This is a genomic window from Kingella sp. SNUBH-2017, from assembly GCF_028680565.1.
GTDB classification, from domain to species: domain Bacteria; phylum Pseudomonadota; class Gammaproteobacteria; order Burkholderiales; family Neisseriaceae; genus Kingella_D; species Kingella_D pumchi.
Map to the genome: position 1 here is coordinate 170,631 of NZ_JAPHVK010000002.1, position 55,602 is coordinate 226,232.

55 protein-coding genes and 1 pseudogene (2 of these 56 running past the window's edge) are annotated in these 55,602 nt (G+C 60.4%); 27 read left to right on the top strand and 29 right to left on the bottom strand.

Going from position 1 to position 55,602, the window contains the following annotated elements:
- On the top strand, positions 1-966 hold the 3' end of the coding sequence (locus OP500_RS03115; RefSeq protein WP_274070154.1) for an ATP-binding cassette domain-containing protein. It extends 975 nt beyond the left edge of the window; only the last 966 of its 1,941 coding nucleotides appear in the window; its start codon lies beyond the left edge, outside the window; the stop codon is at positions 964-966.
- Positions 967-1,157: 191 nt separating this feature from the next.
- Here the strand turns inward: OP500_RS03115 and OP500_RS03120 are convergent, their stop codons facing one another.
- Positions 1,158-1,421, bottom strand: a complete 264-nt coding sequence (locus tag OP500_RS03120; protein WP_274070155.1) for a DUF4190 domain-containing protein — start codon at positions 1,419-1,421, stop codon at positions 1,158-1,160.
- A gap of 197 nt (positions 1,422-1,618) precedes the next feature.
- Between OP500_RS03120 and OP500_RS03125 the strand changes: the two genes are divergently transcribed.
- From OP500_RS03125 to OP500_RS03135, 3 genes are all read left to right on the top strand, one after another.
- Complete coding sequence (locus tag OP500_RS03125; protein ID WP_274070156.1) at positions 1,619-2,284, top strand: hypothetical protein; 666 nt, start codon at positions 1,619-1,621, stop codon at positions 2,282-2,284.
- 238 nt (positions 2,285-2,522) lie between these two features.
- The gene (locus OP500_RS03130) at positions 2,523-4,064 is read left to right on the top strand and encodes a helicase HerA-like domain-containing protein (protein WP_238747028.1); all 1,542 of its coding nucleotides are present in this window, start codon (positions 2,523-2,525) and stop codon (positions 4,062-4,064) included.
- Positions 4,065-4,458: 394 nt separating this feature from the next.
- Positions 4,459-5,337 (top strand): DMT family transporter, encoded by an 879-nt coding sequence (locus OP500_RS03135; protein WP_274070190.1) that lies wholly within the window; start codon positions 4,459-4,461, stop codon positions 5,335-5,337.
- Between the two features lie 90 nt (positions 5,338-5,427).
- On the opposite strand, the gene ubiE is transcribed toward OP500_RS03135, so the two are convergent.
- The 3 genes from ubiE to OP500_RS03150 all read right to left on the bottom strand — a co-directional run bounded on the left by ubiE (position 5,428) and on the right by OP500_RS03150 (position 7,393).
- Positions 5,428-6,168 carry a bifunctional demethylmenaquinone methyltransferase/2-methoxy-6-polyprenyl-1,4-benzoquinol methylase UbiE gene (gene ubiE, locus OP500_RS03140; protein ID WP_274070157.1) on the bottom strand — a complete coding sequence of 247 codons (741 nt, stop codon included), beginning with the start codon at positions 6,166-6,168 and terminating at the stop codon, positions 5,428-5,430.
- 64 nt (positions 6,169-6,232) lie between these two features.
- The gene (locus OP500_RS03145) at positions 6,233-6,898 is read right to left on the bottom strand and encodes a rhomboid family intramembrane serine protease (RefSeq protein ID WP_274070158.1); all 666 of its coding nucleotides are present in this window, start codon (positions 6,896-6,898) and stop codon (positions 6,233-6,235) included.
- A gap of 93 nt (positions 6,899-6,991) precedes the next feature.
- On the bottom strand, positions 6,992-7,393 hold the full coding sequence (locus tag OP500_RS03150; RefSeq protein ID WP_274070159.1) for a DUF971 domain-containing protein: 402 nt from the start codon (positions 7,391-7,393) through the stop codon (positions 6,992-6,994).
- Positions 7,394-7,683: 290 nt separating this feature from the next.
- Here OP500_RS03150 and OP500_RS03155 point away from each other — a divergent pair, with 290 nt between their 5' ends.
- The 9 genes from OP500_RS03155 to ettA all read left to right on the top strand — a co-directional run bounded on the left by OP500_RS03155 (position 7,684) and on the right by ettA (position 17,107).
- A complete protein-coding gene (locus OP500_RS03155) occupies positions 7,684-8,913 on the top strand; it encodes a sugar transporter (protein ID WP_274070160.1) in 1,230 nt (409 codons plus the stop codon).
- A 26-nt stretch (positions 8,914-8,939) separates the two neighbouring features.
- Positions 8,940-10,049, top strand: a complete 1,110-nt coding sequence (locus OP500_RS03160) for a class I SAM-dependent methyltransferase (RefSeq protein WP_274070161.1) — start codon at positions 8,940-8,942, stop codon at positions 10,047-10,049.
- Positions 10,039-10,377 (top strand): hypothetical protein, encoded by a 339-nt coding sequence (locus OP500_RS03165; protein ID WP_274070162.1) that lies wholly within the window; start codon positions 10,039-10,041, stop codon positions 10,375-10,377. The genes OP500_RS03160 and OP500_RS03165 overlap by 11 nt, the downstream gene beginning before the upstream one ends.
- 125 nt (positions 10,378-10,502) lie before the next feature.
- A complete protein-coding gene (locus OP500_RS03170; protein ID WP_238747004.1) occupies positions 10,503-11,846 on the top strand; it encodes a M23 family metallopeptidase in 1,344 nt (447 codons plus the stop codon).
- 254 nt (positions 11,847-12,100) lie between these two features.
- Positions 12,101-13,987, top strand: coding sequence for a M48 family metalloprotease (locus OP500_RS03175; protein WP_274070163.1), 1,887 nt, complete (start codon positions 12,101-12,103; stop codon positions 13,985-13,987).
- A 141-nt stretch (positions 13,988-14,128) separates the two neighbouring features.
- Positions 14,129-14,332 (top strand): transposase, encoded by a 204-nt coding sequence (locus OP500_RS03180; RefSeq protein ID WP_274070164.1) that lies wholly within the window; start codon positions 14,129-14,131, stop codon positions 14,330-14,332.
- A gap of 82 nt (positions 14,333-14,414) precedes the next feature.
- Entirely contained in the window at positions 14,415-14,630 is a 216-nt protein-coding gene (locus OP500_RS03185) for a hypothetical protein (RefSeq protein WP_238746992.1), read from the top strand.
- 132 nt (positions 14,631-14,762) lie between these two features.
- A complete protein-coding gene (locus OP500_RS03190) occupies positions 14,763-15,296 on the top strand; it encodes a hypothetical protein (RefSeq protein ID WP_238746990.1) in 534 nt (177 codons plus the stop codon).
- A gap of 134 nt (positions 15,297-15,430) precedes the next feature.
- Complete coding sequence (ettA, locus tag OP500_RS03195; RefSeq protein WP_238746988.1) at positions 15,431-17,107, top strand: energy-dependent translational throttle protein EttA; 1,677 nt, start codon at positions 15,431-15,433, stop codon at positions 17,105-17,107.
- 354 nt (positions 17,108-17,461) lie between these two features.
- Here the strand turns inward: ettA and OP500_RS03200 are convergent, their stop codons facing one another.
- Entirely contained in the window at positions 17,462-18,187 is a 726-nt protein-coding gene (locus OP500_RS03200; protein ID WP_238746986.1) for an SDR family oxidoreductase, read from the bottom strand.
- Positions 18,188-18,462: 275 nt separating this feature from the next.
- Here OP500_RS03200 and OP500_RS03205 point away from each other — a divergent pair, with 275 nt between their 5' ends.
- Positions 18,463-18,888, top strand: a complete 426-nt coding sequence (locus OP500_RS03205) for an HIT family protein (protein WP_274070165.1) — start codon at positions 18,463-18,465, stop codon at positions 18,886-18,888.
- Positions 18,889-18,952: 64 nt separating this feature from the next.
- On the opposite strand, the gene hpnE is transcribed toward OP500_RS03205, so the two are convergent.
- From hpnE to OP500_RS03225, 4 genes are all read right to left on the bottom strand, one after another.
- Entirely contained in the window at positions 18,953-20,272 is a 1,320-nt protein-coding gene (gene hpnE / locus OP500_RS03210) for a hydroxysqualene dehydroxylase HpnE (protein ID WP_274070166.1), read from the bottom strand.
- Positions 20,269-21,120, bottom strand: coding sequence for a presqualene diphosphate synthase HpnD (gene hpnD / locus OP500_RS03215; RefSeq protein WP_238746981.1), 852 nt, complete (start codon positions 21,118-21,120; stop codon positions 20,269-20,271). Before hpnD ends, hpnE begins: the two co-directional genes overlap by 4 nt.
- A gap of 93 nt (positions 21,121-21,213) precedes the next feature.
- Positions 21,214-21,885 carry an epoxyqueuosine reductase QueH gene (locus tag OP500_RS03220; RefSeq protein ID WP_238746977.1) on the bottom strand — a complete coding sequence of 224 codons (672 nt, stop codon included), beginning with the start codon at positions 21,883-21,885 and terminating at the stop codon, positions 21,214-21,216.
- A 33-nt stretch (positions 21,886-21,918) separates the two neighbouring features.
- Positions 21,919-22,107, bottom strand: coding sequence for a zinc-finger domain-containing protein (locus tag OP500_RS03225; RefSeq protein ID WP_274070167.1), 189 nt, complete (start codon positions 22,105-22,107; stop codon positions 21,919-21,921).
- 327 nt (positions 22,108-22,434) lie between these two features.
- On the opposite strand from OP500_RS03225, the gene rpsU reads away from it, so the two are divergent.
- The 8 genes from rpsU to OP500_RS03265 all read left to right on the top strand — a co-directional run bounded on the left by rpsU (position 22,435) and on the right by OP500_RS03265 (position 32,547).
- Entirely contained in the window at positions 22,435-22,647 is a 213-nt protein-coding gene (gene rpsU / locus OP500_RS03230; protein ID WP_238746968.1) for a 30S ribosomal protein S21, read from the top strand.
- Between the two features lie 139 nt (positions 22,648-22,786).
- Positions 22,787-23,233, top strand: coding sequence for a GatB/YqeY domain-containing protein (locus OP500_RS03235; protein ID WP_274070168.1), 447 nt, complete (start codon positions 22,787-22,789; stop codon positions 23,231-23,233).
- 103 nt (positions 23,234-23,336) lie between these two features.
- On the top strand, positions 23,337-25,289 hold the full coding sequence (mutL, locus tag OP500_RS03240) for a DNA mismatch repair endonuclease MutL (RefSeq protein ID WP_238746959.1): 1,953 nt from the start codon (positions 23,337-23,339) through the stop codon (positions 25,287-25,289).
- Between the two features lie 121 nt (positions 25,290-25,410).
- Entirely contained in the window at positions 25,411-25,851 is a 441-nt protein-coding gene (locus OP500_RS03245; protein WP_238746957.1) for a DUF7832 domain-containing protein, read from the top strand.
- Between the two features lie 387 nt (positions 25,852-26,238).
- On the top strand, positions 26,239-27,654 hold the full coding sequence (locus tag OP500_RS03250; protein ID WP_238747512.1) for an amino acid permease: 1,416 nt from the start codon (positions 26,239-26,241) through the stop codon (positions 27,652-27,654).
- 309 nt (positions 27,655-27,963) lie between these two features.
- Positions 27,964-30,177: a TonB-dependent hemoglobin/transferrin/lactoferrin family receptor gene (locus OP500_RS03255; RefSeq protein WP_274070169.1), complete on the top strand. Its 2,214-nt coding sequence runs from the start codon at positions 27,964-27,966 to the stop codon at positions 30,175-30,177.
- Positions 30,178-30,286: 109 nt separating this feature from the next.
- Positions 30,287-31,621 (top strand): PDZ domain-containing protein, encoded by a 1,335-nt coding sequence (locus OP500_RS03260; RefSeq protein WP_274070170.1) that lies wholly within the window; start codon positions 30,287-30,289, stop codon positions 31,619-31,621.
- 128 nt (positions 31,622-31,749) lie between these two features.
- Positions 31,750-32,547, top strand: a complete 798-nt coding sequence (locus tag OP500_RS03265) for a heme/hemin ABC transporter substrate-binding protein (RefSeq protein ID WP_274070171.1) — start codon at positions 31,750-31,752, stop codon at positions 32,545-32,547.
- A gap of 3 nt (positions 32,548-32,550) precedes the next feature.
- Here OP500_RS03265 and OP500_RS03270 read toward each other — a convergent pair whose 3' ends face one another.
- Together OP500_RS03270 and OP500_RS03275 are read right to left on the bottom strand one after the other, a co-directional pair.
- On the bottom strand, positions 32,551-32,688 hold the full coding sequence (locus tag OP500_RS03270; protein WP_274070172.1) for a hypothetical protein: 138 nt from the start codon (positions 32,686-32,688) through the stop codon (positions 32,551-32,553).
- 31 nt (positions 32,689-32,719) lie between these two features.
- Positions 32,720-34,381 carry an LTA synthase family protein gene (locus OP500_RS03275; RefSeq protein ID WP_274070173.1) on the bottom strand — a complete coding sequence of 554 codons (1,662 nt, stop codon included), beginning with the start codon at positions 34,379-34,381 and terminating at the stop codon, positions 32,720-32,722.
- A 206-nt stretch (positions 34,382-34,587) separates the two neighbouring features.
- On the opposite strand from OP500_RS03275, the gene OP500_RS03280 reads away from it, so the two are divergent.
- Positions 34,588-35,535, top strand: coding sequence for a FecCD family ABC transporter permease (locus OP500_RS03280; protein WP_274070174.1), 948 nt, complete (start codon positions 34,588-34,590; stop codon positions 35,533-35,535).
- Between the two features lie 3 nt (positions 35,536-35,538).
- On the top strand, positions 35,539-36,294 hold the full coding sequence (locus OP500_RS03285; protein WP_274070175.1) for an ABC transporter ATP-binding protein: 756 nt from the start codon (positions 35,539-35,541) through the stop codon (positions 36,292-36,294).
- 256 nt (positions 36,295-36,550) lie between these two features.
- On the opposite strand, the gene folP is transcribed toward OP500_RS03285, so the two are convergent.
- The 6 genes from folP to OP500_RS03315 form a co-directional block, all read right to left on the bottom strand.
- Complete coding sequence (gene folP, locus OP500_RS03290) at positions 36,551-37,387, bottom strand: dihydropteroate synthase (RefSeq protein WP_274070176.1); 837 nt, start codon at positions 37,385-37,387, stop codon at positions 36,551-36,553.
- Between the two features lie 134 nt (positions 37,388-37,521).
- Entirely contained in the window at positions 37,522-38,829 is a 1,308-nt protein-coding gene (locus OP500_RS03295) for an MFS transporter (RefSeq protein WP_274070177.1), read from the bottom strand.
- On the bottom strand, positions 38,826-39,035 hold the full coding sequence (ccoS, locus tag OP500_RS03300; RefSeq protein WP_274070178.1) for a cbb3-type cytochrome oxidase assembly protein CcoS: 210 nt from the start codon (positions 39,033-39,035) through the stop codon (positions 38,826-38,828). Before ccoS ends, OP500_RS03295 begins: the two co-directional genes overlap by 4 nt.
- A gap of 1 nt (position 39,036) precedes the next feature.
- Entirely contained in the window at positions 39,037-39,333 is a 297-nt protein-coding gene (locus OP500_RS03305; RefSeq protein WP_274070179.1) for an HLGFF motif protein, read from the bottom strand.
- Positions 39,334-39,498: 165 nt separating this feature from the next.
- Complete coding sequence (locus tag OP500_RS03310; RefSeq protein WP_274070180.1) at positions 39,499-39,642, bottom strand: hypothetical protein; 144 nt, start codon at positions 39,640-39,642, stop codon at positions 39,499-39,501.
- A 147-nt stretch (positions 39,643-39,789) separates the two neighbouring features.
- Positions 39,790-40,197: an Lrp/AsnC family transcriptional regulator gene (locus OP500_RS03315; protein WP_238746911.1), complete on the bottom strand. Its 408-nt coding sequence runs from the start codon at positions 40,195-40,197 to the stop codon at positions 39,790-39,792.
- A 101-nt stretch (positions 40,198-40,298) separates the two neighbouring features.
- On the opposite strand from OP500_RS03315, the gene OP500_RS03320 reads away from it, so the two are divergent.
- Positions 40,299-40,823: an isochorismatase family protein gene (locus OP500_RS03320; RefSeq protein ID WP_238746909.1), complete on the top strand. Its 525-nt coding sequence runs from the start codon at positions 40,299-40,301 to the stop codon at positions 40,821-40,823.
- Between the two features lie 170 nt (positions 40,824-40,993).
- Here OP500_RS03320 and OP500_RS03325 read toward each other — a convergent pair whose 3' ends face one another.
- On the bottom strand, positions 40,994-41,890 hold the full coding sequence (locus tag OP500_RS03325) for an endonuclease/exonuclease/phosphatase family protein (protein ID WP_238746901.1): 897 nt from the start codon (positions 41,888-41,890) through the stop codon (positions 40,994-40,996).
- A 241-nt stretch (positions 41,891-42,131) separates the two neighbouring features.
- On the opposite strand from OP500_RS03325, the pseudogene OP500_RS03330 reads away from it, so the two are divergent.
- Positions 42,132-42,926, top strand: a pseudogene (locus tag OP500_RS03330) (IS5 family transposase).
- Positions 42,927-42,943: 17 nt separating this feature from the next.
- Here the strand turns inward: OP500_RS03330 and OP500_RS03335 are convergent.
- From OP500_RS03335 to OP500_RS03360, 6 genes are all read right to left on the bottom strand, one after another.
- Entirely contained in the window at positions 42,944-43,540 is a 597-nt protein-coding gene (locus OP500_RS03335) for a hypothetical protein (RefSeq protein WP_238746899.1), read from the bottom strand.
- A gap of 153 nt (positions 43,541-43,693) precedes the next feature.
- Positions 43,694-47,200 (bottom strand): transcription-repair coupling factor, encoded by a 3,507-nt coding sequence (gene mfd, locus OP500_RS03340; protein WP_274070181.1) that lies wholly within the window; start codon positions 47,198-47,200, stop codon positions 43,694-43,696.
- Positions 47,201-47,339: 139 nt separating this feature from the next.
- On the bottom strand, positions 47,340-48,035 hold the full coding sequence (locus OP500_RS03345; RefSeq protein ID WP_238746895.1) for a tetratricopeptide repeat protein: 696 nt from the start codon (positions 48,033-48,035) through the stop codon (positions 47,340-47,342).
- A gap of 278 nt (positions 48,036-48,313) precedes the next feature.
- Positions 48,314-49,054 carry a metallophosphoesterase gene (locus OP500_RS03350; RefSeq protein WP_238746893.1) on the bottom strand — a complete coding sequence of 247 codons (741 nt, stop codon included), beginning with the start codon at positions 49,052-49,054 and terminating at the stop codon, positions 48,314-48,316.
- A 63-nt stretch (positions 49,055-49,117) separates the two neighbouring features.
- On the bottom strand, positions 49,118-49,438 hold the full coding sequence (locus tag OP500_RS03355) for a TfoX/Sxy family protein (RefSeq protein ID WP_274070182.1): 321 nt from the start codon (positions 49,436-49,438) through the stop codon (positions 49,118-49,120).
- A gap of 36 nt (positions 49,439-49,474) precedes the next feature.
- Positions 49,475-49,954: an aminoacyl-tRNA deacylase gene (locus tag OP500_RS03360; RefSeq protein ID WP_274070183.1), complete on the bottom strand. Its 480-nt coding sequence runs from the start codon at positions 49,952-49,954 to the stop codon at positions 49,475-49,477.
- A 124-nt stretch (positions 49,955-50,078) separates the two neighbouring features.
- Here OP500_RS03360 and OP500_RS03365 point away from each other — a divergent pair, with 124 nt between their 5' ends.
- The gene (locus OP500_RS03365) at positions 50,079-50,321 is read left to right on the top strand and encodes a GlsB/YeaQ/YmgE family stress response membrane protein (RefSeq protein WP_238746887.1); all 243 of its coding nucleotides are present in this window, start codon (positions 50,079-50,081) and stop codon (positions 50,319-50,321) included.
- 86 nt (positions 50,322-50,407) lie between these two features.
- Here the strand turns inward: OP500_RS03365 and dnaG are convergent, their stop codons facing one another.
- From dnaG to cysE, 5 genes are all read right to left on the bottom strand, one after another.
- Positions 50,408-52,171, bottom strand: a complete 1,764-nt coding sequence (dnaG, locus tag OP500_RS03370; RefSeq protein WP_238746885.1) for a DNA primase — start codon at positions 52,169-52,171, stop codon at positions 50,408-50,410.
- A gap of 511 nt (positions 52,172-52,682) precedes the next feature.
- Positions 52,683-53,273, bottom strand: coding sequence for an FG-GAP repeat protein (locus tag OP500_RS03375; RefSeq protein ID WP_238746883.1), 591 nt, complete (start codon positions 53,271-53,273; stop codon positions 52,683-52,685).
- A 107-nt stretch (positions 53,274-53,380) separates the two neighbouring features.
- Positions 53,381-53,935, bottom strand: a complete 555-nt coding sequence (locus OP500_RS03380; protein WP_238746876.1) for an XAC2610-related protein — start codon at positions 53,933-53,935, stop codon at positions 53,381-53,383.
- A gap of 108 nt (positions 53,936-54,043) precedes the next feature.
- Complete coding sequence (gene pip / locus OP500_RS03385; protein WP_274070184.1) at positions 54,044-54,997, bottom strand: prolyl aminopeptidase; 954 nt, start codon at positions 54,995-54,997, stop codon at positions 54,044-54,046.
- A gap of 113 nt (positions 54,998-55,110) precedes the next feature.
- On the bottom strand, positions 55,111-55,602 hold the 3' portion of the coding sequence (gene cysE, locus OP500_RS03390; protein ID WP_274070185.1) for a serine O-acetyltransferase. The gene runs 315 nt beyond the window's last position; the window shows 492 of its 807 coding nt (coding positions 316-807); the start codon falls outside the window, past its right edge — the gene reads right to left on this strand; it ends in the stop codon at positions 55,111-55,113.

Genomic DNA, 55,602 nt, shown 5'->3' on the forward strand with positions numbered 1-55,602 from the left:
AAAATCATCGCCGAACTGGAACACGCCAGCTTCGACTACGGCGGCAAGCCCATCATGCGCGACTTCTCCGCCGTGATTCAGCGCGGCGACAAAATCGGCCTGATCGGCGCGAACGGCATCGGCAAAACCACGTTTTTGAAGCTGATTTTGGGCGAACTCGCGCCCACCGGCGGCAAAATCCGCCTCGGCAGCAAGCAGGAAGTGGCGTATTTCGACCAATTCCGCAGCGCGCTGAACGAAAACGACACCGTGTTCTACACCCTCGGACAGGGCAACGATTATGTGGAAATCGGCGGCAAAAAGCGGCACGTGATGGGCTATCTGGAAGACTTCCTGTTCCACCCCGCCCGCGCCCAGTCGCCCGTGTCGTCACTCTCCGGCGGCGAGCGTAACCGCCTGCTGCTGGCCAAGCTCTTCACCCGCCCCGCCAATATTCTGGTGCTCGACGAGCCGACCAACGATTTGGACATCGACACGCAGGAATTGCTGGAAGAGCTGCTGCGCGACTACGACGGCACCGTGTTTCTGGTGTCGCACGACCGTACCTTTTTGGATAACGTCGTTACCCAAAGCATCGTCTTTGAAGGCGAAGGCCGCCTGAAAGAATACGTCGGCGGCTATCAGGATTATCTCGATGCCAAAAACCGCGAGCAGACTTTTCAGGCTGCCACACCTGCGAAATCCGCCACCGAAGACGCCCCCGCCAAGTCCGCCAAACCCAAAGCCAACCGCACCGTCAAACTCTCCTACAAAGAGCAGCGCGAACTCGACGCCCTGCCCGACGAAATCGCCACACTCGAAACCGAGCAAAACGAACTGGCCGCGCAACTGTCCGACCCCGAAGTCTTCCGCGACTACGAAAAAGCCGCCGAATTGCAGCAGCGTGCGGAAGCGGTGGAAAACGAGCTGATGGAAAAACTGGAAAGATGGGAAGAATTGGAAGCCAAGCAGAATGGGGCAGGCTGAAACTTTTGTATCGCAAACACGAAACCTTTTCCCCTTTAAATAACGTCATTAGCTTACGCAAGTCCGCTGCGCTATCCCCACGCAGCGGACTTGCGTAAGCTAATGACGGCTCTCCCAAAAAAAGCAGCCTGAAAACACCAATCCAAGGTTTTCAGGCTGCTTTTTTTGCTTTCAGGCTGCCCAAAGTCTGCCTAGCCATACACCGAACGCAGAATCAGGCTGCTCATCCGGTACACATACACCGCGATATCGAACCAGCCGACAAACCAGCCGAAACGCGCTAAAGCCAGGCCGCGCGCCGGGGTTTCGCGCAGCTGCCACAGGGCAATGCCGCCAAACGCCGCCGCGCACACCCCGCCCACGCCGATAAAGCAGACAAACGGCGGATAGATCCACGCCAAAACCGCTGCCGCCGCGCTGATAATTGCGGCATCGTTCCAATCTTGCCGGTTCATACACTCTCCTTTTTAAAGTTGTGCCGTACTTGCGCTGCCGATTTTAACCCAGCACACACGCCTTTTAAATCGCCGCCGCAGCCGGCGCAGCCTTTTTCAGGCTGCCTTTTCCGGCAAACAGGCAGCCTGAAACCGTTTGCGCGCCCAATAAAAAAACGTAAACTGCCGCCACCGTTTAACGCTGCAAGGAGAAAGCCATGAGCGCCCTTAAAACAAGCACCGCCCTGCTGCTGGCCGCCGCGCTGCTGTTTCAGGCTGCCTGCACTGCCGAAACGCCGGAAGACGAAGCCAGAAAGGCCGCCGAGCGCGAGCAGAAACGGCGGCGCGATATTTCGTGGAAAGAACAAGTCAAACTGCAGGACGGCAGGGTGATTCTAATCAGGCGTACTTTACACGCGCGCTTTACCAGCGAAGAGCTGAGCGATCGCGGCGGATACGAGACCATCGGGCAGGATGTGGAAGTGCTGGATGCCGCCGGTTTGGACGTGCCGCCCAAATGGTCGGATAAATGGAAGCCGATGATTCTCGATAAAGACCCCGATGGAACTTGGTTTATGGTGGTAACTTTGTCGAAATGTTTTCCGGATTGGCAATCCACTTTTCCATACCGGAAATATCGCGTTGCAAACGGGCAATGGGAGCGGGTGCAGTATGCGCCAATAGAGACCGTGCATCGTCCGCTAACTGCCGAACAATTTGATTTAAGTTTGATCGGCAGGGAGGCGAATATGACTTGGCTGGTTAGATATGCAGGAATGCCGGAAACGCTGTATCTGCGCGATAAGCCGTTTCATCCCCAAGATGATGGCACACCCGATTACAAACGAGAAGTTGTTACGGGAATGCCGTCAACCTGTACTTAAGCGCACCAATCCCGGCAAACACCACCGGCAGGATGCCCTACCCCAAAACCGATTTCCCGCCGGCATGTAACGGCTGCAAAACCTACTCCACCGCCTTTCAGGCTGCCTTGCCGACGCTTTGTGCGCAAACCGTCGGGCAGGCAGCCTGAAAAGCATTGCGGCCGCCGGCGCGACAAGCCCCCGTTTCGGCGCTACAATCGCCCCCTTTTTGCGGATACCGATTTCGTAGGAGCAGCAGATGACTGAGTTTGTTCTCGCCCGCAGCGTCGGGCAGCCTAAAAACGCGCTGAAAATCACCGGCAAGATGATCAACCGCCACGGCCTGATTGCCGGCGCCACCGGTACCGGCAAAACCGTTACCCTGCGGCGCATGGCCGAAATGTTCAGCGCCGCCGGCGTGCCGGTGTTTCTGGCCGACGTGAAAGGCGATTTGTCGGGCATTTCCCGCGCCGGCGACGGCGGCGGCAAGGTCGGCGAGCGCATGGCGCAGTTTGGTTTAGATGCGGACTATCTGGCCGGTTTTCCCGTGCGCTTTTGGGATGTGTACGGCGAAACCGGCATTCCGGTGCGCGTGAGCGTGTCGCAGATGGGGCCGATGCTCTTGGCGCGGCTGATGAATCTGAACGACACCCAGGAAGGGCTGCTCAATATCGTTTTCAAAGTGGCCGACGACAAAGGCTGGCACCTGATCGATCTGAAAGACTTGCGCGGCATGCTGCAGTATGTGTCGCAGCATGCCGCCGAATACCGCGAACGCTACGGCAATGTTTCCGCCGCCAGCGTCGGCGCCATCCAGCGCCAGCTGCTGCAGCTTGAGAGCGAAGGCGCCGAGCGCTTTTTCGGCGAGCCTGAACTCAATCTGGCCGACTGGCTGCAAACCGACGGCAGCCGCGGCGTGGTCAATATTCTCAACGCCGAAAAACTGATCCGCTCGCCGCGCCTTTACAGCGCCTTTATGCTGTGGTTTCTGGCCGAACTCTTTGAAATGCTGCCTGAAAGCGGCGATCTGCCACTGCCCAAGCTGGTGCTGTTTTTCGACGAAGCGCATCTGATGTTCGACAACCCCGCCCCCGCGCTGATGCAGCAGATCGAGCAGGTGGTGCGCCTGATCCGCTCCAAAGGCGTGGGCGTGTATTTCGTCAGCCAAAACCCGCTGGACATTCCCGACAGCGTGCTCGGCCAGCTCGGCAACCGCGTCCAGCACGCCCTGCGCGCCTTTACCCCGCGCGACCAAAAGGCCGTGAAAGCCGCCGCCGACACCTTCCGCAGCAACCCCAATCTCAAAGTGGCCGAAGCCATCGGCGAATTGGGCATCGGCGAAGCGCTGGTGTCGCTGCTCGACGAAAAAGGCATGCCCGCACCGGTGGAACGCGCCTGGATTATGCCGCCGCAGTCGCAGCTCGCCCCGCTTGCCGACGCCGAGCGCCAGGCCGCCTTCCAGTCCGACATCCTTTACCACCACTACAAAGACGCGGTGGACAACTTCTCCGCCTACGAAGCTCTGCAGCAGTTTGAAGCCGAACAGGCGCAGCAGGCTGCCGCCCAAGCCGAAGCCCAAGCCGCACAAAAAAGCGCCGCCAAAGCCGAAAGCAAAAGCGAAGCGCAATCCGGCGGCGGCATCGTCGGCGGCTTTCTCGGCGGACTCTTCGGCAGCCGCAAAAAATCCAACCAGGGCATGGCTTACGACCTGGCCGATTCGGTAGGCGACCAAATCAACAAACAAATCACCCGCACCATCTCCCGCAGCGTGATGGGCGTGATTAAAAACATGCTCAAATAGGCAGCCTGAAACCGCCATCCTGCCGTGCACCTTGCTCTCTCCCCTACGTCCCAAGCGCGGGGGAGGGTTGGGGTGGGAGTGGCAGCAGGTAGGTTGGGTTGCAAACCCAACATCAGCAAGGAATCTAACCGCATTGTTGGGTCGCGATCCAAGCTACAACTGCTGCCGCAGCCGATCGGTAAAAGTTTTCCGCAACGGCCACCGCCCCCCACCCTAGTCCTCCTCCGCAAGCGCAAGCGGAAACGCGTCGGCTGGCACGTCGCGGACAATCCGCCAAAGGCAGCCTGAAAATCAGCGGCCTGTATTTTTCAGGCTGCTTTGGTTTTTGCCGCCCGCATCGTCCCCTATCCTTTTCAGGCTGCTTTCAGGCAGCCTTTTGCCCCGTATTGCCACTATGTCCCACACCGACACTTCCGCCACCGCCAAAAAAGACCCGCTCGGATCGGGCTGGATTATTGTTGCCGCCGTCTGCTTCACCGTGATGGGCGTGCTGGTGAAAGCCGCCGGCCGCCGTTTTGCCATGAGCCATTACGAGCTGGTGTTCTGGCGGGTGATGGTGGCGGTGCTGGTGCTCGGTTTTCAGGCTGCCCTATTCAAACGCAGCCTGAAAACGCCGCACCTTAAAGCGCATATCGGCCGCGGGCTGACCGGCACCGCCGGGCTGGTGCTGTTTTTCTACGGTATCACCCATCTGCCGCTGGCCACCGCGATTACCCTCAACTACACCTCGGCGGTGTTTCTCGCGCTGCTGTCGGTGCTGGTGTATCGGGAACGGCCGCCGCTGCGCATTTGGCTCGCGCTGCTGGCGGGCTTGGGCGGCATCGCGCTGATTCTGCGGCCGGCTTTTCACAGCGGCCAGGAATGGGCGGCGCTGGTGGGGCTGGGCAGCGGCTTTTGCGCCGGCGCCGCCTATCTGCAGGTGCGCGGACTCTCGCGCATGGGCGAGCCGACCTGGCGGGTGGTGTGGTATTTCTCCGCCGTGGCCGCCGTGGTGTCGGCAATACTCGCCAGCCGCGCCGGCTGGCACCGCCCGTCGCTCGAGAGCCTGCCTTATGTGGCGGGCATCGGCCTGAGCGCGATGTTCGCCCAACTGGCGCTCACCCGCGCCTACCAGGTCGGCCGCACCTTTACCGTTGCCGCCCTCTCCTACCTTACCGTGGTCTTCTCCGCCCTCTACGGCGCCCTGTGGCTCGGCGAAGCGCTGGGCGGGCAGGAGGCCGCCGGCATCGCCATAATCGTTGCCGCCGGCGTTGCCAGCAGCCTGAAAAAATAGGGGCGGGGCTTTCAGGCTGCCTGAAAGCGCAAAAACGGCCGGACTTCCATTGCGAAGTCCGGCCGTTCGGTTGGGTAATCCGGTTTGCCCTTATTTCACGCCTTTGTGCAGGGCGACGACGCCGGCGGTGAGGTTTTGGTAATCGACGCGGGAAAAACCGGCATCGAGCATCATCTGCTTGAGCGTTTCCTGGTCGGGGTGCATGCGGATGGATTCGGCCAGATACTGGTAGCTGTCGGCGTCTTTGGCGATCAGGCGCCCCATCAGCGGCAGCAGTTTGAAGGAATAGAGATCGTAGGCCGGCTCGAGAGTTTTGTTGACTTTGGAAAATTCCAGCACCAGCAGGGTGCCGCCGGGTTTGAGCACGCGGCGCATTTCCTGCAGGGCGATGTCTTTGTGCGTCATGTTGCGCAGGCCGAAGGACACGGAAACCAGGTCGAAATAATCGTCGGGGAAAGGCAGTTTTTCCGCGTCGCACACCGCCACCGGCAGCACCAGGCCTTCGTTGAGCAAGCGGTCGCGGCCGACGCCGAGCATGGAGGAATTGATGTCGGTGAGCCAGACTTCGCCGTCGCGGCCGACTTTCTTCGCCCAGCCGCGCGACAAATCGCCGGTGCCGCCGGCAATATCCAGCACTTTGCCGCCGGCGGGTACATAGGCGGTGTTGATGGTGAAGTGCTTCCACAGGCGGTGCAGGCCGCCGGACATTACGTCGTTCATCAAATCGTAGTTTTTGGCTACCGAGTGGAACACCTGCGCCACGCGGCCGGCTTTTTCGCTTTCGTTTACGGTTTGGTAGCCGAAGTGGGTTTGTTTGTCGGAATCGCTCATAATCGGGGGCTTTCGTAGGTCGGATGGTTCGGGAAAAGGGGTTTCAGGCTGCCAGAAAACGGGTTTAGCGCCGTTTTTTGTTTAAGAACAGCTCAAAGCCCATATACAGCAGCGGCAGCGACATAATGCCGATATACAGGCCGTTGGCCGCCAGCAGCTGCGGCGTCAGCGCAATCACAAAGGCAAAACCGAACACCGCACCGCCCAGATGCGCGGCATGGCCGATATTGTCGTGCGGGCGCGGGTTGAGCATCATGTATACCGAATAGGCAAAGTAGCCGGTGGCAAACAGCCAGGCGGGGATGTCAATGGGGATAAACAAAAAACGGATCATCATTTCCGGCGCGATGGCGATGGACGCGAACAAAATGCCCGACACCGCGCCGGACGCGCCGATGGCGGCGTAGGACGGCCGGTTGCGGTACAGCAGCAGGCTGAACAGGTTGCTGGCGATCAGCGCGCCGAAATACAGCGCGAAAAACCATATCGGGCCGTATAAAACCAGAATAATCTCGTGGAAAAAATACAGCGTCAGCATATTAAAGAGCAGATGCGTCCAATCGGCGTGCAAAAAGCCCGAAGTAATCAGGCGCTCGTATTGTTTGGCACGCAAAATGGCGCCGACGTGAAACTGATAACGCTGGAAAAACAGCCGGTTGGAAAAACCGACGGCGCTGATGCCGCAGGTGGCGAGAATCAGCAGGGTAAGGAACAGATCGCTGTTTTGCATAAGGATTCGCAATGGGCTTAGCCCGTGTCAAACGGTTTGCACAAACTTTCAGGCTGCCTTGAAAAGGCTTGTGGCGGCCTGAAAACAATATTCTCAATGGCCGCCGCAGCCGCCGCAGTTTTTGCCTTTTTTCGCCGGCGTGGAATCCACATCGCGCGAAGCGCCAGCCGCTGCCAGCCGCGCCAGATAGTCCTGCCACATCGCTTCGCGGCTGCTGCCTAAGCGGTAGAGATAGTCCCAATCGAAAAGGCCGCTGTCGTGGCCGTCGGAAAAACGGATTTTCAGCGCGTAATTGCCGGCGGGCGAAATGTCTTCGATCAAGACGCCGCGTTTGCCGGTTTGCAGTTTTTCCTGGCCGCGGCCGTGGCCGCGCACTTCGGCGCTGGGGGAATAAACGCGCAGAAATTCGGCATCCAGCGTGTGCTGCAGATCGCCGTAGCTAAGCGTGAGCGCGTCGCGCGCGCTGCTGATGCGGATTTCGGTGGGAAGCTGCATGGCGTTTGCCTTGGGCGGAACAAAGAAAGGCGCGATTATAGCTTAATCGCCGCGCACGGGTTTGCGCGCGGACAAGGCGGGGGAAAAATAACAGGCAGCCTGAAAAAAACCAGACGTTTTTCAGGCTGCTTTCGCCTTTCAGGCTGCCTGTGGACGGCGCCGCCGGCGGCAGTCTTGGGCAACAGGCAGCCTGAAAACGGTTTTTGCCGTTTGCCAAGCAGACGCCGGCCACCCCGGGCGGGAAAGTCCCGTTATAATCGCCCCTTTTTCTATCAGTATAAACACACACCATGCACACTACCGCCGAAGAACCCGCCCCGGAGCACGACGAAAGCGCCGCCGAAGCCGCGGTGCGCCGCTCGTGGGCAGGCGTGGCCGCGCTGGCCTGCGCCGCCTTTATTTTCAACACCACCGAATTTATCCCGATTGCCATGCTCAGCGACATCGGCGCGTCTTTCGCGCTGCCGGCCACCCGCATCGGCGTGATGATGACGGTGTATGCGTGGATTGTGGCGCTCGCCTCGCTGCCGCTGATGCTGCTCACCCGCCGTTGGGAGCGGCGCGGCCTGTTGTTGTTTGTGTTTGCGCTGTTTGTGCTCGGCCATCTGGTGTCGGTGCTCGCGCCGCGCTTTGAAGTGCTGCTGGCTTCACGGGTGCTGGTGGCGCTGGCGCACGCGCTGTTTTGGTCGGTAACCGCCTCGCTGGCGGTGCGGATTGCGCCCAAAGGCCGCCAGCACAAGGCTTTGGGGCTGCTGGTAATGGGAACGACGCTGGCGATGGTGCTCGGCATTCCGCTGGGCAAGCTGCTCGGCCAGAGTGCGGGCTGGCGCGTGAGTTTCGCCGCTATCGGCGCCGGCGCGCTGGCGGTGGGGCTGATACTGGCCAAACGCCTGCCACGCCTGCCCAGTCGCAACAGCGGTTCGCTCGCCAGCCTGCCTGCGCTGCTGTCGCGGCCGGTGGTGCGGATGCTGTATGTGCTGACCGCGCTGGGCGTCAGCGCCCATTTCACCGCCTACAGCTATATCGAACCCTTTGCCCTGCAGCACGCGAAGCTGTCGCCGGCGCAGGTAACGGTATTACTCTTGGGCTACGGCGCTGCCGGCTTTATCGGCTCTTACCTTTTCGGCTGGCTGTTTGCGCGGCACGCCGGGCTGCTGCTGGCCGCCAGCGCGCTGATGATGCTCTCGGCGATGCTTTTGCTGCTGCCCCTGTCCGGCATGCCGTGGGCGCTGTATGGACTGTGCCTGTATTGGGGCGTGGGAATTATCGTGCTGTCGCTGTCGATGCAGGCCAAAGTGCTGGAAGCGGCGCCGGACGCTTCCGATCTGGCGATGGCGCTGTTTTCCGGCCTGTACAATATCGGCATCGGCGGCGGCGCGCTGCTGGGCGGATACGCCGCCGCCCATTTGGGCATCGCCAATATCGGCTTTGCCGGCGCCGCGCTGGTGCTGCCGGCGCTGCTGCTGATTCTGCTGTTGATCCGCCACCCCGATTTTTCCCGCCCGCAGCAGGCAGCCTGAAAGCCGTTTTTTCGGAAAGACTAGCGATGATTACCGTTCTGCCGCAGAACCTTGAAACCGAATACCGCAGCCCTGCTTTCCGCAGTCCGCCGCCCAGCGCGCAGGCGGTGCGCGAATGCAGCGCCCGCGAGATTTTTCAGGCTGCCTGCCAAAACCGCGCTACCCTGTGGCAGGGCGACTACCACAATGCCAAGCAGGTTTTGGCGGCGCTGAAAAAACGCCTGCGTAAGACGCCCAAACCCGCCGCCACGCCCGCCGAAGCCTTTCACAAACACCGGCTGGCGCAGTCGCAGGCCGCCCGCGGCGCCGATATGCTGCTGGTGCGGATCGACCCCGGTTTTGAATTGCGCCTGCCGCGCGCGCCCGATGTTGCCGCCGCGCTGGCCGCCGTTTACGGCGAAGCCAACCGCGAGCCTTTCCTACTGCCCTTAAACCAGCTTCTGGGCTTTATCGGCGCCTGGCAGTGGCAGCAGAGCGGCGTCGATACCGGCGTGCTGGCAGAGCGCATCCATGTGCCCTACGGCGTGTTTTCACCCCTGCGCGGCGAATATCTGCAGCTAGTCGCCCAAGCGCCGCTGCCGGCAAACGCGCACACGGCCTGGGACATCGGCACCGGCAGCGGCGTGCTGGCGCTGCTGCTGCACCAGCGCGGCCTGCGCGACATCAGCGCCACCGACACCAACCCGCGCGCCATCGCCGCCGCCCGCGCCAATTTCGCCCGCGCCGGCGCCGATATCCGTCTGCTGGAGCAAGACCTGTTTCCCCAAGGCCGCGCCGACCTGATTGTCTGCAATCCGCCGTGGCTGCCCGCCAAGCCCACGTCCGAACTGGAAACCGCGCTTTACGACCCCGGCCACGCCATGCTGCGCGCCCTGCTGGCCGGCGCCCGAGAACGGCTTACGCCGCTGGGGCAGTTGTGGCTGGTAATGTCCGATTTGGCCGAACATCTCGGCCTGCGCGAACCGCAGGCATTAGCGCAATGGTTTCAGGCTGCCGGCCTGCGCTTGGCGAACCACCTGCAAACCGCGCCGCAGCACCCGAAAGCCGCCGACGATACCGACCCGCTGGCCTTCGCCCGCCGCCGCGAGCGCACTTCGCTGTATATTCTCGAAGCGGAGAACGGCCATGCAGCCTGAAAGCCCAAAGCAGCCTGAAAGCCCCCTGCGCTGGCGCAGTTACAATCATCTGCCCGCCGGTGCGCCCTGCCCTAATGCCGCGACATGGCAGCGTGCCGACCTGTTCGGCGGCGCCAGCGAAGACGGCCGCTATCTTTACGACGCCCTTTGCCATCCCGACGGCCGCCTGCTGCTGACCCTGATTGCCGTCGATCAGGAATGGGGCTTTATCGAATGCGAGCGGCACTTGGAATTTGCCGAACCCGCCGCCATGCTGGCGCAGGCCGCCGCCTTTGAAGCCGCGCCGCGTCAGGTGCTGGACGAGCTGGCCGCCGAAACGGCAGCCTGAAAACCCGATGCAATGTAGGTGCGCACCGCGCACCAAGAATGTTTTATGCACCATCCGCATCCTGCGGCAACCTGAAACCGCAGGCAGCCTGAAACCCGATTGTTAGAACACCGACCGAAACCGCCATGAGCAAAAAACCGCTTCTCGACAACCCGACCCTCAAAAAATTTCTGCCCAAAACCCGCCGCCGGCAAGCCGCGCTGGCTGCCGTGCTGGCCGCCGCCCTGCTGCTGCCGTGGGCGTGTTCCGGCGGCAGCAAAAACCCCAAACCCGCCGGCGGCGGCCGCGTGGTGGTGCAGGAATTGCCGCTGCCGCCCCTGTCCGAACAAAGCCAGGGCAGCAGCTACTGGCAGGACGAAGAAGTCCGCGCCGGCGACACGCTCGAAATCATACTGGCGCGGCTGGGCATCGAAGCGGGCAGCATCCGCGACCTGATGGCGCAAAGTCCGGTCGATCTCAAGTCACTCAAGCTGCATTCGGGGCAGATTGTCAGCGTGCGCGCCGACGCCGAGCAGCATGTAACCGACGTCCAGTTTTTCAACGACGACGACAACGGCGAGCGCAATCTGGTGGCGCTGGAGCGGGTAAACGGCCGCTGGCAGCACCACACCGCCGCCGCCGACACCGAAACCCTGCCCTCGCTGCGTTCGGCGGTTATCACCACCTCCGCCGCCGGCGCGCTGGCACGGGCGGGCGTGCCGGTGGAAGTGCGCATCTCGCTCAAAGAGATTTTTTCCGGCAAAGTCAATCTGGACGAACTCAAAGAAGGCGACAGCGTGCGCGTGCTGTATGAAAGCCTGTATTTCCGCGGCCAGGAAATCGCCACCGGCAACATTCTCGCCGCCGAAATCACCGCCGGCGGCCAAACCTACTACGGCTACTACTTCGAGCAGGGCGAAAGCCGCGAAGGCAGCCGCGAAGGCAACTACTACGACGAAAACGGCCAGCCGCTCAAAGAAGGCTTCGCCGGCCTGCCCATCGAGCACTACACCCGCATCTCCTCGCCCTACGGCATCCGCATCCACCCCGTGCTGCACACCGTGCGCATGCACACCGGCATCGACTACGCCGCCCCCACCGGCACCCGCATTCTCGCCCCCAGCGACGGCGTGGTGAACTTCCGCGGCACCAAAGGCGGCTACGGCTACGCGGTAATGATCGACCACGGCAACGGCCTGGAAACGCTGTACGGCCACATGAGCGCCTTTGTCGAAGGCGTCAATGTCGGCACCCATGTGCGCGCGGGGCAGGTAATCGGCCTGGTCGGCAGCACCGGCCGCTCCACCGGCCCGCACCTGCACTATGAAGTGCGCATCAACGGCCAGCACGTCAACCCCGCCAGCGTCGCCCTGCCGGTGCCCAAGCTCACGCCGGTCAATATCGGCAGCCTGCAGAACTACCGCGCCAAAATCGACACCCTGATGTCCGCCGTCCGCGGCCTGCCCGGCATCGTGTCGCAAAAAGACTGACCCGCTTTTCAGGCTGCCCTGCCGTATGGGCAGCCTGAAAACAAAGCAGCCTGAAAACCATCCCGCCGTATCTTTCAAACGAAAACCGCTTTTCAGGCTGCTTTCGCACGCTTTACTTTGATTCAGGTGCCGTAGGGTGCGCACCGCGCACCGAAAACCACCGGCAACAGCATAATGGTGCGCGGGGCGCACCCTACAACTGAAACCCCAAAGCAGCCTGAAACCCCACCCCCCCAGCGCCACAGGAGCCCGCTATGGACTTTTTCCGCCACCGCCGTCTCGCCCGCCGCCGCAGCGCGTGGCTGGTGCTGCTGTATATTGCCGCGCTGCTGGCCACTTCCGCTTCGGTGTCGCTGGTGCTGGGCACGCTGTTGGTGTGGGCTTACGGTTTTGCCGGCAGGCCGGCCGCCTATTATCTGCCGTTCGCGCTCGGCACCGCGGCGCTGGTGGTGTCGCTCAGCCTGCACCGCATCAAACGGCTGCGCCGCGGCGGCGGCGAAGTGGCGGCCGAACTCGGCGGCCGGCGGCTGACGCGGCGCGAAGCCGACTTTCTCGAGCGCCGCCTGCTCAATCTGTGCGAAGAAACCGCCGCCGCCGCGATGCTGCCCGCCCCTGCCGTTTATCTGATCGACGGCAATACCGCCATCAACGCCTTTGCCGCCGGCACCGAACGCGGCAATGCCGCCATCGGCGTGACCCGCGGCGCACTCGAGCAGCTTACGCGCGACCAGATGCAGGCGCTGCTCGCCCACGAGTTCAGCCACATCCGCCACGGCGACATGCGCCTGAACCAATATCTCAGCGGCTGGCTCTACGGCCTGCAGAGCATCGCCGGCAGCGGCCGCTATCTTGCCGAAGGGCAGGACGGCGATGCCGACTACCGCCGCAGCAAAAACGTCGATAACCACCCTTTCGACGGCTTGCTTGAAATCGTGCTGCCGCTGCTGCCCACCAGCCTGATTGGCGCACTGCTGCTGGCGCTCGGCGCGGTCGGCAGCCTGTGCGCCCGCTGGATACAGGCCGCCGTGCTGCGCCAGCGCGAGTTTCTTGCCGACGCCGAAGCGGTGCGCCTGACCCGCCAGAAAGAGCCGATGCTCGAACTGCTGCGGCTGATAGGCAGCCAGAGCCTGCCGCACAAGGCGCCGCCGCACACCGATGCCTACGCCCATATGATGTTCTGCCGCCTGCACGATGGCGCAGGCAGCCTGAAAGCGCGGCTGGCAGCCACCCACCCGCCGCTTATCGAGCGCATCCGCCGCATCGACCCCGCCTATGCCCGCAGCCTGCCCGACGACTGGCAGCAGCAGCCCGGCCATGACGGCGACGGTATTTTCTTTGCCGACAGCCCCGCCGCCCTTGCCCAACGCTACGCCGCCGAACGCGAAAACCGCGAGCAGGAATACCGCAGCCGCTACCACGCCATGCAGGCGCGCATCCGCCGCCACCGGCCGGACGCCGCCGCCGAAGCCGCGCTCACGCCGCTGTGGCAGAACGCCGCCGATGACGAAGAATACGCATCCGCCGCGCTGCTGGCGCTGTTCAGCTGTTTCAGGCAGCCTGAAAACGGCGGCAACAGTGAAAACAGCGCCATTGCCGCCAATGTGTGGCGCCTGCTGCCGGCGATGGCCACGCAATGCCCGCCGCCCGCGCCCGCCGTGCTCGAAACCCTGCTGCCGGCCTTTCTGATGCAGGACGAAGCCGCCCGCGACGCGGTGCTTGCCGCCTGCCGCGCCGCCGTGGAAACAGCAAACGAAAAGCAGCCTGAAAACCTTTCGGCACCGGAAAATCCGCAAAATCCGCCAAGCAGGCAGCCTGCAGCCGAAGTAAGTTCCCGTGGGCAAAACGCCGCCTCCGTCGCCCCGCGTCTGCTGCTGTGGAAACTGCTGGCCGCCTATCTCGCCCCCGCGCCCGAGTTCGGCCGACGCAGCGAGTACCAAGATACGGAACTGCTGGCGCCGCAAACACTCGACGATGCGGCGCTGGAAGCCGCACTTGCCGCCGCCGCACCGATGAACGAGTCCGCCCGCAACAATCTGCTGCGCCCGCAGGCCGCACGCTTAAGCACCGCCAACCCGCTGCTGTGGCGCCTGCTGTGCGTGCGCCTGAACTGCGCCGCCTGGAACGTCGGCGGCCGCGCCTGATTCAGGCAGAGCGCCCGGGCGCGGCGGCAAATCGGTTAAAATGCGGCATGCAGGCAGCCTGAAAGCCTGCAGCCTGCCGGCAAACGGTTTTCGGCAGCCGTCCGCCGCAAAGTTCGATGCCGATATCAACGGGAGAGCATGATGGATAACGAAAAAACCACCCACACCAGCAACGAGCGCGCTGCCGAAATCGAGCTGCTGCGCGAGCAGACCCGTCTGGTCGAAGCGCAAACCCAGTTGGAAAAAGTCCGCGCCGCCAGCCGCACCACCCTAATCGCCACCATCGGCGTGCTGCTGGCGATACTGTTTGGGCTGGGCTTTGTGCTGCTGATGGCGCGCGGCTGATTTTCCCGAGGGGACTTCCTGCGGTCGCAGGCTGCCTGCCCGGTCCCCAACTCTATTCCGAATCCGAAAAGGACAACAGATCATGACTGAAGCAAAGAAAGCGAAATTTACTCTGGTGCTGCCCGACGGTAGCTCGCCGCTCAAAGCGCCCCGCGAAGTGTTTATCGAACAATCTACCCAAAGCAACCAGGCCGATCTCAACGAGCTGGCGCGCGCAGAAGCGGTGCGCCGCGAAGCCGACGAGTTTATGAAAGAGCATCTGATCCAATCGCTGCGCGGCAAAATCGGCGGATTTTGACGCTTCGGCGGCTTTCAGGCTGCCTGAACGGCAAAAGCCAAGGCAGCCTGAAAACGCTTTTTCAAATGCCGTTTGAGCTTCATTGAAACCCGCTACGCTCGTTTTCAGGCTGCCTGAATCTCGGATAAAACCATGAACACCACACTCAAAATCAGTTTTTGGCGCATCACATCCTATTATTTAATCCTTGTCTTGTTATCTGCTTGGATCGGTATCCCGGGCACCGTATGGCTTGTTACGGACAGTTGGTGGATGCTGCTCTCACCGCTGGGCTGGTTTTTTTCCGCGAGCTTCATCATCACAGTCTGGAGTGCCTTTTTATGGCTGCGCGGCGTGCTGACACCCGACTGGATAGAAATCGGCAAAGACGGCATCCGCTACCATACCCTGTTTTCTTGGCGCAAAACCTTTGTTGCCTGGCAGGATATCGACAATTTTTATGTCCGCACCGTTAGGGGCAAGGGTAGAACAGGCTATTTTTTGTTTTACATTTTGAAGCAAGACCCAAAACCGTCACCCAAATACTTTTGGCGACGGGAAAAGAAAATCGAAATCCCGCTGGCCGAGATGGTTCGCGGCGGAATGCGTGCCGTTATCCAAGCCATTTGCAATCACTGCCCGCTGAAAAGACTAACCTTTCTGATGTCGCCATACGATTACCTTTAACGCAGCCGTTTCAGGCTGCATCAGCCAAAAGCAGCCTGAAAACGCTTTTTTAAATACTGTTTTAGCTTCGCTGAAACTCGCTACGCTCGTTTTCAGGCTGCCTGTTTCCTCCAATACCCACCCAAGGAGCTTTTATGAGCCAACAATACGTCTATTCCATGCTGCGCGTGAGCAAAGTCGTGCCGCCGCAGAAAACCATCATCAAAGACATTTCCCTGTCGTTCTTTCCGGGCGCGAAAATCGGTCTCTTAGGGCTGAACGGCGCGGGCAAGTCCACCGTTTTGCGGATTATGGCGGGCGTGGACAAAGAATTTGAAGGCGAAGCCGTGCCGATGGGCGGCATCAAAATCGGCTATCTGCCGCAAGAGCCGGAGCTTGACCCCGAAAAAACCGTGCGCGAAGAAGTGGAAAGCGGCTTGGGCGAAGTGGCCGCCGCGCAAAAGCGCTTGGAAGAGGTTTACGCCGAATACGCCAACCCCGATGCCGATTTTGACGCGCTGGCAGAAGAACAAGGCCGCTTGGAAGCGATTATCGCGGCGGGTTCATCCACCGGCGGCGGCGCGGAACACGAGCTGGAAATCGCCGCCGACGCGCTGCGCCTGCCCGATTGGGACACCAAAATCGGCGTGCTCTCGGGTGGCGAAAAACGCCGCGTCGCCCTATGCAAACTCTTGCTTTCCAAGCCCGATATGCTGCTGTTGGACGAGCCGACCAACCACTTGGACGCCGAATCGGTGGAATGGCTGGAACAATTTCTCGTGCGCTTCCCCGGCACAGTTGTTGCGGTAACGCATGACCGCTACTTCTTGGACAACGCCGCCGAATGGATTTTGGAGCTTGACCGCGGCCACGGCATCCCGTGGAAAGGCAACTACTCATCGTGGCTGGAGCAAAAAGAAAAACGCTTGGAAAACGAGGCCAAATCCGAAGCTGCGCGCGTGAAGGCGATGAAGCAGGAATTGGAATGGGTACGTCAGAATGCCAAAGGCCGCCAAGCCAAGTCCAAAGCGCGTTTGGCGCGTTTCGAAGAAATGAGCAACTACGAATACCAAAAACGCAATGAGACGCAGGAAATCTTCATTCCCGTCGCCGAGCGTTTGGGTAACGAAGTGATTGAATTTGTGAATGTTTCCAAATCGTTTGGCGACAAAGTGCTGATTGACGATTTGAGCTTCAAAGTGCCTGCGGGCGCGATTGTCGGCATCATCGGTCCGAACGGCGCGGGTAAATCGACGCTGTTCAAAATGATTTCGGGCAAAGAGCAGCCCGATTTCGGCGAAGTGAAAATTGGCCAAACCGTCAAAATGTCGCTCATCGACCAAAGCCGCGACGGCCTGCAAAACGACAAAACCGTGTTCGACAACATTGCCGAAGGCCGCGACATTTTGCAGGTCGGTCAGTTTGAAATTCCCGCCCGCCAATATTTGGGGCGTTTCAATTTCAAAGGCAGTGACCAAAGCAAAATCGCGGGGCAGCTCTCCGGCGGCGAACGCGGCAGGTTGCACTTGGCAAAAACCTTGTTGAGCGGCGGCAATGTGTTGCTGCTGGACGAGCCGTCCAACGACCTCGACGTAGAAACCCTGCGCGCGCTGGAAGACGCATTGTTGGAATTTGCCGGCAGCGTGATGGTGATTTCGCACGACCGCTGGTTCCTCGACCGCATCGCCACGCATATCTTGGCTTGCGAAGGCGATTCGAAATGGGTGTTCTTCGACGGCAACTATCAGGAATATGAAGCCGATAAGAAACGCCGCTTGGGTGAAGAGGGCGCGAAGCCGAAACGGATTCGGTATAAGCCTGTAACGCGGTGATGAAGTGAAAAAGGCAGCCTGAAAACGAGCGTAGCTAGTTTCAGCGAAGCTAAAACGGCATTTAAAAAAGCGTTTTCAGGCTGCCTTTAAACTTAGCAGCCCCTCTATCTCCGTCATTCCCGCGCAGGCGGGAATCTTGGTTGCACATTTAGCCATGCCGGAAAAAATAATCTGTTGCTCGGATTTCGCCAAGACTCCCGCCTGCGTAGAAATGACGGCATTTGCGCTTTTGACTTCACAACCCCCGTTTCACTAGGCAGCCTGAAAACAGCAAAACCGCGCTGACACCGAGCAAAAAAGCAGCCTGAAAATCATTTCCCGGTTTTCAGGCTGCCTTATTGTTGTCCGGCTGTTTCACAAATACACAATCTCGCCGCTGCGCCCCCTGCTCTCGCGGCTGGCCCAGTACACGAAAGCGGGCATGATGTCGGCCATGTCTTTGCGCTCGCTGGCCGCTTCGCCGGGGTGGGTTTTGATGCGCTGCGGCGAGTTGATGCTGCCGGGCACCAAGACGTTGGCGCGCAGATTGTCGAAGCGTTCCCATTCGTCGGCGGCGACGCGGCACAGGTAGTTGAGCGCGGCTTTGGAGGCGCCGAAGCCGCCCCAGTAGGCCTGCGGGGTTTCGCCGTGGCTTTCGCCGACGAAAATCACCGAAGCGTCGGGCGATTCTTTGAGCATCGGCAGCATCGCGCGGGTGAGCGCCATCGGCGCGACGGTATTGATGCGGTACTGGTTCACCCATTCGGCAACGGTTTGAAATTCCAGGGGCGACAGGGCATAGAAATAGCTGGCGCAGTGTACGATGCCGTCGAGCCGGCCGCCGGTGGCTTCGGCGATGGTGTGGGCCAGGCGCTCGTATTCGCTCTCTTCGGCCGCCATCAGATCAAAGCAGACGGCAAAGGGCTCGGCGCCGCCTGACTGGGCGATGCTGTCGTAAACCTTTTCCAGCTTTTTCTGGCTGCGCGCCATCAGAATCACGGTGGCGCCGGCAGCGGTATAGGCGGCGGCCACCTGTTCGCCCAAACCTTGCGAGGCGCCGGTAATCAGGATGGTTTTGTCTTGCAGTGCGGATTGGCTCATGGTTTTTCCTTTACTGGGAGACGGCAAAAGCGCAGATGCGCGGTTTTTTCAGGCTGCCTGCTTCGCGGCTCGAACCGGCAAACGCAGGCGGCAGGAGCCAGATTGTAGCGTTTTTGCCGCGCTTTTGGGGCGGCGGCAGCCCCAAAAGCGCGCCGGCATGGTTTTCAGGCTACCTAATCCGTCTTTGTCTGCCGCCGCTTTTTTTGGCCGCGCTTTTGTCCTAGAATGCGCTTTTCCCGTATTTTCAAGCAACCGAGCAAGCAAAGGAGCAGTTTATGGCCAGTATTTTCAGCAAAATCATTGCGGGCGAAATCCCCGCGCGCTTGGTTTGGCGCGACAGCGAATGTGTGGCGTTTATGGACATTATGCCGGTATCCGAGGGGCATCTGCTGGTGGTGCCGCGGCAGGAAACCGACCGCTGGCACGATCTGCCGCCGGCCACCGCCGCGCATCTGTTTGCCGTCGCCCACACCATCGCCGCCGCGCTGGACGAAGTTTCCGAGCGCAGCCGTGTCGGCCTGATGATCGCCGGTTTCGACGTGCCGCACACCCACATCCATCTTTTCCCCGCCGACAGCATGGCGCAGTTCGACCCTAAAAACGCCGATAAAAACCCGCGCCCCGAAGATTTGGATGCTGCCGCCGAAAAAATCCGCGCCGCCCTGCGCGCCCGCGGCCACGGCGAAAATGTGCCGGCGTGAATCGGGATTTATCGAATTCATCTGACCAAAAGGCAGCCTGAAAATTTTTCAGGCTGCCTTTTGCTTACTGCCAGCGTGCCAACAGCGCCTGCGCCGCCGCTTCGCCGCTTTGCACGGCGGCTTCGAGGGTGGCGGGGTAGCGCGGGTGCAGCCAGTCGCCGGCCAGAAAGATGCGCTGTGCGTTCAGGCTGCTTTGATCGGGAGGCGCGACGCCGATCGGGCGGGCGGCGGTGGCGCGTTTTTCGGTGATGGCGCGGGCGACGACGGGAGCGGGGGCGGTGGGGCAGACGCGCAGGATGTCGGCGTGCACGCGGCTGATCCATTCGTCGGTAGACAGGCTGCCGTGCTGTTCGGACAGGCTGATTACGGCGGCGGTTTCAGGCTGCCCGTTCAGGCGGCTGCGATCGATCAGCCATTGGGCGGTGCCGCGGGCAAAGCCGGTCATGGCGGCGGGCAGCGGCAGCGCTTGCGGGTAACGCAGGTAAACGGTGGTGATGGCGTGGTAGCGCAGCGCCGACAAGGCAGCCTGAAAAGCATCGGCGGCGCTTTCAGGCAGCAATGCGCCCAAATGGTAGGGGGCGACGGCAGCGACGGCGGCATCGTAATCTTCGCCGTTGACGCGCACGCCGCCCGCTTCGCAGACGATGCGGCCGACGCGGCAGCTTGGGCGGTAGCGGCCGCCCTGCGCGCAGATGCGTTCGATCAGCGGCTCGGCAAACAGGGCACCCAAATCGGTTTTGGGCAGGTAGTAATCGCTGTGCGCGGCGTCTGCCCATACGCCGTCGGCCAGCACGTTGGTCAAAGTTTTCAGGCTGCCTTCGGCCAGCGGCGTGTTGAGCGCGCCCCATACCAAGGGCTGCCAGAACTGCTCGATCTGCGCCTGCGGCACGCGCCGCGCCGCCAGCCAGTCGGCAATGCTTTGGTCGGGCGCGGTGCGGCGGGCGTGTTTTTGCAGTGCGTCCAGTTTGTTGAGCAGCGAGAGCCGCGCGGCAAACGGGGCGTTTTCGGCGCCGAGCAGGGCGCAGGCGAGATTGAGCGGCGCGGGCAGGCTTTTGGCGCGGATGCCGAGAAAGCGGCCGTGTTTGATGGAAAAGCGCAGGCCGTCGTGCAGATACCACTGCATCGGCAGGTGCAAAAAAGCGTTGTCGCGGCGCACGCCGGCCGATTCGAGCAGCCTGAACACGCTGCGGTAGGCGCCGATTAACAGGTGCTGGCCGTTGTCAAGAAAGGAAAAGCCGGCATCGGCGGCGACTTTGCGCGCGCGTCCGCCGGCTTCGCGGCCTGCTTCAAACAGGGTAACTTCGGTATGCGGCGCCAGCGCGGCGGCGGCGGCCAAACCCGCCCAACCGGCACCGATTACCGCCACTTTGCGCCGGCTGCTCACGGTTTGAACCCGAACAGCCAGTATTTCAGCGCCAGCCGCATTTTGCGCGGCTTGGGAATGCGGATTTTGTATTTCAGCACGTTTTCTACGCCGTCGCGGATGATTTCCTGCAGCAGGGCATAGTAGAGCCCGGCCATCACCAGCCCGGCCTTCTGGCTGCGGGCATCTTCGGCGGGCAGCAGAGCCAGCGCGCTGCGGTACTGCTCTTGGGCGCGGGCAGCCTGAAAATGCATCAGCTCGGCAAATTCGGGTGTGGCTTGGGCATCGAAAATATCGTTTTCGCCCACTTTAAAGCGCTTCAAATCTTCCTGCGGCAGGTAGATGCGGCCGAGTCGGGCGTCTTCGCCGACATCGCGGATGATATTGGTCAACTGCAGCGCCAGGCCGGTCTGCTCGGCGTATTGCAGGGTTTGCGGGTTGGTAAAGCCCAAAATCCGCGCAATCAGCCGCCCGACCACGCCGGCGACGCGGTGGCAGTAATACTGCAGATCGGCGAAGGTGGGGTAGCGGTCGTGGTGCAGATCCATTTCCATGCCGTTGATGATTTCTTCCAATTCCTGCTGCGGCAGCGCGTAGCGGCCGACTATTTCCTGCAAGGCCTGATTCACCGGATGCTCGGGCGCTGAAGCAGCCTGAAAGGCTTTGGCCAGATCCTGGCGCCACCAGGCCAGCGTGGTGCGGGCGACGGCGGGGTCGGAGCAGTCGTCGGCAACGTCGTCCACTTCGCGGCAGAAGGCGTAGAGCACGGTCATGGCGTCACGGCGCTCGGGGCTGAGAAAACGGAAGCCGTCGAGAAAGCTCGAGCCGCTGTTGCGGGCTTTTTCGCGGCAGTATTCGATGGGCTGCATGGGCAAATCCGGTGAAAAAAACGGTAACAACCGCCCGCAAGCGCGACCTGCGGGCGGTAGGCGATCGAGTGGGCGGCGACGGCGGCGGCGGAATCAGGAATCTTCGTCGCCGTAGTATTTGACGCCGATTTTGATCGGCTCGCGCCCCTGGCTGCGGCGGTGGGCGTTGGAATCGCGCAGCGAATAGGCGCAGCCGCAGTATTCCTGCTGGTAGAAGTGTTCACGCTTGCTGATTTCAATCATGCGGGCGCTGCCGCCGCCTTTGCGCCAGTTGTAGTCCCAATAGACGATGCCGGGGTATTTGGCGGCGGCGCGGATGCCGCAGTCGTTGATCTGGTTCATGTTTTTCCAGCGCGAGATGCCCAGCGAGCTGGTAATCACCGGAAAACCGTGTTCGTAGGCATACAGGGCGGTGCGCTCGAAACGCATGTCGAAACACATGGTGCAGCGGATGCCGCGCTCGGGTTCGTATTCCATGCCTTTGGCGCGCTCGAACCAGTTGTCCACGTCGTAATCGGCGTCGATAAAGGGCACGCCGTGTTTTTCGGCAAAGGCGATGTTTTCGTTTTTGCGCAGCTCGTATTCTTTGAGCGGGTGGATGTTGGGATTGTAGAAATAAATGGTGTAGTCGATGCCGCTGGCGAGCATGGCTTCCATCACTTCGCCGCTGCACGGGGCGCAGCACGAATGCAGCAGCACTTTTTTGTGGCCGCCGGGCGGAACCAGCACGGGGCGGTCAATCGGGGTAACTTCGGGTTTGTTCATAATCTGGATTTTCAGGCTGCCTGAAGCGGCGCTTTAGTGGTGGCCGTGGGCTTCGCCGTCGAGAAAATACACGGTGCCGCAGTAGGGGCACTCGATTTCGGAAAAAGATTTGATGGGCAGAAACACGCGCGGATGGCCGTTCCACGCCTGCTCTTGCGGGCCGTTGCAGTGCAGCGGCAGATCGTGCGGGGTGATGACTACGGGTTCGGGCTGTTTGGCCATGGTCGGGTCCTGTTGTTTTATTGTTGTAAAGGGCGGCATTTTAACGCAGTTTGACGTTTTAATCAGCTATCGCTGGCCGGAATTTGACAAAGCTTAACGCCGCTGCGATAATCGCGCCGTTTTTTGCCGGCCGTCTTGATGACGGCTCGAATGTTTTTCAGGCGCCGCCTGCCGTGCAGACCGCGCCGACCCGTTAGGAGGTGATGTTTCATCACAGGCGGCGCACCCCGCCCGGCCGCAGCGCCCAAACCCGGTGCCGAACCTTTTTTCAGGCTGCCCGCCCCTTGCGGCAGCCGCAAACGAAACCGAATTTATTTAGGAATTGATATGCCTACCATCCGCGTAAAAGAAAACGAACCCTTTGAAGTTGCGATGCGCCGTTTCAAACGCGCCATCGAAAAAACCGGCCTGCTCACCGAGCTGCGTGCCCGCGAAGCCTATGAAAAGCCGACTACCGAGCGCAAACGCAAAAAAGCCGCTGCGGTAAAACGCCTGCAAAAACGCCTGCGCAGCCAGCAGCTGCCGCCGAAATACTATTGATTTCGGAGCCGTCCCGCCGATGCGGGGCGCGTGTTTGCCGCACCGCACAACCTTTTTCGGTTTGCGGTGCTTTTGCTTTTTTCAGGCTGCCGGCAAGTTTCAGGCTGCCTGAAAAGCCACAGCGATCAGGAGTGAGACCATGAATCTGAAAACCCGTCTGCAGGAAGACATGAAAACCGCGATGCGCGCCAAAGACCAAGCCGCGCTCTCCACCATCCGCCTGGCCAACGCCGCCATCAAACAGTTTGAAGTCGATGAGCGCGCCGAAGCGGACGACGCCAAAATCATTGCCATCCTCAGCAAAATGATCAAACAGCGCAAAGACAGCGCCAAAATCTACAGCGACGCCGGCCGCAGCGATCTGGCCGACAAAGAAAACGCCGAAACCGCCATCCTGCAGCGCTACCTGCCGCAGATGCTCTCCGCCGAAGAAATCCAAGCCGCGGTTGCCGCCGCCGTTGCCGAAACCGGCGCCGCCGGCAATGCCGATATGGGCAAAGTGATGGGACTGCTCAAAAGCCGGCTGGCCGGCAAGGCCGATATGGGCGAAGTGAACCGCGCGGTCAAAGCCGCGCTCAGCGCCTGATTCTCCCGCCGCCGTTTTCAGGCTGCCTTGCAACACAGGCAGCCTGAAAACCCCTTATGCCGCCCCATCCGCCCGTCGCGGACGTTTCAAACACGGAAAAGCCATGTCCCGCATCGCCGCCCTACCCGACCATCTCGTCAACCAAATCGCCGCCGGCGAAGTGGTGGAGCGCCCCGCCAACGCGCTGAAGGAAATCATCGAAAACAGCCTGGATGCCGGCGCCGACGACATCCGCGTCGAGCTGGCCGGCGGCGGCATCAAACTGATCCGCGTGCAGGACAACGGCTCCGGCATCCACCCCGACGATCTGCCGCTGGCGCTCGCGCGCCACGCTACCAGCAAAATCAGCAGCCTGAGCGATCTGGAACGGGTGGCCAGCATGGGCTTTCGCGGCGAAGGGCTGGCCAGCATCGCCTCGGTGTCGCGGCTGACGCTGACCAGCCGCCAGGCCGGCAGCAGCCATGCCAGCCAGATCCGCGCCGAAGACGGGCGTTTGAGTCCGGTGGTTTCTGCCGCCCACCCCGAAGGCAGCAGCGTCGAAGTGTCCGAGCTTTTTTTCAACACGCCGGCGCGGCGCAAATTCCTCAAATCCGAAGCCACCGAGTATGCCCACTGTGCCACCATGTTCGACCGTTTGGCGCTGTCGCATCCGCAGGTGGCTTTTTCGCTGGCGCACAACGGCAAAACCGTCTGCCGCTATCCGGCGCAAAGCCTGGCGGAGCGCTGCGCGGCGGTGCTGGGTGCAGACTTTCAGGCTGCCTCGCTGGCGGTGGACAGCGGCGCCGGCGAAATCCGCCTGCACGGCTTTATCGCCAAACCGACGTTCTCCAAAGGCCGCAGCGACAAACAGTTTTGCTTCGTCAACCAGCGCTATGTGCGCGACAAAGTGATGCTGCACGCGGTCAAACAAGCCTACCGCGACGTGCTGCATCACCAGCTCACTCCCGCTTTCGCACTGTTTCTCGAACTGCCCGCCGAGCTGGTCGATGCCAACATCCATCCGGGCAAAACCGAAGTGCGTTTCCGCAACAGCCAGGCGGTGCACCAGCTGGTGTTCCACACACTCGACAAAGCGCTCTCGCAAACCCGCGCCGACCAAACCGAAAGCGTGGGCAACGCCGGCGAAATCCTGCACAGCGTCCATGCCGCCGCCCAGGGCAGACAGACTGAAAGCAGGCAGCCTGAAAGCGCTGATGGCGACGACGCGGCTGCCGTTTTCGGCACCACCCCGTCCATGCCGCTACCGGCCGGCACCACCGGCGGATCAGGCTACGGCCGCAGCGCCCCCGCGCCCTACTCCGCTGCCCCGCGTGCGCCGCGCCAGGGCGCGCTGACGCTCAACGAAAGCCGCGCCGCGCTCGAAACCTACGCCCGCCTGTATCAGGACGACGAACTCGACCGCGCCTTTCCCGAAACGCCGGTCGACAGGCAGCCTGAAAACACGGCGGACGACAATGCCGCCGCTGCGGATTACCCGCTTGGTTTTGCCATCGCCCAGCTGCTCGACATCTACATTCTGGCGCAAGCGCAGGACAGCCTGCTGCTGATCGACATGCACGCCGCCGCCGAGCGCGTGAACTACGAAAAAATGAAAGCCCGCCGGCAGGCGGCAGGCAGCCTGAACAGCCAGCATCTGCTGATTCCGGTGAGCTTTGCCGCCGACCATCAGGAAATGGCGGCGCTGACCGAGCATGGCGACACCCTGCGCGCCTTCGGTCTCGAACTTTCGGCCTTGGGCGAGCGCACCATCGCCGTGCGCGCCGTGCCGCAGATGCTGGCCAAAGCCGATGCCGAAGCACTCGCCCGCAGCGTGTTGCGCGAAATGGCGCAGTTTGAATCCGGCCGCCTGCTCGAAGAATACGAAAACCGCCTGCTCTCGACCATGGCCTGCCACGGCTCGGTGCGCGCCGGCCGCCGCCTGACGCTGCCGGAAATGAACGCGCTTTTGCGCGACATGGAAAACACCCCGCGCAGCAACCAGTGCAACCACGGCCGCCCGACCTGGGTCAAACTCACGCTTAAAGAACTGGACGCGCTGTTTCTGCGCGGGCAGTAGGCGGATCAGCCTTTCAGGCTGCCGCCCCAAACCAAAGGCAGCCTGAAAAACCGTTTTGGCGTTTTCAGGCTGCCTTGCCGATTTTCAGGCTGCCGCCGCGCAGTTTTAGCGAAAGCACACCATGCACTACGACCACATCTCTTTCCATATCGACGAAAACTACCCGCCCGAGCTGCCGCACGGCAACGCCCTGCACCATATGGCGCACTACTACGCCTGGGCGGTATCGCAAAACCTGCACAGCGCCGCCGCGGCCGCGCTGCCCGGTTTTGCCCAAATGCAGCGCGGCGAAACGCCCGCCGCCCAGTTTGTCGAACGCCAGCTGGCGCAGGGCTTGGACGATACCTGTTTCAACGACTTGGGCAGGCGCTTCACCGCCTTTTACTACGCCGACGAAGACGAAGGCTACGGCCGCTTTATCGAAGACTATTTCGCCGCACTCGGCTTGGAGAGCGAAGCGGACTTCTACCGCACCGAAGGCTCGCCGGCAGAAGCCGCTAAGCTGTTTCCCCGCTTTCAGGCTGCTTTCGAGCGCTGGTACGGCAGCCTGAAAGACAAATAATCCGCCCTGCGGCAGCCTGAAAAAACCGCCGGCCGCAAGGGCAGGTAACCACTTTGGTTTTCCGTCCGCCAAACGGCTTTGCGCGCTTTCAGGCTGCCTGAAAAACAGCCGGCGAAAAGCAGCCTGAAACTTGGGCAAAGCCGGTAAACTACACGAATCATACTTTCAGGCTGCTTTGCTGCCGGCTGCAGCGAAAAAACGCCGGCCGCCGATTGGTCGGCGCCGCGCTTTCCCGTACAATCCGCGCACCTTGCCGCCGCGCCCGACATGACGCGGCGGCTTACCATCCGACTTTTGTTTCCGAGAAAGAGAACCACCGTGTCCCAAACTCCTGCTTCCGGCGAAAGCCGCAGCGTCCAGCGGCGTTTGAAAACCCGCCATCTGAGCATGATCGCCATCGGCGGCAGCATCGGCACCGGCCTGTTTATGGCCAGCGGCAGCGCGATTCACAGCGCCGGCCCGGGCGGTGCGCTTTTGGCCTACGCCGCCATCGGCGTGATGGTGTATTTTCTGATGACTTCTTTGGGCGAAATGGCTACCTATCTGCCCACTTCCGGCTCGTTTGCCACTTATGCCGCGCGTTTTGTCGATCCTTCACTGGGTTTCGCGCTGGGCTGGAATTACTGGTTCAACTGGGTGATTACCGTGGCGGCAGACATTTCCATCGCCGCGCTGGTGATTACTTATTGGGAGCCGATGCGCTTTATGCCGCCGTGGGGCTGGAGTCTGCTGTTTTTCGGGCTGATTTTGCTGTTAAACCTGCTGTCGGTGCGGGCGTTTGGCGAGTCGGAGTATTGGTTTGCGCTGATTAAGGTGGTTACCGTGGTGGTGTTTCTCGGCATCGGCACGCTGACCATTTTCGGTATTTTGGGCGGCGAATACGTAGGCTTGGCCAACTTTACCGTGGGCGATGCGCCCTTTCTCGGCCAGAGCTTTTCAGGCAGCTTTCTCACCGCGCTGGGGGTGTTTCTGATTGCCGGTTTTTCCTTTCAGGGCACCGAGCTGATCGGCGTTACCGCCGGCGAATCGGAAAATCCCAAAGAGAGCATTCCCAAAGCGATCAAACAGGTATTCTGGCGCATTCTGATTTTCTACATTCTGGCGATTTTGGTGATCGGCCTGCTGATTCCCTACACCAACCCCGCCCTGCTTGGCGCGGAAAACGTGCAGGAAATCGCCAAATCGCCGTTTACGCTGGTATTCGAGCGCGCCGGCCTGGCTTTTGCCGCCGCGATTATGAACGCCGTTATCCTCACGTCCATCCTTTCGGCCGGCAATTCCGGCATGTACGCCTCCACCCGTATGCTCTACGCTATGGGCAACGACGGCCTGGCCTACCGCCTGTTCGGCCGCACCAACCGCGCCGGCGTGCCGGTGGCGGCGGTGCTGGCGACTGCGGTGGTGGCGCTGTCGGTCTTTCTGATTGAAATCGTCAACGAAGGCGCCTACGAATACATCGTCGCCGCCTCCGGCATGACCGGCTTTATCGCCTGGCTGGGCATCGCCGCCAGCCACTACCGCTTCCGCCGCGCCTATCTGGCGCAAGGCCGCCGCCTGGACGATTTGGTTTACCGCGCCAAATGGTTCCCGCTCGGCCCCCTGCTGGCGCTGGCGCTGTGCGTGCTGGTGATTATCGGCCAGGACACCCAGCTGGTGCTCGAAGGCGATTTCAACTGGCAACGCCTGCTGATTACCTATATGGGCCTGCCGATTTTTGCCGGCTTCTACCTTTATCACAAGCTGCGCCACAAAACGCGCCTGATTCCGCTCAAAGAAGTGGATTTGAGCCAGAATGTCGATTGATCAAACAACAGCAAAACAAAAAAGCGTGCCCGCTGCGGCACGCTTTTTTGCTGGTGCCGACGCCAAAGCCGGCAGGGTTTTTCCTGACGAAATATTAAGTTGATGCGGTTTTTTGTTAAAAGAAAACGCAAAATCTTTACATAAATAGTGTGAATAATTATAATCCTTATTATTTATAACAAAGCACCGCCTTTCGGCTGACGGCATTTAAGCAAACGGCAGATGCCCGTTTCAGCCTTTCAGGCAGCCTGAAAACACAAACCGCAGCGATATTGTTTTGCAACGTTTCCCATACCGAGGAGAAAAACCATGAAACCGCAAGCCAAGCCCCTGCATCTGGCTCAAATCATCGCCCTGCTGTTTGCCGCGCCCGCCGCCTTTGCCGCCGACGACACCGCGCCGCAGCAGGCCAAAGAATTGGAGACGGTCATCGTCAAAGGCGAGCGCAGCCGCAAGCCTGAGCAGACGGTGATTACCGACAAAGACCTGCAGCGCGCCGCCGCCCAGAATATCGACGACAGCATCCTCTACGAACCCGGCGTGGACGTGCGCTCCGACAATCTGCAGCACGGCCATTCGGGCTATGTCATCCGCGGCATGGGCGGCAACCGCATCCAGATGGATATCGACGGCATTCCGCTGCCCGATTCGCATGAAGACTTAACCGGCGGCCCCGGCGCCTCGCCCGAAACCAGCGTTAACCGCGACACCGTCGAAACCGACACCCTCAAGCGCATCAGCATCAGCAAAAACGCCAATGCCGCCGAAAACGGCGCCGGTGCTTTGGGCGGTACCGTTGCCATGCGCACCTACAGCCCCTCCGATTTTGTCAGCAGCGACAAACCGCTGTATCTGGGGCTCAAATACGGCTACCGCAGCACCTACCGCAGCCACGGCATCACCGCCACCCTGGCCGGCAAGCACGATATTTTCGCCGGCATGCTGATGCTGACCCGCCGCCGCCTGCACGAAGCGGAAAACTATGCCGAAAACGACGGCACCGGCGCCCGCCGCACGGTATCCAACCAGCAAAAAAGCCAGAATCTCAACGTGCTGGCCAAAGGCGAAATCGCCCGCGGCGCCCACCGCGGCGAGCTGGCCTTCGAGCAGTTTCTGCGCGACACCCACACCGAGCGGCTGGAAAAACAAGGCAGCGGCCGCGGCAGTGCCGGCTGGCTGGTGCGGCCGGTTTCCAACGGCGACGACAAATACAACCGCCGCCGCCTGAGCATCGGCTACCGCTACCAGCCTGAAAGCGGCTGGGTCGAAAAAATCTCCGCCCAAGCCTACCGCCAGGCTTTCGATGTTTACAACGTAACGCAAGACCACGTTTCCGCCAGCCGCACCCCCGGCGCGCCGCCCTATATTGTGCAAAACAAAGACGAGCGCCGCAAATTCGAGCAGCGCCACACCGGCGTCAGCGCCGACATCGCCATGCGCTTTCAAACCGGCAGCCTGCTGCACCGCCCGTCTTTCGGTGCCGAATACCGCCAGACCAAAACCGGCCGCCTGATCCAGCAGGACGTTAGCGGCACCCAAAACCAGCAGGTGGAAAACCGCAGCTTCCCGCCGTCCGATCGCCGCGTGTTCGCCCTCTACGGCCAAAACGAAACCGCCTTCAACGAGCACTTCAGCATCAACTTCGGCCTGCGTTACCACCGCGAAAAAACCAAGTTCACCATCGACGACGCCTACCGCGCCTACACCCGCAACCAACCGCTGGCGCCCGATTCCGTTTCCGCCCACGCCCTGCTGCCCTCGCTGGGCATGAAATGGCAGTTTGCCCCCGGCTACAGCTGGTTTGCCAACTACAGCTTCGGCTTCCGTTCGCCCGGCCCCGATCTGATTGCCGCCGGCTACCAAAGCCCGTCCAACCGCTACCGCGTGCGGCCGAACGCCGATCTGAAACCGGAAAAATCGCGCAATTTTGAAACCGGCTTAAGCTACAGCGGCGAGCGCCTGAACCTGCGTACCACCGCTTTTTACAACCGCTACAAAGACTTTATCGGCTACTACACCGAAAGCGATCCCGCCAGACTGCCGCCGAACTATCTGTTTGAAATCTACTACCGCAACATTGCCCGCGCCAAAACCTACGGTTTCGACATCTCTGCCGACTGGGCGTTAAGCCGCGAGTTCAAACTCTCCGGCGGCCTGGCGTGGATGCGCGGCGTCAATGAAACCAGCGGTAAGCCACTCTCCAACGCCCACCCGCTGCAGGGCTTTGTCGGCGTCGATTACCAGCGCGAAAGCTGGGATGTCGGCACCCGCCTGCGCTGGTCGGCGAAAAACCGCCGCGTTGCCGACGAACAGGACTTCAAAGCGCCCGGCTACGGCGTGTGGGACATCAGCGCCAACTACCGGCCGCATAAAAACGTCGAACTTAGCGCCGGCGTCTATAACGTGCTCGACAAACGCCACTGGCGCTACGCCGATGTCGCGGGCGTGAAGAAAACCGGCACCATCGACCGCTACACCCAGCCCGGCCGCAACTACGCGCTCAGCCTGCATCTGAAGTTCTAAAGCCCAAGGCAGCCTGAAAACGCCCAATCCGTTTTCAGGCTGCCTATTTGCCCCCAAAAGCAGCCTGAAAGCAGCCTGAAAGCAGCCTGAAAACCATCTGCCGATCACCATGAAAGCCGTTTTATTCCTCAGCGCCCTTGCCCTCTCCGCCCCGCTGGCGGCCGGCAGCGTGCGCGAATTCCGCCACACCGCTGCCGACGGCATCGAGCGCCCCTATGTGGTCTATACGCCGAGCAAGGCCGACGGCGGCAAACGGCCGCTGCTGGTCTTTCTGCACGGCGCCGTTGAAAGCCCCGCCGTGCGCGCCGACCCTGCCGCCTATGTGCGCCGCTCCAGCTTTTTAAAGCTGGCCGAAGCCTGCGGCTGCTATGTGCTGTTTCCTTTCGGCCAGAAAGGCGCGACTTGGTTTGACGATGTCGGCAGCGGCATGGTGCTGGCCGAAACCGAGCGCGTGCTGCGCGAATTACCGATAGACGAAAAGCGCGTTTTTCTCAGCGGCTTTTCCGACGGCGCATCCGGCACCTTTTATCTTGCCGCCACCCGCCCCGAGCGCTTTGCCGGCTTTATCGCGCTGAACGGCTCGCTGCCGGTGGCCGCCCATTTGGGCGCGCTGCCGGTTTATCCCGCCAATTTCGCCGCGCGGCCGCTGTATGTCGTCAATACCCGCAGCGACCCGCTGTATCCAGCCGCCGATATGCAGCCGGTGGCCGACTTTCTGCGCCGGCACAAGATCAACCTGAGCTACCGCACGCCCGACGGCGGCCACAATATGCGCTATCTCGATGCCGAACTGCCGGCGCTTGCCCGCTTTATCACCGCCACCCGCCACCGCGCGCCGGCCGATGTAGATTGGGAAAGTGCCGACCCCGCCGCTTCGGCCGGCAGCGACTGGCTGCACATCACCCGCCTGGGCGGCACAGCGCAGCCCTGGCAGCAGCCGCCAGACTTAAAACTGCGCCACCGCAAAGCCGTACTCGGCCTGCGTTTTGACACCGGCGAAGGCAGCCTGAAAGTTGCCGAAGCCACGGCCGGCGGCAGCGCGGCACGCAGCGGCGTGCAGGCGGGCGATGTGGTGCTGGCGCTCGACGGCGCCGATATGAATGACCCCGCCACCCGCTTTTTCCTGCTGCGCCAAAAGCGCGCCGGCGATCCCTTTACCCTGACCCTGCGCCGCGGTAGCGACATCCTGCAGCTCTCCGGCCGTTTCAACCCGCCCTACGACTACCAGGTCTTTGCCAAGCGCCCGCCTTCCGCCCGCGTCCGCGCGCACTTTTCAGGCTGCCGCATCGCTGCCGAAACTTCCGCCGCCGCCGAAATCGCCGTCGATTTTGCCCGCCTGCCGCCGCACCGCTGCCGCCGCATCGAAGTGGTGTTAAACGGCAAACGCCTGCCGCCGGCCGTACCCCGCGGCCTGCAGCGTTTTGCCCTTGATCAAGCAGCCTGAAAGCCGTTTTTCCTTTTTTCAGGCTGCCTTACGGCGCCACCCAAGCAATTCCCTGCCCCACGCAGGCAGCCTGAAAGCTGTTTTTCCCTTTCAGGCTGCCTGAAAACCCCGCTACGAAAGGATTTGATATGAACCCAAGCAAAACCCTGCTGGCCGCCCTGCTGCTGGCCGCCGTCCTACCCGCTCAGGCGCGCGAGCGCATCGTCGCCCTGTCGCCCGACGTTGCCGATGTGCTGGTAGCGCTCGGCGCCACCCAAGACATTGTCGGCCGCGACCAGACCAGCACCAATCCGGCGCTGAAAAACGTCAAAAGCATCGGCATTTTCCGCCAGCTCTCGCCCGAGCCGGTGGCGGCGCTCAAGCCCACCCTGGCCGTCGGCTCGTGGATGGTGCAGCCGCCTTCGGTGTACCAGCGGCTCAACCAGCTGGGCATCAAGGCGGTGAACGTGGCGCCGGACGACCACATCGCCGCCTATCCGGCCAGCATCCGCAAAATCGGCCAGCTGATCGGCAAAAGCAAAGAAGCCGACGTCCTGGCCGGCCGCTGGCAGGCGGGCGTCGGCCAGCAGCCGGCCACCGGCAAACGCTATCTTTTGAGCTACGACGGCCGGCTGGTAGCGGGTAAAAACACCGCTGCCGACGAGCTGATCCGCCGCGCCGGCGGCATCAACGCCGCCGCCAATATCGACGGCATCAAGCCGCTCAGCCGCGAAGGCTGGATGGCGGCCAAAGCCGATGTGATCATTATTGCCGAGCACAACAAACACCTGATCGGCAGCCTCGAGCAGTTTGCCGCCCGCCCCGAAATCGCCGCCAGCCCCGCCGCGAAAAAACGCAACATCCACCTGTGGCCGGCCAACGATATGTTCCGCTACGGGCTGGACACCCCCGAAGTGCTGCGCCGCCTGAACAAGCTGGGCAAATAGTTTTCAGGCTGCCTGAAAACATCGGGCAGCCTGAAAGCTGTAGAGTACCGCGTCGCATAACACGGCAGCCTGAAAACTGTAGGGTGCCGCATCGCGCACCATAGCAGCCTGAAACATCAGCGGAGATTGTCGGATTTCCAACCCGGGCTGCGCCGCTGCTTTTTCACACGGCCTAACCGGCAATCCCGATATGCCGGTAAAGATAGTCGCGGTAGTCGTTGAGCAGGGTTTTATCGGCGCAGTCTTCCAGCCCGCCGCCGGATAAGCGGCGCATGGCGGTGTTGGCGCGCATGAAATCGTCTTGCGGGGCGATGCCTGCGGCTTCGAGTATCAGGCCGCCGAAAAAGGCGAGATCAAGCAGTTCAGGCTGCTCTTGCGGCGTGCAGTCCAAGCTGCTGCGGATGGCGGCTTGGGTGACGTAATCGGGGTTGGTGAAACGGCCTTTTTTGGGTGGGGTGGCGGTTTCAAAGTTGGCCTGATGATCGCCAAAGTAGGCAAACACATAATCGCGGCCGCGCGTTTGCAGCCATGAGTTGAAGGCTTCGGTGGCGTCGTTGAGCGCGGCGATGCGCTCGGCGTAGTCGTTGAGGCAGGCGATGGATTTGTCGGGCAGGCCGTCTGCAACCAAGCGGTAATGGTTGGGCGTGTCGGCGCGGTAGGGGCCGTGTTCTTTCATAGTGAGTACATACACCAGCATCGGCTGGGTGATGTTTTGCAGCGCGGGATGGCGTTTGTCCAAAATCATCTGCGCGTATTGCAGCATTTCGTCGCTGCCGATGTGCCACAGGTTTTTGCTCAGGGGCGCAGGGTAGCCAAGCTCTTGCGGCTGGAGCATCAGGTCGAAACCGAAATGATCGTAGGCGGATTTGGCGTTGTAATTGCCTTTGGTAAAGGGCGAGAGGGCGACGCAGTAATAGCCTGCGGCTTTGAGGTTGCGGATCAGGCCGCTTTGGATGTGGGGCACGACGGAGTAAAACACGCCGCTGGCGAGTGCGCCGAAATCGGTGGAGGGCAGGCCGGCAAGCAGGGCAAACTCGGATTTCCATGTGCCGCCGCCAAAGGTGTGCACGCGCAGCGGCGCGGCAAAACGGGTATCCGCCTGCGGCTCGAACATCGCCAACGGCGGCAGGTTTTCGCTTTGGAAATCAAATTGGTGCGGGTTGAGCGTGGATTCCTGCAAACAGATTACGATGTCGGGGCGGGCGTTTTCAGGCTGCTTTTCATGTTGTTCAGACGGCCTTTGCGTATCCAAAAGCTGCTTGAAACGATTGCCGTCGCCGTCAAACTCGGGCGTTTTGAAAAACACGCCGCGACAGGACATCGGCAGGTTGAGAAACACGTCGCGGCCGTCGTCGGGCAGGGAATCGAGCCACACCTGCACCGCGCGTTTGTCTTTGGTGTAGCGCGCCATCAACAGCAGGCTGACGATGCTGGCAACAGCGGCCAACCCGCGCCAGAGGCTGTCTGAAACCGCCGCGCCCGACCAGCCGAAAACCGCGTAGCCCAAAATGCCGAGCAGCCCCGCCACAGCGACAATTGCGCCTTTGTAGTGCGCCAGCGTTTCCCAGTTGCGCCAGTCGAAAGCAAGAAAAAGGTCGGAAACCAGCAACGGCTGCTTGTAATAATGGATTTTCAGGCGGTGGAACAACACGAACACGATAAACAAGACCGACGCGAAATTCAAACCGCGCTGCCATTGGCCGGAGGCGGCAAACATCGTGCCGAAGAAAAGGACAAACTGGCAGGCGGCGAAAAAGCGCGTCCAGCGGTAATGGGCTTTGGCGCCGAGTATCAACGCGGCGGAGGTAAAAAGGGAGAGTAAAACGTAGTGCATAAGGGGCGGCTGCGGAAAAAAGGGCGCCATTTTACCGCCAAAGCGCCGCCGCACGCGCGGCAGCGGCGAAAAATCTGCCGCCCGATAGCCGCAGCCGTTTTCAGGCTGCCTGCCGCCCTGCCCCGACCAATGCCAACCCGACAGGCAGCCTGAAACGCCGCAGCGGCATAAGGCAGCCTGAAAAGCTGAAAACAGGAAACCCAAGCATGAAACCTTTATCCCTTATTTTCTTTCTGCTGCTCTCTGCCCTTTTGGTGTGGCTGTCGGCCGGCATCGGCTTTGGCGGCTGGCAGGCGCCGCACACACTGGAGCCGGTGATGCTGGAAATCCGCCTGCCGCGGGTGGCGGCGGCGCTGCTGGTGGGCGCGGCGCTGTCGGCGGCGGGCGCGGGGCTGCAGGCGCTGTTTGAAAACCCGCTGGCCGACCCCGGCCTGATCGGCACTTCCGCCGGTGCGGCTTTGGGCGTGGTCGGTGTGCTGGCTTTGGGCTGGACGGGCGTCAGCGTGCCGCTGGCGGCCTTTGCCGGTGCGCTGGCGGTGTGCCTGCTGATTTTGGCGGCGCACCGCTTTACCGGCGGCGGCATTTCGGGGCTGCTGATTCTCGGCCTGATTGTCAGCGCCTTTTGCAGCGCCACCGTCAGCCTGATTTTGTTTTTGTCCGACGATCTCACCCTGCGCAGCGCCAGTATCTGGCTGGCCGGCAGCCTGGCCGAAGCGGGCTTTGTGCCGCCCGGCCGCGTGGCGCTGGTGATGCTGGCCGGGCTGGCGCTCTTGCTCTCCTGCGGCCGCGGGCTGGACTGCCTGATGCTCGGCGAAGACACCGCCCACAGCTCGGGCATCGCCGTCGGCCGGCTGCGGGTGCAGACCGTAATCGCCGCGGCGCTGCTCACCGGCGCGGCGGTTTCGCTCTCCGGCATCATCGGCTTTATCGGCATGATGGTGCCCAATATCCTCGCTTCGGCTGTCGGCGGCGGCCGGCGGCGGCTGATTGTGCTTTCCGCCTGGCTCGGCGGCATGATGCTGCTGGTGCTCGACAGCGCCGCCCGCTGGATCGCCTTTCCCGTCGATCTGCCGGTGGGCATCGTGATCGCGCTTTTGGGCGGGCCGTTTTTCATGTGGCTGTTTCTCCATTCGATACACAGAAAGGCAGGCTGAAACGTGGCACCGCTGTTTTTTATCCGCAAGCTCAAAGTCGCGCCGCAGGGACGCACCATTTTGCATATCGACGAACTGGCTATACCGCAGGGCGTGCACACCGCCGTAATCGGCCCCAACGGCGCCGGCAAATCCACCCTGCTGCGTGCGCTTTTGGGACGTTTTAACGCCCGCTGCGAGCTGTTCGGCGCCCCCGCCGCGCCGCAGATCCGTGCCGGCAAAGTGGCGTGGGTGGCGCAAAACGGCCGCTACAACCTGCCGCTCACCGTCGCCGAATACGCCCGTCTCGGCCGCATCGGCGGCGGCTTGTTCCGCCCGCCGCCGCCCGATCACGGCCTGCTGGACAAACTGCTCGCCGAGTTCGATCTGGCCGGGTTGGCCGGCAAACGCATCGACACCCTGTCCGGCGGCGAACAGCAGCGCGCCAATATCGTCCGCGCCCTGATGCAGCAGGCACCCGCCATCCTGCTCGACGAGCCCTGCAACCATCTCGACATCCGCCACCAGCACCGCCTGATGCAGTTTGTCCGCCGCGCCAAAGGGCAGTTCAACGCCGTGATGGTGCTGCACGATCTCAACCTGGCCGCCGCCTATGCCGAACACATTATCCTGATGCAGAACGGCCGCATCGCCGCCCAAGGCAGCGTGGACGAAGTGATGCAGCCCGAACGCCTGAGCGAAACCTACCAATGGCCGGTGGAGCGGCTGGAAGCCGACGGCGAAATCTTCTTCCGCATGCACAACGCCGGCCGCGATTAAACCCGCCGCCGCGGCAAAAAGCAGCCTGAAAAGCCTGTCTTGGGTTTCAGGCTGCCTTTTGCTGCTGCCGTTACCATTACTGCCATCAGATTGGGCGGCGCGCCGCCAGTCAAACCTGCCCGACAGCGCGCACCCGTTCCCAATCCTTTCAGGCTGCTTTGCAGAGAAAAGCAGCCTGAAAGCACAAAACCGGCTTTTCAGGCTGCTTTGGGAATTCGGGCAGCCTGCGGAGCGCAACGGCGTTGAAGCCGAAACCCTAGCGCAGCCGCTGCCAGACTTTGAGCGCGTCCACGGTGTCGCGCACATCGTGCACGCGCAGAATCAGGGCGCCGCGCTCTGCGGCAGCCAGCGCGGCGGCGACGCTGCCGGCGGCGCGCTCGGCGGGCAGGTCGCGGCCGGTGATCTCGCCGATCATCCGCTTGCGCGACAGGCCGGCGAGTATGGGCAGGCCGGTTTCCCGCTGCAGGCGCGGCAAGTCGTGCAGCAGGGCGATATTGTGCTCGAGGGTTTTGCCAAAGCCGAAACCCGGATCGAGCACGATGCGGCCGCCGTCGATGCCCGCTTGGCGGCAGGCGTCGGCGCGGCCGCGCAGATAGGCGGCGACTTCGGTGCAGACGTCGCGGTACTGCGGGTTATCCTGCATATTTTCAGGCTGCCCTTTCATGTGCATCAGGCATACGCCGGCGCGGTGCGCGGCCAGCAGTTCGAGCGCGCCTTCGTCTTCCAGCGCCTGCACGTCGTTGATGATGTCCGCCCAGCCGCGCTCCAACGCGCGGCGCATGGTGGCGGTGCGGCGGGTATCGAGGCTGACGGGAATGTTCCAGCGGCTGATTTCTTCGAGCAGCGGGGCAATGCGCTGCCATTCTTCGTCGGCGGCCACTGGCGCGGCGTTGGGACGGGTGGACTCGCCGCCGATGTCGAGGATGTCGGCGCCGTCGGCCAGCAGTTTTTCGGCGTACTCGAGCGCGTTTTTCAGGCTGCCCGAATAGCGGCCGCCGTCGGAAAAGGAATCGGGGGTGAGATTAACGATGCCCATCACGCGCGGGCGGGAGAGGTCGATGCTAAAGCGGGTGGTCAGCCAGCAGGAAGACATGGGAACTCCGAAGAAAAAGGCAGCCTGAAAACGGCAAAGGGGCTGGGCGGGCAGTTTTCAGGCTGCCTGCAGTTGCGTAGCAGCCCGAACAGCAAAAAGCAGCCTGAAAAGGCTTTCAGGCTGCCTGAAGGCGTTTAATGTTCGGCGCTGCGGCGGCGAAAACGCACCAAATCGGGTACGCGGCGGGCGAGATAGACCAGCATCGGCAGGTTGCCGGCGGCCACAATCAGATACAAGAGTTCGGTGCTGTCGCTAATCAGCAGCAAAACGGCGCTGAAAATGGCGGCCGCCACCATAAACAGGCCGTTGACGATATTGTTGGCGGCGATGGCGTGGGCGCGGAATTCGTTGCTGCTGGCGGTTTGCAGCCAGGTGTAAAGCGGCACCGAGAAAAAGCCGCCGAAAAAGCCGATGCCGACCATCAACGCCACTACCGCATAGGCGTGGCCGTGGGTAAGAAAGGCAAACAGGCTGAGGTTTTCGCCGCCGGTGCCGTTTAAGCCGTGGGTGATGTAGATCAGGCCGCCGCCGCACACCGTCAGCCCCAGCGCGCCAAGTGCCACCATGCCCAGATACAGGCCGCCGCGGCTGAGTTTGGCGCACAGCACCGAGCCCAGGGCGATGCCGATGGAAAACAGGGTCAGCATCAGGTTGAACACGCCGCTGCCGCCGCCGAGCACTTTTTGCACGAAGGTCGGCAGCTGGGTGGTGTACACCGCGCCGACAAACCAAAACCAGGAAATGCCGAGAATGGCGGTGGCCAGCTCGTTTTGGGCGAAAGTTTGGCGCAGCAGCGCTTTGGTGCCGCGCACGATGTTGAAATCAAGCCGCGTTTGCGGTTCGCTGGGCGGCACCGAGGGCATAAACAGGCTGCTCACCAGCCCCGCCGCCGCCAGCAGCACCACCATCAGAATCAGCACCGCCACATGGCTGCCGGCAATCGCGGTGCCGATAATCTGGCCGAAAAGAATCGCCAAAAAAGTGCCCGATTCGATCAGGCCGTTGCCCATAATCAGCTCGTCTTTTTGCAGATACTCCGGCAGGATGGCGTATTTCACCGGCCCGAACAGCGTGGAGTGGGTGCCCATCAGAAACAGGCACAGCAGCAGCAAGGGCGCCGAATTGATGTAAAAACCGTAGGCCGCCAGCAGCATAATGGCGATTTCCATCACCTTCACCGCCTGCGCCAGCCGCGCTTTGTTGAAGCGGCTGGAGAGCTGGCCGGAAAGGGCGGAAAACAGAAAATAGGGCAGCACAAACAAGAGCGCCGCCACATTCAAAAGCTGGCTTGCCGGCAGCCAGCCGCTTTTGCCCAGCCCGTGAAAGCTGATCAGCACAAAGAGCGTGGTTTTAAACAGATTGTCGTTGAACGCGCCCAAAAACTGGGTGGCAAACAGCGGTGCGAAACGGCGGCTTTTGGCAAAAGCAAAGCTGGAATTCATGGTTGTGTGTCCTGGGAGGGAGGGGGAGGCTCGGATGCAGGCGGGGTTTCGACGGCCGAAGAAGTGTCGTCGTCATCCATAATGATGCGGTGGGCGGGGCCTTCCAAATCGTCGAACTGGCCGTTTTTGCCCGACCACCAAAAGAAAAAGCCGATTAAAAAGGCCAGCAGGATGCTGATGGGAATCAGGATGTAGATGCTTTCCATTTCAAAGGCTTCCGGTCAGATCCTGCAGCAGGTAGCGCTGCCCGGCAAGGGTGAGCGTTTCTTCAAAAATGCTGCCGATCAGGCGGCCGTCGCCGTCGTTCAGATTCACGCCGCGCGGCGTTGCCTGCCAAAACAGCGCGTCTTGGTTCTGCGCCAGCTTCAGCAAAGCGGCGGGGAATTCCTGCGCATCTTCGGCGATCGAGAGGGCAAACTGGCCGCCGCTTTCGTTTTCGCCGGCATCCATAACCAAAAAGCCGAGATGTCTGCCGTCGGCATCGGCAATGCTGAAATAGTGCATAACAGGCAGCCTGAAAAAAGAGCGGCATTGTATAGCCGAACCGGTGCGGAAACAATGCGCCGCCGCTTTCAGGCTGCCTTCGGTGTGCCGGCAAAGCAGCCTGAAAACAAAAAAAAACCGCGGCAAACGGTTTGCACCGTCCCGCGGTTTGCATTTCACACAGCCTTAACCGCCGCACACACCGCAGCAGCCGCTTTCGGTGGTTTCTTCTTTAGACTGGCTGTCGATTACCGGCAGCTCGTCTTTTTTCGGCTCGTCGGCCTGTTTGCTGTTCAGATCAACTTTGATTTTGTCGTCTTGCTGGCTCATGTCTTCTTCCTTTCGGTCGGGTTGCAAAAATACTTCGAGCGCGCATGATAAACAAAGCGCGCCGCCCTGAACAGGCTTTGCGGAAAATTATTGCCCGGGCGGGTTTTTCAGGCTGCTTTCAGACCGCCTGAAAAGCAGCCTGAAACATTACCCCACCACCCGCTTCAACCCACTCGCCACGCGATAACGCCCGTGGGGGCTTAGGCGGGCAAGGAAGACTTCCAGCTCTGCCGGCGTATCGGCAGTGTAAACGATGTGGTAGCAGCCGTCGCCGCTGGTTTTGTCGGCGCTTTCAATGCCGCTTTCCGAGTGCAAAAAGCGTTCAAACTCGGCAAAGCGGTTATGCGCCATCAGCACGGTGATAAAGTGGCGCGGGCGGTTTTCGCGCAGGGTGAAGCCGCCGATAACGCCCGCGTCCTGCATCTGGCGCACCCTTTCGGCGCACGCCTGCGGGCTGAGGTGCACCGCCGCGCCCAGCTGCTGCCAGCTGATGCGGCTGTTTTCGCGCAGCTTGGCAAGGATGGACTGGCTGATTTTGTCGTCAAATTTTTTCATTTTTGCTGTTTTGCCGTTTGAATGGCGCCGATTATAGCTGTCGGCCGCCGCATCATGGGCCTACGATGGCGCTTTCAAACAGATTGGCAACGGAGGTCAAAATGAAAAACGCGCTGATTGTGATTGATGTGCAAAACGATTATTTCGCAGGCGGGGCGTGGCCGCAGTTTCAGGCTGCCGAAACGGCGGCGCGGATTGCGGACTGCGTGCGCGCGGCGGATGCGGCGGGAGATTGGGTGGTGGCGGTGCGCCATGTAAACGCGGCGGATGCGGCGATGCTGGCGGCAGGCAGTGCGGGCGTGGCGTTTTATCCCGAAATTGCGCCGCTGCTGGCGGGGCGTGCCACGGTGGACAAGCACGCCGCCGATGCTTTTTGGCAGACGGATTTGGCGCAGGTGTTGGCGGCAGCGGGCGTGTCGGACATTTATCTGTGCGGCATGATGACGCAAAACTGCATCACCCACACCGCGCTCTCGCCCGACGCGGCGGCCTGGCGCGTGCACATTATCGCCGACGCCTGCACCGCGCCCGATGCGAGGATTCATGCGGTGGCGGCGCGGGCATTGTCGGCGCGTTTGGATGTGGTGTCGGCGGTGGGGTTTCAGGCTGCTTTGGGGGTAGTTTGAGAATAGTAAAAGGCAGCCTGAAAACGATATTTAGGTTTTCAGGCTGCCTTTGGATTATCTGAATAAGCAGTCTGAAAAAGGGTTTTTACCGTTTTCAGGCTGCCTTGAACCGCGTGCGCAGCAAAGCTGCAACACCCTACGCCATGCGGGCTACGCTTGCTATTTTAAAATTACGGCCATTCAATCAGCAAAGCGCGGTGGTCGGAGTGCATCCACGGCAGGGCGCGTATATGGGTGCCGGATTTGCCGCGTGTGAGAACGTGGTCGATGTTCAGGCCGAAGGGCAGCCAGGTGGGCAGGTAGTTCGGCGTGTGCGGACGGATGTCGGCGCTGTGCGTGAATTGGCGGAACACGGGCGAGAAGGGGCTGCTGTTCAAATCGCCCATCACCAACACGGTTTTGGCGGCAGCGATTTTCTGTGCCGCCTGCTGCAAATAGGTCTGACGTGCGGCGGCCAGTTCCGCGTTGATGGGTGGTGGCGGGTGCAGGGCGAACAGGCTGCTGCCGTCCAGTTCTGCTTCAATGAAGGGGAAGGGTTCGCCCGCATCCGTTTCCACCATGACGATGCGGCAACTTTGCAGCGGCCGCCTGCTCCAAAGCGCCAATGCAAACGGGCTGTTGTCGCGGTGTTCGCAGCCGTGCGGATAGGCTTGGTGCAGCGTTTGCCAGCCGGTGTCGTCCAAATCGATTTCGGCCATGGCGACGACATCGGGCGCGGTGGCCAAAATGGCGGCGCTTTCCTGTGCGGCGGCCGGATTATCCAAATTCACGTTGTACCACAGCACTTTCAGCGGCGGCGCGGCGGTGGATACCGCAGGGCTGCCCGATGGCCAACACAGCCACAGCCCGCCGGCCAATGCGGCAACCGCCCAAAGCCAACGCTGCCGCTGCACCGCAACAGCCGCCGTTGCGGCCCACAAAACCGTGTAGTGCGGCAAAAAATGCGAGAACAGTTCGGTAAACCAAAACGTGATGATTTGGCTGATAGTGAATGCGATAAGTGCCAGCCAAGACAAAAGCGTGAGGCGGCGCGCCAACCAAGGGCGAAGGGTGTTTTTGAGTGTCATAATTGATGGATGAGAGAGGGTGTGGAAAAGCAGCCTGCATATTTTACCGCAGGTGCAGGCTGCTTTTTTGCCGGCAAATCATCGAAAGGCAGCCTGCACTTTGTTCAGGCCGTATAGTCCGTTATAGCAAGCCGCAGGCCAAACTCTCGAATCCAACCTGCTTTAACTGTAAAATCTTCTGTATTTCGGGGGTTATCAGTAGACCTTTTGCGAAAGTATCCTGAAGATTTACAATTCCAAAATGAAATACGAAAACCTAATCCAAAGAAGCGACAGGGAATTCAAACGGCTCACAGGTGTAACGCCCGTCCTTTTTCACGAAATGCTGCAAGTCACCACAGAAGCAGAAAGCCGGAAGGTCAAGTCGGGCAGGCCGCATACGCTCGGTTTGGCAGACCAACTGCTGCTTACCCTAAGTTATCTGCGCCATTACCATACCCAACTCGAATTGGCCGCTATCTACGGTCTTTCCGAAAGTAATGTCTGCCGCACCATCCGTAAAACCGAGGACGCCCTCATCCGTTGCAAACGCTTTTCCCTGCCAAAACACAAGAATCCGGGCGATCAAACGGTCATCATTGACGTTACCGAAAGCCCGATTGAACGTCCCAAAAAAACAGCGGCAGTATTACAGCGGCAAGAAAAAGCGACACACGGTTAAAATCCAAGTCATATACGGCAGAGAAACTGAAAAAATCATCAGTATCCGGACGGGGATGGGTGCTCAGCATGACATGCGTTTAGCCAAGAAGCACCTTGCAGAGCTTTATCCCTGCAAAATAGTCATTGCGGATAGGGTTATCAAGGATTGGCTAAAACCGGATTACAGACCCCGAAAAAGAAATCCAAACATCATCCGCCGAACAAACAGGATAAAGAGGCGAACAGGCGGTTAGGCAAACTCAGAACCGTCATCGAGCACATCAATAGGAAGCTGAAGATATTCAAAATCTTGTCGCTGCCTTACCGCAACAGGCGGAAACGGTTCGGGTTAAGGGTAAATCTGATTGCAGGACTGGTTAATGCGATGGGATGAATATTTTCGCAAGAGGTCTAATATCGTTTGAATAATCGTTTGAGGCAGCCTGAAAGCCTGTTTTTATGGGTTTCAGGCTGCCTGTTGTTCACGCAAAACAGCACGCCTTGGGTGGTGAAGGCAAACACAATCCGTTCGGCGGCGATGTCGTCCAGCAGACTTTGTGCGATGGAGCGAATTTTGGCTTGCTTTTCGGGCGGCAGCGGCGTGCGGTAGCCGTCGGCAAACCAGTCATACATTTCGCTCGTCAAATCATACAAAAAGGGAAAATGCTGCGCGTAATCCAGCAGGTATTCAAACGCCAAAGTATCGTCGGGCTGCGCTGCGAGCCGCCGCAGATATTGGCGCACTTCGCGTATGGGCGCGCCGTCTGCAAAGCGTTGGTAGGCTTGGCTGTCGCGCTGCACATAATCGCCCATCAGTTTTTCAACTTCGTGCAACGCCCATTTGTCGGCGAAATCCAGCGAAATCAAATCCAGATAGACATCATCGGGCAGCAGGGCTTCCAGCTCGGCATCGTGCGCGTAAATCCATTGCGCTAACTCGGCGGGCGGCGCTTCGCCTGCAAACGCGCGCCAGAACATTTCGCAGGTGTCAATCGGTAAAACAATCATTGCTTGTTTCCTTAGTCAAAAGGCGCCTGAGAAGGGGAGAATGGCGTTTCAGGCTGCCTTTTGATGCCGTCTGAAAGGCAGCCTGAAAACGAAAAAACCGTTTTTAGCTTCACAACTCCGCTGCGCTACGCAGGCTGCCTTACTGTTTCAGGTTCAGGCTGCCTTCCCGCCCAATTTCCCCAACACCGCCCTGATCGTTCTCACCCTTGCATCCACATCTTCCATCACCGCGCTCACGCGCAGTTTGTCCGCTCCTGCCATGCGGTAATTTTTATTACTCTGCATCAGCAAAATAATATCGGCAGGCTCGACACTGGTGTGTTTGCCGAAGGTGAGCGTGAGCGCGTCGCTTGAAGCGTCGATGGCGGTGATGCCGAGCGACTTGGCGGCGAGGCGCAGGCGGTGGCTGTCGAGCAGGGTTTTGACGGGCTGTTCGGGCAGTCCGAATCTGTCCACCAATTCTTCGTGGATGCTGTTGATTTGCCCTTCGTTTTCGCAGGTGGCGAGGCGTTTGTAGAGTACCAGCCGCTCGTGGATGTCGGGGCAGTAGCCTTCGGGCAGCAGCGCGGGGCTGTGCAGCTTGATTTCGGTGGTTACGCCCAATGGCGCATCCAAATCGGGCTGGCGGCCTTTTTTCAGGTCGCGTACGGCTTGTTTGAGCATTTCGGTGTAGAGCGTGAAGCCGACCTGCACCATTTCGCCCGACTGCCCTTCGCCGAGGATTTCGCCCGCGCCTCGGATTTCAAGGTCTTGCATGGCAAGCGAAAAACCTGCGCCCAGTTCGTCTGCCGCCGCGATGGCGTCCAGGCGTTTTTCTGCGTCTTTGCTGATGTATTCGGGCGTGAGCAGGTAGGCGTAGGCTTGGTGGTGGCTGCGCCCGACGCGCCCGCGCAGTTGATGCAGTTGGGCGATGCCGAATTTGTCGGCGCGATTGATGATGATGGTGTTGGCGTTGGGAATGTCTATGCCGGTTTCGATGATGGTGGAGCAGAGTAAGACGTTGAATCTTTGCTGCAAAAAGTCGCGCATCACTTGTTCCAGCTCGCGCTCGCGCAGCTGTCCGTGTGCTACGCCGATGCGGGCTTCGGGCAACAGGGTTTCCAGCCGCTCGCGCATATTTTCTATGGTATCTACTTCATTGTGCAGGAAAAATACCTGTCCGCCGCGTTTGAGCTCGCGTAACACGGCTTCGCGCACGCTGCCTTCGCTAAACGGTTTGACAAAGGTTTTGACGGCGAGGCGGCGGCTGGGGGCGGTGGTAATCAGCGAGAAGTCGCGCAAGCCTTCTAAGGCCATGCTTAATGTGCGCGGAATCGGCGTGGCGGTGAGGGTGAGGATGTCCACGTTGGCGCGCAGTTTTTTCAGCTGCTCTTTCTGGTGCACGCCGAAGCGGTGTTCTTCGTCGATGATGACCAAGCCTAGGTTTTTAAATGCAATATCGTCCTGCACCAGCTTGTGCGTGCCGATGACGATGTCCACCGTGCCGTCTGCCATGCCTGCCAGCGTGGCGCGGGTTTCTTTGCTGCTGTTGAAACGCGAAAGCTGGGCGACTTTGACGGGGAAATCGGCGAAGCGGTCGGCGAAATTTTGCGCGTGCTGTTCCACCAAAAGCGTAGTCGGCGCGAGCACGGCGACTTGTTTGCCGCCCATCACGGCAACGAATGCGGCACGCAGCGCGACTTCGGTTTTGCCGAAGCCCACATCGCCGCAGACTAATCTATCCATCGGGCGGGCTTGGGTTAAGTCTTTGATGACGGCGGCGATGGCGGCGGCCTGGTCTTCGGTTTCTTCGTAGCCGAAGCCGTCGGCAAAGGCGCGGTAGTCGTCTTCATCAAACTGGAATTTGTGGCCTTCCTGCGCGGCACGGCGGGCGTAGAGATTGAGCAGCTCGGCGGCGGTGTCGCGGGCTTTTTCGGCGGCTTTGCGCTTGGCTTTGCTCCATGCCGCGCTGCCGAGTTTGTGCAGTTGCACGTTTTCATGCGCTGCACCGGAGTAGCGGCTGATTAAATGCAGTTGCGAAACAGGCACATAAAGCTGCGCTTCGCCTGCGTATTCAAGCAGCATCATTTCTTGCGCTTCGCCGCCCAAGTCCATGGTTACCAAGCCCATATAGCGGCCGATGCCGTGTTCTTCGTGGACGACGGGGTCGCCGATGCTGATTTCGGCGAGGTCGCGCAGCAAACCATCGGACACGGCGGCGTGCTTCTTGCGGCGCGTGCTGCTGCGGCTTTTGGCGACGTATTGGTAGAGGTCGGATTCGGTGATTAGGGCGAGGTTTTCAGACGGCGTGTCGGCAGGTAGGTTGGGTCTTGACCCAACATTTTCCGTTTCTGCGGAGTGTTGGGTCGCGACCCAACCTACATTGTCTACGCCGTTTTCAGGCTGCCCCAGCCGAAACCCATACGCCAGCGGCGTTACCGTGATGCACAGCTTCTCGCAGCTCTCCAAAAACGCCTGCCAGCCGTCCACGCTTTTCGGTTTCAAACCGTGTTGCGCGAAAAAGCCCAGCATCGTTTCGCGCCGCCCCGCGCTTTCGGCGGTAAGCAGAATCCGCCCGTCAAAGGCCGTCTGAAAATCCTGCAAGGCCTGCAAAGGCTGCTCGGCTTGGCGGTTCACCGCCACATTTGGCAACGCAAACGCCGCGCCGCCCAGCTCGGGCAAAATCTGCGGATAGCCTTTCAGGCAGCCTGAAAACTGATCCGCCGCCAGATACAGATGTTGCGGCGACAGCGGCGGATAAGTCGCATCGCCCTGCGCCATTTGGAAACGCGATTTCACTTCCGCCTCAAACCGTCGCGCCTCGGTGTGCACATCGCCCACGCACACCGCCAGCGCGTCCGCGCCCAGATAGTCAAACAGCGTCGCGCAGCCGTCTTCAAAAAACAGCGGCAGATAATATTCCACCCCCGCGCCAAACTGCCCGCCGCTCACCGCCTTATACACCGCCGCATCGTTCGGATTGCCGTTTACCTCCTCGCGGAAACGGCTGCGGAAAATCTTTTGCGCCGCGTCGTCGGTGGGGAACTCGTGCGCCGGCAGCAGGCGGATTTCCGACACAGGCGCGATGGTGCGCTGGCTGTCGGGGTCAAACGTTTTGATACTGTCAATCTCATCGTCAAACAAATCAATGCGATATGGCGTGTCGCTGCCCGTGGGGAACAAATCCACGATGCCGCCGCGCACGGCAAATTCGCCGCCCGCCACCACGTTGGATACCGCGCTGTAACCCGCTTCCACCAGATTCTGCCGCAGCGCCGCAATATCCAGCCGCTGCCCCGTTTTCAGCCAAAACGTGCGCCCCAAGAGAAACGGCGCGGGCGCAAGACGCTGCATGGCGGTGGCAACGGGCACAAACAGCGCGTCCGCCAGCCCGTTTTTCAGCTGCCACAACACCGACAGCCGCTCCGACACCAAATCCTGATGCGGCGAAAACCGCTCATACGGCAGCGTTTCCCAGTCGGGCAGAAACAGCGCATTGTCGGCCGGGCGGAAAAACTGCCACGCCGTTTGCAGCCGCAACGCACTCTCCGCATCGGGCGTGAACACGATTTTCAGCGTTTTGGGCGGCAGGTTTTGCGTTAAAAAATACGGCAGGCTGCCGGCGGTAAGGTTCAGCCAGCGCACGCGCGGGGCGGATGGGGTGGGAAGGGGGAGGGTCATGGTTTTTGGGGTTTGTGTTTGGGGTTTATGGGTTGGAATGGGGCAGCCTGAAAAACAGTTTTTCAGCAGCTGTAGGTCGGATACTTGTATCCGACAAAACGGTTAATGCGGTAAAGAATGTCGGATTCAAGAATCCGACCTACTCTCCAATGCTCATGTTTTCTAATTGTTGCATGCCAATTCGAGCCTGTTTTTTGGCTTCGACAGTGTCTGCTCTATCAGGCTGCGCTAATACTTTTTGCCACCATGCTTTGGCTTGTTGGTAGTCTTTTGCCACGCCTAGCCCTTTGTAATACATATTGCCCAAAGCATAGTGCGCATCAGCATAATAGAACCACTGGGCAGCTTTTTTATACCACCACACTGCCTGCTGATAATCTTGCGCGACACCCAGCCCTTTTTCATACATCAATCCCACCATGTATTGGGCATCAGGTTTTCCTTGGTCGGCTGATTTTTTATACCAAGCAAAGGCTTGTTTATAGTCTTGCGCCACACCGTGTCCCTTTTCATACATCAATCCCAAAAAATATTGTGAACCGGCATTTCCCTGGTCGGCACCTTTTTGAAACCAAGCCAAAGCTTGCTTATAGTCTTGCGTTACGCCTTGCCCTTTGTAATACATCTTGCCCAAAGAAGTTTGGCCAGAAGGATCGCCTTCTTTGGCAAGCTTCTTCCATGTGCGGAAGGCTTGGTCATAATTGCCGGCATGCTCAGCATTCCAAGCCTCCCGATACCGCCATATGGTGTCCGCCTTGGCAGGCACAGCCACTGCCAGCAGCAATGTTGTCAATGCCGCCTTTACCTGCGGGTTAAAAAATTTGCTTGCAAACATATTAAGTTACCTTTCTATATGAAATTGGACAGTATCAGTCGCTGTTGAGTTTAAAAATTACGCTTGTATTAAGCACGATAAAATTCCAATCCTACGTTTTTCAATTTAGCCGTGTTTGTCGGGCATTTATGCCCGAACTATTTGCTGAAAAGAGCAAGCGTAGCCTGCATGGCGTAGGGTGTGTGGCTTTGCCACGCACGCGGTTTTTTGTCTCAACCTTGTAAACCGCGTGCGCAGCAAGCTGCACACCCTACGCTTGTTTTCAGGCTGCCTTTGGGTTAATCGGGCAGTTCCAGCAAAAAGCCGTTGCGGTAGCCGTTTGCGCCGTATTCGTTGGGGTAGCCCAGCGGATTGATGATGATGCGGCAGCTGTCTTGCACGATGTCTACGGCGTGGTGGGTGTGCCCCGCAATCCAGTAGTCAAAGCCCTCTAGGTCAATCTGGTTGATGAAATAGGGGTTGAGCGGCGAGTCGGCATAGGGCGGCGCGATGCAGGCGGTGTGCGGCGGAAAATGGGTGAGCACGATGGTGCGCGCGCGGTGGCGGAACTGCTCAATAAAGCTAAGCTGGGCGTTGAAACGGGCGATGTAGTCTTCGGGTTCAATGTGCCTTTCGCGCGGCGGTGTGCGTGCGGCGATGTAGAAAAAATCGGCGATGCTGTTGCGGGCAAGGGCGATGTTTTCGCGGAACTGTTTTTTGGTCGCGCAATGCTGCCTGAAATTGCTCCACAGCGTGCCGCCGACAAAGGTGTAGCCGCTAAACTCCAGACTGCGGTTCTCAGTGAGCAGCGGTGCGCCGTCGGCGATGAGTTCGCGCGGCAAATCGTCGAGGTTTTCGCCGTAAAAATCGTGGTTGCCCAGCACGAAGACACAGGGTTTGTCTGCGGCGGCACAGGCAGCCTGAAAAGCGAGTGCGCCGCGCCACCCGTTGCCGAAATCGCCGGCGTGGACGATTAAATCGGCTTCGGGGTGGGGGATAACGGGCTGGCCGTGGGTATCGGATAGGATGTGGAGTTTCATGGTTTTTTGGTGTGGTTTGGCGGGGGATGGGTTTTAGCTTCGCAGAAGTTCGTAAACTCGCTTTCAGGCTGCCTGCGCTCTGCGTACCCAGTTGCACAGGGCGGCGCCGTCGTCCAGCACGCTTTCGGGCAGCAAGTAATAAGGCAGACCGATTTCGCGTTTTTCGCCGCTGGTTTTGTCGGTGCGGCGGCTGACTAGCTGCCTGCCCAGTCCGTCCAGCGGTGTGGCGGACTTCAAATATAGCTCGTTGCTGCGGCTCAAAATCGCCACCATTTCGCCATGGCTGCGAAACGCCATACCGCCGAACATCCGCCTGCGGCTGATGCCGCCCAAGGGGGCAAGCAGTTCGGCGATGTGGTCGGCGAGTTCGGGTGATGCGCTCATGGCGGTTTCCTTTGGGGCTTTCAGGCTGCCTGAAACTTACACCGCTACATCCACAGGGCGGGCGTTCAGGCTGGCGAGGGCAGTAGGCGGCAGCGAGACCAGAAAGCCGCGTTTGCCGCCGTTGATGTAAATCAGCGGCAAATCGAGGATGCTGCGTTCGACATAAACCGGCAGCGGGCTTTTGCAGCCGAAGGGGCTGGTGCCGCCGACCAGATAGCCTGTCCATCTGTTGGCCTGCGCGGGGGCGGCGGCTTCGATGTGTTTGCGGCCGAGCTGGCGGGCGAGATTGCGGGTGGAGATTTGCTTGTCGCCGTGCATCAGCACGATCAGGCCGTGTTTGTGTTCGTCGGCCAGGATGATGGTTTTGATCACGCTGTGTTCGTCCACGCCCAAACAGGCGGCGGATTGGGCGGTGCCGCCGTGTTCGACGTAAGGATAAAGGTGGGGCGCAAACTCAATCTGCTGTGCGCGCAAAAAGCGCACGGCGGGGGTAACGGGATAGGCGGTTTTGTTCATATGCAGATGGCGGCTCGGGTGGTTTTCGCTTCGCTAAAGCTCGTAAACTTGCTTTCAGGCTGCCTTTGCGCGGCGGGCGGTTTGCTTTATAGTGCGGCTTTTTCCACGCTTTAGGAGCTAGGTTATGGGTTTGATCGGACTGGTTATCGTCGGTTTCTTTATCGGCCTGGTGGCGCGGGCGCTGATGCCGGGCAACAATAGAATGGGTTTTCTGCTGACCAGCGCGCTGGGCATACTCGGCTCGGTGGTGGCGGGTTTTCTCGGCCAGCAGCTGGGTTGGTACCGCATCGGCGAGCCGGCGGGTTTTATTGCTTCGGTATTCGGCGCGCTGCTGATTATGGCGGTGGTGGGCGGCATGCGCCGTTAGCCTGCCGGCCGCCGCAAGGCAGCCTGAAAACGGTTTTTCCCGTTTTCAGGCTGCCTTTTGTGCTTTCAGGCGGCCTGAAAGGCGCATCAGCGGCGCGACAGCAGTTTTAACAGCAGCTGCTTTTCTTCGGCGTTCAGGCTGCCTTTTTGTTTGAGCGCTTCGATTTGGCGGTTTTTCATTTCCTGCACCAGCCGCAGCATGCATTCGTCGAACTCGCGGCGTTTTTCGGGGCTGCGGTCTTCGCTGCCGGCGTCTTGGCGGCTGTTGCGGTTGATGTAGCCCAGCAGGCTGCCGTAGGGGCTGTCGCGGAATTTTTCCAGCAATCGGGCGGTGTCCAGCTTGGGGTTATCGTGCAGCAGGGCGGCCATTTCGGCCAGGCAGGCGCTGTCGCCTTCGGGAACGAGATAATCGGGAAAGGCCACGCCGTCGGCCCAGTCGGGGTTGAACAGCAGGGTGCGGATTTGTTTTTGCGCCAGCGTCAGGCTTTCAGGCTGCCTGAAAGTTTCGCGCGGCAGGCGGTAGCTTTTGGCGGCAACGTGGCGCTGCGGCGCGGCCTGCCCCATCAGGTGGGCGAGGTTGGCGGGGTCGATACCGACTTTTTCGCTGAGTTCCTGGCGCAGTAGGTAGGAAAGGGTGGGTGCGCTGATTTGGGTGAGCAGCGGCGCGGCGCGGCGCACCAGCTCGGCCTTGCCTTCCTGAGTAGCCAGATCGCTGTGCTCGGTGAGTGCGTCCCAAAAATAGGCCGACAGCGGGCGGCTGCGTTCGAGCAGCAGTTGTTCAAAGCGTTCGCGGCCGTGTTCGCGCACATAGCTGTCGGGGTCGTGCTCGGCGGGCAGAAACAGAAAATGCAGGCTTTTGCCGTCTTTGAGCTGCGGCAGGGCGTTTTCGAGGGCGCGCCAGGCGGCTTTGCGGCCGGCGGCGTCGCCGTCGAAGCAGAAATAGATGTTGTCGGTCTGGCGCATCAGCAGGCGCACATGCTCGGCGGTGGTGGCGGTGCCCAGCGCGGCCACGCAGTAGCCGATGCCGAATTGGGCAAGGGCGACGACGTCCATATAGCCTTCCACCACCAGTATCCGCCCCGCTTCCTGCACGGCGGCTCGGGCTTCGTAGAGGCCGTAGAGATTTTTGCCTTTGTCAAACAGCGGGGTGTCGGGCGAATTGAGGTATTTGGGTTTGGAATCGTCGAGCACGCGGCCGCCGAAGCCGACAATCTGCCCGCCGATGCCGCGGATGGGAAACATGATGCGGTGGCGGAAGCGGTCGTAATCGCGGTTTTGCTCTTCGTTGTGCACCACCATGCCGCTGGCGGCAAGCGCAGGGCTGGGATAGGGCTGGAACACTTGCGAGAGCGGCGTCCAGCCTTCGGGCGCGTAACCCAGGCCGTAGCGGGCGATGATGTCGGCGTCCAGCCCGCGCCCTTGCAGATAGGCCTGCGCTTCGGGGCGGATTTTGAGCTGCTGGGCGTAAAAGTCGGCGGCGGCGCGCACGGTGTCTTCCAGCGTCTGCTGCTTTTTCTTGCGCTCGGCGCGCTCGGCGGGGTTTTCGCGCGGGGCGTTTTTGTCGCGCGGCACCACCATGCCGACGCGGTCGGCCAGCTGCTGCACGGCTTCGGTAAACGATAAGCCCTGGTGTTCCATCACAAAGCCGATGGCCGAGCCGTGGGCGCCGCAGCCGAAGCAGTGGTAAAACTGCTTGGACGGGCTGACGGAAAACGAGGGCGATTTTTCTTTGTGAAAGGGGCAGCAGGCCATGTAGTTGGCGCCGCTTTTTTTCAGCGGCACGTATTGGTCGATCACATCGACGATATCGGTTTTGGCCAGCAGTTCGTCAATAAATTCGGTGGGTATCATGCTCGGGATTCCACAAGGCTGCGGGACAGCCTGCGGGAAAAGTTGTGGATAAGGCGCCTAGGGGCTGTTTGCAATTGGTATTGCGGCGGCTTTTACGCCATAAAACGGCATCTACTGCGTTAAAAACACTCGCCAATGAGCGGCATTGGCTCGTATTTTTGCCTTGCATCTGCCGCTTCCTGACGCAAAATCCGCTTCACAAACCAATTGCAAACAGCCCCTAGCGTTCTGCCGTGAAAGGAGAAAAAACGGCCGCTCAAAATTTAGTCAGCCCAAAGTTTTCAGGCTGCCGAAAAACGCGGAAAACCGGCGCTTTGCCCACACCGGTTTGGGAAAGGCTGTGGGGCGGTATGTGGATAAATGCCCCAGCAGTCTGAAACGGCAGCGGATTTTTCAGGCTGCCTAAAAAGCAGTCAGATTCAGGCAGCCTGAAAACGCTTTTTGCCCTTTTCAGGCTGCCTTTCCCTATCCGGCAAAGGCAGCCTGAAAGGCAGCAAAGCAGACCGGCCGCTTATTTGTGCTTGCGGTGCGGTTTGCCGTGGCGGTGCGCTTTGGCGTCTTTCAGGCGCAGCATTTCCCAGCCGCCGTTTTTCCAGCAGTAGTCGTCCTGGCTGTAGTCCATGATGCTGCTTTTGTATTCGACGCGCACGCAGCCTTTGCGGATAACTTTGACATCGCCGACGTAGGCGAAGCCTTTGCCGTCGGGAACGGGTTTAAACTGCCGGGTGGTGGGGTCGAACAGATACAGCTCGTCAGCAGTGTTGCCGTAGGCGCCGCTGATCGGCACGGCGATATCGGGATGGCCGTCGCCGTTGAAGTCTTGGCTGACATCGGCCAGCTTGTCCGCCACGTCTGTGAGTTTGAGTCCGCCGACGGACGAAGGTGCGGCCTCTTCAGGGGTGATTTGGACTTTGCCGGTGGTTTTGTCGGTGATTTTCAGCCGGTAGCCGTTTTCAGGCAGGATTTGCGCTTCGATGGTAAAGGGAAAGCTGTCCGGCGTGGCGACGGCGTGGGTTTCGACAACAGTGTCGTCGGTAGGCGCGTCGGCGGCGAAAGCGGGAATCGCGGCGGCCAAAAGCAGGGCGGGGATCAGGTGTTTCATTGCTTGTTCCTTTCGGGAAGGGGTGGAATAGTTGTGTAACTGTGTCGCATCTTGGTTTTCAGGCTGCCTTTACCGTTCGGCGGCAGGCAGCCTGAAAAACGATTGGCTTATTTGCGGCGGGCTTTGGCTGCTTTGTGCGCTTTGGCGTTGTTCGGACGCTGCAGTTGCCAGCCGCCGTTTTTCCAGCAGTAATCGTCCTGATTGTAGTCTCTGGCGCTGATTTTGTAATCGACGCGCACGCAGCCTTTGCGGATGATTTCGACGCTGCCGGTGTGGGCAAAGTCTTTGCCCTCGGGCACGGGTTCGAACTGACGTGTGGCTGGGTTGAAGAGGTACAGATCGTCGGCGGGCAAGGTGTAGCCGCCGATTACGCGCACGGCAATGTCGGGGTGGCCGTCGCCGTTGTAGTCGCGTATGGTTGCCAGATCGCCGGCGTTGCCTTCGATAAAGCCGGAAAAGACGGTGAGGTCTTCGATGGTTTGCACCTTGCCGGTTTTTTTGTCGGTGATTTTCACCTGATAGCTGTCTTCGGAAAGGATTTGGGTTTCAACGGAGAAAGGAAAGCCTTTGGGCGCGGGGACGGTCTTGGTTTTGAGCGGCGCAGCGGCGGCAAAAGACTGGACGGCGGCGGCCAGTAGCAGGGCGGGGATTAAGCGTTTCATTGCGGGTTTTCCTTTTTGGTTGTGGGAGGGAAAAGACGACGGCAAAGGCCGTCGGATCAGGCAGCCTGAAAGTTTTTCAGGCTGCTCGGATTTTACTGCGAAACCATCTTACAAGGTGCCGTGTTCGGCAAAATAGTCGGTGGCGGCCACCAGTGCTTTGGCGGTTGCCGGCTCGAAAGCGGTGTGGCCGGCAAGCGTCCATTCCAGCTTGGCTTCGGGGAAGGCCTGCTGCAAATCCCAGGCCGAAGTAGGCGGGGTGCAGATGTCGTAGCGGCCTTGGACGATGCGGGTGGGGATGTGGCGGATTTTGTCGATGTTGTTGAGTATCGCTTTTTCGCCGTCCAGCCAGCCGCGGTGGACGAAATAGTGGTTTTCGATGCGCGAAATCGCCAGCGCCGCCATGCCGTCGTTGTAGTAATCGACGCCTTTTTGGTCGTGTTCCAAACAGATAATGTGGCTTTCCTGCCTGGCCCAGGCCGAAGCGGCGGCGAGCATTTGTTCGCGGTCGGGATTGTCGGGGCTGAGCAGGCGGCGGTAGGCTTCGACCAAATCACCGCGCTCGTCGGCCGGCACGGGGGCAAGGAAGTCCTGCCATACGTCGGGGTAGATGCGGTTGCTGCCGCCGCTTTGGCACAGCCAGTCGATTTCGCTTTGGCGGCACAGGAAGATGCCGCGCAGAATCAGGCCGAGCACGGCTTCGGGGTGGCTTTGGGCGTAGGCCAGAGCCAGAGTGCTGCCCCACGAGCCGCCGAAAACCAGCCATTTGTCGATGCCGAGCATGGTGCGCACTTTTTCGATGTCGGCCACCAAATCCCAGGTGGTGTTTTCTTCGATGTCGGCATACGGCTCGGAGCGGCCGCTGCCGCGCTGGTCGATCAGCACGATGCGGTATTTTTCGGGGTTGAAAAAGCCGCGGCAGGCGGGGGCGGTGCCGGCGCCGGGGCCGCCGTGCAGATAGATGACGGGGATGCCTTCGGGATTGCCGGATTCTTCCCAATAGATGCGGTGGCGCTCGGAGACGGCAAGCATGCCGCTTTGGTGGGGTTCCCGAATCGGGTGCATGGTTTTTCCTTTCGTGTTTTCAGGCTGCTTTTTCAGGTTTCAGGCTGCTTTTTCAGGTTTCAGGCTGCTTTTCAGGTTTCAGGCTGCCTTGCGGGAAAAGGCAGCCTGAAAACTCAAATCACAAACAGATAATCGTCGGCGCTGAAGCTCTGGTCCATATCGTCGGCGGGGACGTTGGTGGACACGCCGACGGTTTTGGCCGGCACGCCGACCACGGTGGTCTGCGCATCGACATCGCGCACCACCACGCTGCCGGCGCCGATTTTGGCGCAGTGGCCGATGCGGATGTTGCCCAGTATCGAGGCGTTGGCGCCGATCATCACGCCATTGCCCACTTTGGGGTGGCGGTCGCCCGATTCTTTGCCCGAGCCGCCGAGAGTGACGCCGTGAAGAATCGAGATGTCGTCGCCCAGCACCGCGGTTTCGCCGATAACGATGCCGGTGCCGTGGTCGAACATAATGCCGCGGCCGAAGCGGGCTGCGGGGTGGATGTCGATGCCGAAGACTTCGGAGGCGCGGTTTTGCAGGAAATACGCCAGCGTGCCGCGACCGCGCTCCCACAGCCAGTGGTTGATGCGGTGCGCCTGAATGGCGTGAAAGCCTTT

Bases quoted from the DNA above. Each gene is read 5' to 3' on its own strand.
- OP500_RS03120 (WP_274070155.1), bottom strand. From the start codon at position 1,421: ATGAACCGGCAAGATTGGAACGATGCCGCAATTATCAGCGCGGCGGCA.
- OP500_RS03125 (WP_274070156.1), top strand. From the start codon at position 1,619: ATGAGCGCCCTTAAAACAAGCACCGCCCTGCTGCTGGCCGCCGCGCTG.
- OP500_RS03130 (WP_238747028.1), top strand. From the start codon at position 2,523: ATGACTGAGTTTGTTCTCGCCCGCAGCGTCGGGCAGCCTAAAAACGCG.
- OP500_RS03135 (WP_274070190.1), top strand. From the start codon at position 4,459: ATGTCCCACACCGACACTTCCGCCACCGCCAAAAAAGACCCGCTCGGA.
- ubiE (WP_274070157.1), bottom strand. From the start codon at position 6,168: ATGAGCGATTCCGACAAACAAACCCACTTCGGCTACCAAACCGTAAAC.
- OP500_RS03145 (WP_274070158.1), bottom strand. From the start codon at position 6,898: ATGCAAAACAGCGATCTGTTCCTTACCCTGCTGATTCTCGCCACCTGC.
- OP500_RS03150 (WP_274070159.1), bottom strand. From the start codon at position 7,393: ATGCAGCTTCCCACCGAAATCCGCATCAGCAGCGCGCGCGACGCGCTC.
- OP500_RS03155 (WP_274070160.1), top strand. From the start codon at position 7,684: ATGCACACTACCGCCGAAGAACCCGCCCCGGAGCACGACGAAAGCGCC.
- OP500_RS03160 (WP_274070161.1), top strand. From the start codon at position 8,940: ATGATTACCGTTCTGCCGCAGAACCTTGAAACCGAATACCGCAGCCCT.
- OP500_RS03165 (WP_274070162.1), top strand. From the start codon at position 10,039: ATGCAGCCTGAAAGCCCAAAGCAGCCTGAAAGCCCCCTGCGCTGGCGC.
- OP500_RS03170 (WP_238747004.1), top strand. From the start codon at position 10,503: ATGAGCAAAAAACCGCTTCTCGACAACCCGACCCTCAAAAAATTTCTG.
- OP500_RS03175 (WP_274070163.1), top strand. From the start codon at position 12,101: ATGGACTTTTTCCGCCACCGCCGTCTCGCCCGCCGCCGCAGCGCGTGG.
- OP500_RS03180 (WP_274070164.1), top strand. From the start codon at position 14,129: ATGGATAACGAAAAAACCACCCACACCAGCAACGAGCGCGCTGCCGAA.
- OP500_RS03185 (WP_238746992.1), top strand. From the start codon at position 14,415: ATGACTGAAGCAAAGAAAGCGAAATTTACTCTGGTGCTGCCCGACGGT.
- OP500_RS03190 (WP_238746990.1), top strand. From the start codon at position 14,763: ATGAACACCACACTCAAAATCAGTTTTTGGCGCATCACATCCTATTAT.
- ettA (WP_238746988.1), top strand. From the start codon at position 15,431: ATGAGCCAACAATACGTCTATTCCATGCTGCGCGTGAGCAAAGTCGTG.
- OP500_RS03200 (WP_238746986.1), bottom strand. From the start codon at position 18,187: ATGAGCCAATCCGCACTGCAAGACAAAACCATCCTGATTACCGGCGCC.
- OP500_RS03205 (WP_274070165.1), top strand. From the start codon at position 18,463: ATGGCCAGTATTTTCAGCAAAATCATTGCGGGCGAAATCCCCGCGCGC.
- hpnD (WP_238746981.1), bottom strand. From the start codon at position 21,120: ATGCAGCCCATCGAATACTGCCGCGAAAAAGCCCGCAACAGCGGCTCG.
- OP500_RS03220 (WP_238746977.1), bottom strand. From the start codon at position 21,885: ATGAACAAACCCGAAGTTACCCCGATTGACCGCCCCGTGCTGGTTCCG.
- OP500_RS03225 (WP_274070167.1), bottom strand. From the start codon at position 22,107: ATGGCCAAACAGCCCGAACCCGTAGTCATCACCCCGCACGATCTGCCG.
- rpsU (WP_238746968.1), top strand. From the start codon at position 22,435: ATGCCTACCATCCGCGTAAAAGAAAACGAACCCTTTGAAGTTGCGATG.
- OP500_RS03235 (WP_274070168.1), top strand. From the start codon at position 22,787: ATGAATCTGAAAACCCGTCTGCAGGAAGACATGAAAACCGCGATGCGC.
- mutL (WP_238746959.1), top strand. From the start codon at position 23,337: ATGTCCCGCATCGCCGCCCTACCCGACCATCTCGTCAACCAAATCGCC.
- OP500_RS03245 (WP_238746957.1), top strand. From the start codon at position 25,411: ATGCACTACGACCACATCTCTTTCCATATCGACGAAAACTACCCGCCC.
- OP500_RS03250 (WP_238747512.1), top strand. From the start codon at position 26,239: ATGATCGCCATCGGCGGCAGCATCGGCACCGGCCTGTTTATGGCCAGC.
- OP500_RS03255 (WP_274070169.1), top strand. From the start codon at position 27,964: ATGAAACCGCAAGCCAAGCCCCTGCATCTGGCTCAAATCATCGCCCTG.
- OP500_RS03260 (WP_274070170.1), top strand. From the start codon at position 30,287: ATGAAAGCCGTTTTATTCCTCAGCGCCCTTGCCCTCTCCGCCCCGCTG.
- OP500_RS03265 (WP_274070171.1), top strand. From the start codon at position 31,750: ATGAACCCAAGCAAAACCCTGCTGGCCGCCCTGCTGCTGGCCGCCGTC.
- OP500_RS03275 (WP_274070173.1), bottom strand. From the start codon at position 34,381: ATGCACTACGTTTTACTCTCCCTTTTTACCTCCGCCGCGTTGATACTC.
- OP500_RS03280 (WP_274070174.1), top strand. From the start codon at position 34,588: ATGAAACCTTTATCCCTTATTTTCTTTCTGCTGCTCTCTGCCCTTTTG.
- folP (WP_274070176.1), bottom strand. From the start codon at position 37,387: ATGTCTTCCTGCTGGCTGACCACCCGCTTTAGCATCGACCTCTCCCGC.
- OP500_RS03295 (WP_274070177.1), bottom strand. From the start codon at position 38,829: ATGAATTCCAGCTTTGCTTTTGCCAAAAGCCGCCGTTTCGCACCGCTG.
- ccoS (WP_274070178.1), bottom strand. From the start codon at position 39,035: ATGGAAAGCATCTACATCCTGATTCCCATCAGCATCCTGCTGGCCTTT.
- OP500_RS03305 (WP_274070179.1), bottom strand. From the start codon at position 39,333: ATGCACTATTTCAGCATTGCCGATGCCGACGGCAGACATCTCGGCTTT.
- OP500_RS03310 (WP_274070180.1), bottom strand. From the start codon at position 39,642: ATGAGCCAGCAAGACGACAAAATCAAAGTTGATCTGAACAGCAAACAG.
- OP500_RS03315 (WP_238746911.1), bottom strand. From the start codon at position 40,197: ATGAAAAAATTTGACGACAAAATCAGCCAGTCCATCCTTGCCAAGCTG.
- OP500_RS03320 (WP_238746909.1), top strand. From the start codon at position 40,299: ATGAAAAACGCGCTGATTGTGATTGATGTGCAAAACGATTATTTCGCA.
- OP500_RS03325 (WP_238746901.1), bottom strand. From the start codon at position 41,890: ATGACACTCAAAAACACCCTTCGCCCTTGGTTGGCGCGCCGCCTCACG.
- OP500_RS03335 (WP_238746899.1), bottom strand. From the start codon at position 43,540: ATGATTGTTTTACCGATTGACACCTGCGAAATGTTCTGGCGCGCGTTT.
- mfd (WP_274070181.1), bottom strand. From the start codon at position 47,200: ATGACCCTCCCCCTTCCCACCCCATCCGCCCCGCGCGTGCGCTGGCTG.
- OP500_RS03345 (WP_238746895.1), bottom strand. From the start codon at position 48,035: ATGTTTGCAAGCAAATTTTTTAACCCGCAGGTAAAGGCGGCATTGACA.
- OP500_RS03350 (WP_238746893.1), bottom strand. From the start codon at position 49,054: ATGAAACTCCACATCCTATCCGATACCCACGGCCAGCCCGTTATCCCC.
- OP500_RS03355 (WP_274070182.1), bottom strand. From the start codon at position 49,438: ATGAGCGCATCACCCGAACTCGCCGACCACATCGCCGAACTGCTTGCC.
- OP500_RS03360 (WP_274070183.1), bottom strand. From the start codon at position 49,954: ATGAACAAAACCGCCTATCCCGTTACCCCCGCCGTGCGCTTTTTGCGC.
- OP500_RS03365 (WP_238746887.1), top strand. From the start codon at position 50,079: ATGGGTTTGATCGGACTGGTTATCGTCGGTTTCTTTATCGGCCTGGTG.
- dnaG (WP_238746885.1), bottom strand. From the start codon at position 52,171: ATGATACCCACCGAATTTATTGACGAACTGCTGGCCAAAACCGATATC.
- OP500_RS03375 (WP_238746883.1), bottom strand. From the start codon at position 53,273: ATGAAACACCTGATCCCCGCCCTGCTTTTGGCCGCCGCGATTCCCGCT.
- OP500_RS03380 (WP_238746876.1), bottom strand. From the start codon at position 53,935: ATGAAACGCTTAATCCCCGCCCTGCTACTGGCCGCCGCCGTCCAGTCT.
- pip (WP_274070184.1), bottom strand. From the start codon at position 54,997: ATGCACCCGATTCGGGAACCCCACCAAAGCGGCATGCTTGCCGTCTCC.